Origin of the sequence: Lachnoanaerobaculum orale, assembly GCF_003862485.1 — a bacterium.
In the GTDB taxonomy this organism is placed as follows: Bacteria; Bacillota; Clostridia; order Lachnospirales; family Lachnospiraceae; genus Lachnoanaerobaculum; species Lachnoanaerobaculum orale.
Genome location: NZ_RRCM01000001.1, coordinates 514114 through 571784 on the forward strand (window position 1 = coordinate 514114; position 57671 = coordinate 571784).

51 protein-coding genes and 1 pseudogene (2 of these 52 only partly in view) are annotated in these 57671 nt (G+C 37.3%); 45 read left to right on the top strand and 7 right to left on the bottom strand.

Annotated features, from left to right (window positions below; translation table 11 throughout):
- The 8 genes from glgB to EHW90_RS02595 all read left to right on the top strand — a co-directional run.
- Positions 1-851, top strand: the end of a protein-coding gene (gene glgB / locus EHW90_RS02560) for a 1,4-alpha-glucan branching protein GlgB (protein ID WP_124951000.1). 1393 nt of this gene lie to the left of the window's left edge; only the last 851 of its 2244 coding nucleotides appear in the window; the start codon falls outside the window, past its left edge; its stop codon occupies positions 849-851.
- A gap of 50 nt (positions 852-901) precedes the next feature.
- Complete coding sequence (locus tag EHW90_RS02565) at positions 902-1831, top strand: mechanosensitive ion channel family protein (RefSeq protein WP_124952621.1); 930 nt, start codon at positions 902-904, stop codon at positions 1829-1831.
- 100 nt (positions 1832-1931) lie between these two features.
- Positions 1932-2771, top strand: a complete 840-nt coding sequence (locus EHW90_RS02570; RefSeq protein ID WP_009446665.1) for an amino acid ABC transporter substrate-binding protein — start codon at positions 1932-1934, stop codon at positions 2769-2771.
- Between the two features lie 66 nt (positions 2772-2837).
- Complete coding sequence (locus tag EHW90_RS02575) at positions 2838-3488, top strand: amino acid ABC transporter permease (protein ID WP_009446664.1); 651 nt, start codon at positions 2838-2840, stop codon at positions 3486-3488.
- 6 nt (positions 3489-3494) lie between these two features.
- The gene (locus EHW90_RS02580) at positions 3495-4250 is read left to right on the top strand and encodes an amino acid ABC transporter ATP-binding protein (RefSeq protein ID WP_124951002.1); all 756 of its coding nucleotides are present in this window, start codon (positions 3495-3497) and stop codon (positions 4248-4250) included.
- 15 nt (positions 4251-4265) lie between these two features.
- Positions 4266-5468, top strand: a complete 1203-nt coding sequence (locus EHW90_RS02585; RefSeq protein ID WP_124951004.1) for a cofactor-independent phosphoglycerate mutase — start codon at positions 4266-4268, stop codon at positions 5466-5468.
- Between the two features lie 85 nt (positions 5469-5553).
- Entirely contained in the window at positions 5554-6120 is a 567-nt protein-coding gene (locus EHW90_RS02590; protein WP_124951006.1) for a DUF1836 domain-containing protein, read from the top strand.
- 159 nt (positions 6121-6279) lie between these two features.
- Positions 6280-7485 carry an N-acetylmuramoyl-L-alanine amidase family protein gene (locus EHW90_RS02595; protein ID WP_060930303.1) on the top strand — a complete coding sequence of 402 codons (1206 nt, stop codon included), beginning with the start codon at positions 6280-6282 and terminating at the stop codon, positions 7483-7485.
- Between the two features lie 23 nt (positions 7486-7508).
- On the opposite strand, the gene EHW90_RS02600 is transcribed toward EHW90_RS02595, so the two are convergent.
- Genes EHW90_RS02600 through EHW90_RS02615 form a run of 4 tightly spaced genes read right to left on the bottom strand, consistent with a single transcriptional unit; the run spans position 7509 to position 11078 of the window.
- Complete coding sequence (locus tag EHW90_RS02600) at positions 7509-8783, bottom strand: glutamate-5-semialdehyde dehydrogenase (protein ID WP_124951008.1); 1275 nt, start codon at positions 8781-8783, stop codon at positions 7509-7511.
- A gap of 8 nt (positions 8784-8791) precedes the next feature.
- Positions 8792-9121 (bottom strand): branched-chain amino acid transporter permease, encoded by a 330-nt coding sequence (locus EHW90_RS02605; RefSeq protein ID WP_124951010.1) that lies wholly within the window; start codon positions 9119-9121, stop codon positions 8792-8794.
- On the bottom strand, positions 9118-9813 hold the full coding sequence (locus EHW90_RS02610) for an AzlC family ABC transporter permease (RefSeq protein WP_124951012.1): 696 nt from the start codon (positions 9811-9813) through the stop codon (positions 9118-9120). Before EHW90_RS02610 ends, EHW90_RS02605 begins: the two co-directional genes overlap by 4 nt.
- A gap of 53 nt (positions 9814-9866) precedes the next feature.
- Positions 9867-11078: an FprA family A-type flavoprotein gene (locus EHW90_RS02615; protein ID WP_124951014.1), complete on the bottom strand. Its 1212-nt coding sequence runs from the start codon at positions 11076-11078 to the stop codon at positions 9867-9869.
- A 215-nt stretch (positions 11079-11293) separates the two neighbouring features.
- Between EHW90_RS02615 and ppdK the strand changes: the two genes are divergently transcribed.
- The 4 genes from ppdK (at position 11294) to EHW90_RS02635 (ending at position 16688) form a co-directional block, all read left to right on the top strand.
- A complete protein-coding gene (ppdK, locus tag EHW90_RS02620; protein ID WP_124951016.1) occupies positions 11294-13924 on the top strand; it encodes a pyruvate, phosphate dikinase in 2631 nt (876 codons plus the stop codon).
- A gap of 297 nt (positions 13925-14221) precedes the next feature.
- Entirely contained in the window at positions 14222-14695 is a 474-nt protein-coding gene (locus tag EHW90_RS02625) for a DUF2975 domain-containing protein (RefSeq protein WP_007590662.1), read from the top strand.
- 11 nt (positions 14696-14706) lie between these two features.
- Positions 14707-14916, top strand: coding sequence for a helix-turn-helix domain-containing protein (locus EHW90_RS02630; RefSeq protein WP_007590663.1), 210 nt, complete (start codon positions 14707-14709; stop codon positions 14914-14916).
- A 14-nt stretch (positions 14917-14930) separates the two neighbouring features.
- On the top strand, positions 14931-16688 hold the full coding sequence (locus EHW90_RS02635; protein WP_124951018.1) for a DUF4153 domain-containing protein: 1758 nt from the start codon (positions 14931-14933) through the stop codon (positions 16686-16688).
- Between the two features lie 150 nt (positions 16689-16838).
- On the opposite strand, the pseudogene EHW90_RS13420 reads toward EHW90_RS02635, so the two are convergent.
- Positions 16839-17370: pseudogene (locus EHW90_RS13420) on the bottom strand (transposase).
- Positions 17371-17863: 493 nt separating this feature from the next.
- Between EHW90_RS13420 and EHW90_RS02650 the strand changes: the two are divergent.
- From EHW90_RS02650 to uvrA, 17 genes are all read left to right on the top strand, one after another.
- Entirely contained in the window at positions 17864-18364 is a 501-nt protein-coding gene (locus tag EHW90_RS02650) for a hypothetical protein (protein WP_124951020.1), read from the top strand.
- Positions 18361-18582 carry a hypothetical protein gene (locus EHW90_RS02655; RefSeq protein ID WP_124951022.1) on the top strand — a complete coding sequence of 74 codons (222 nt, stop codon included), beginning with the start codon at positions 18361-18363 and terminating at the stop codon, positions 18580-18582. Before EHW90_RS02650 ends, EHW90_RS02655 begins: the two co-directional genes overlap by 4 nt.
- Positions 18583-18761: 179 nt before the next feature.
- Positions 18762-19106, top strand: coding sequence for a hypothetical protein (locus tag EHW90_RS02660; protein WP_124951024.1), 345 nt, complete (start codon positions 18762-18764; stop codon positions 19104-19106).
- Between the two features lie 113 nt (positions 19107-19219).
- Positions 19220-19381 (top strand): hypothetical protein, encoded by a 162-nt coding sequence (locus EHW90_RS13255; RefSeq protein WP_009446648.1) that lies wholly within the window; start codon positions 19220-19222, stop codon positions 19379-19381.
- Between the two features lie 94 nt (positions 19382-19475).
- On the top strand, positions 19476-20201 hold the full coding sequence (locus EHW90_RS02665) for a GntR family transcriptional regulator (RefSeq protein WP_124951026.1): 726 nt from the start codon (positions 19476-19478) through the stop codon (positions 20199-20201).
- Positions 20202-20593: 392 nt separating this feature from the next.
- Positions 20594-22135 carry an amidohydrolase family protein gene (locus EHW90_RS02670; RefSeq protein WP_167456743.1) on the top strand — a complete coding sequence of 514 codons (1542 nt, stop codon included), beginning with the start codon at positions 20594-20596 and terminating at the stop codon, positions 22133-22135.
- Between the two features lie 8 nt (positions 22136-22143).
- Complete coding sequence (locus EHW90_RS02675) at positions 22144-23562, top strand: YfcC family protein (RefSeq protein WP_124951030.1); 1419 nt, start codon at positions 22144-22146, stop codon at positions 23560-23562.
- Positions 23563-23601: 39 nt separating this feature from the next.
- Positions 23602-24570 (top strand): SIS domain-containing protein, encoded by a 969-nt coding sequence (locus EHW90_RS02680; RefSeq protein WP_124951032.1) that lies wholly within the window; start codon positions 23602-23604, stop codon positions 24568-24570.
- Between the two features lie 9 nt (positions 24571-24579).
- Complete coding sequence (locus EHW90_RS02685) at positions 24580-25437, top strand: PfkB family carbohydrate kinase (protein WP_124951034.1); 858 nt, start codon at positions 24580-24582, stop codon at positions 25435-25437.
- A 251-nt stretch (positions 25438-25688) separates the two neighbouring features.
- The gene (locus tag EHW90_RS02690) at positions 25689-26291 is read left to right on the top strand and encodes a hypothetical protein (RefSeq protein ID WP_243113893.1); all 603 of its coding nucleotides are present in this window, start codon (positions 25689-25691) and stop codon (positions 26289-26291) included.
- 174 nt (positions 26292-26465) lie between these two features.
- On the top strand, positions 26466-27509 hold the full coding sequence (locus EHW90_RS02695; RefSeq protein ID WP_124951036.1) for a Fic family protein: 1044 nt from the start codon (positions 26466-26468) through the stop codon (positions 27507-27509).
- A gap of 96 nt (positions 27510-27605) precedes the next feature.
- Positions 27606-28322, top strand: coding sequence for a HEAT repeat domain-containing protein (locus tag EHW90_RS02700; protein ID WP_124951038.1), 717 nt, complete (start codon positions 27606-27608; stop codon positions 28320-28322).
- Positions 28323-28627: 305 nt separating this feature from the next.
- Positions 28628-30778: a sodium/glutamate symporter gene (gene gltS / locus EHW90_RS02705; RefSeq protein WP_124951040.1), complete on the top strand. Its 2151-nt coding sequence runs from the start codon at positions 28628-28630 to the stop codon at positions 30776-30778.
- Positions 30779-30914: 136 nt separating this feature from the next.
- Positions 30915-33065, top strand: coding sequence for a 1,3-beta-galactosyl-N-acetylhexosamine phosphorylase (gnpA, locus tag EHW90_RS02710; protein WP_124951042.1), 2151 nt, complete (start codon positions 30915-30917; stop codon positions 33063-33065).
- 2 nt (positions 33066-33067) lie between these two features.
- On the top strand, positions 33068-34150 hold the full coding sequence (locus tag EHW90_RS02715; protein ID WP_124951044.1) for a phosphotransferase enzyme family protein: 1083 nt from the start codon (positions 33068-33070) through the stop codon (positions 34148-34150).
- 26 nt (positions 34151-34176) lie between these two features.
- Complete coding sequence (locus tag EHW90_RS02720; RefSeq protein WP_124952622.1) at positions 34177-34686, top strand: shikimate kinase; 510 nt, start codon at positions 34177-34179, stop codon at positions 34684-34686.
- Positions 34687-34746: 60 nt separating this feature from the next.
- Positions 34747-37566 carry an excinuclease ABC subunit UvrA gene (gene uvrA, locus EHW90_RS02725; protein WP_207667027.1) on the top strand — a complete coding sequence of 940 codons (2820 nt, stop codon included), beginning with the start codon at positions 34747-34749 and terminating at the stop codon, positions 37564-37566.
- Between the two features lie 54 nt (positions 37567-37620).
- On the opposite strand, the gene EHW90_RS02730 is transcribed toward uvrA, so the two are convergent.
- Positions 37621-38487, bottom strand: coding sequence for a nitroreductase family protein (locus tag EHW90_RS02730; RefSeq protein ID WP_124951048.1), 867 nt, complete (start codon positions 38485-38487; stop codon positions 37621-37623).
- A gap of 325 nt (positions 38488-38812) precedes the next feature.
- Between EHW90_RS02730 and EHW90_RS02735 the strand changes: the two genes are divergently transcribed.
- The 5 genes from EHW90_RS02735 to brnQ all read left to right on the top strand — a co-directional run bounded on the left by EHW90_RS02735 (position 38813) and on the right by brnQ (position 44957).
- Positions 38813-40204, top strand: a complete 1392-nt coding sequence (locus EHW90_RS02735; RefSeq protein ID WP_124951050.1) for a GntP family permease — start codon at positions 38813-38815, stop codon at positions 40202-40204.
- A 174-nt stretch (positions 40205-40378) separates the two neighbouring features.
- Positions 40379-41887 (top strand): tetratricopeptide repeat protein, encoded by a 1509-nt coding sequence (locus EHW90_RS02740; protein WP_124951052.1) that lies wholly within the window; start codon positions 40379-40381, stop codon positions 41885-41887.
- On the top strand, positions 41887-43182 hold the full coding sequence (locus EHW90_RS02745; protein ID WP_124951054.1) for a DUF4026 domain-containing protein: 1296 nt from the start codon (positions 41887-41889) through the stop codon (positions 43180-43182). Before EHW90_RS02740 ends, EHW90_RS02745 begins: the two co-directional genes overlap by 1 nt.
- Positions 43183-43191: 9 nt before the next feature.
- Positions 43192-43644 carry a YhcH/YjgK/YiaL family protein gene (locus EHW90_RS02750; RefSeq protein ID WP_124951056.1) on the top strand — a complete coding sequence of 151 codons (453 nt, stop codon included), beginning with the start codon at positions 43192-43194 and terminating at the stop codon, positions 43642-43644.
- Positions 43641-44957 (top strand): branched-chain amino acid transport system II carrier protein, encoded by a 1317-nt coding sequence (gene brnQ / locus EHW90_RS02755; protein WP_124951058.1) that lies wholly within the window; start codon positions 43641-43643, stop codon positions 44955-44957. The genes EHW90_RS02750 and brnQ overlap by 4 nt, the downstream gene beginning before the upstream one ends.
- Before the next feature lie 39 nt (positions 44958-44996).
- Here the strand turns inward: brnQ and EHW90_RS02760 are convergent, their stop codons facing one another.
- Positions 44997-45827, bottom strand: a complete 831-nt coding sequence (locus EHW90_RS02760; protein WP_124951060.1) for an MBL fold metallo-hydrolase — start codon at positions 45825-45827, stop codon at positions 44997-44999.
- A 139-nt stretch (positions 45828-45966) separates the two neighbouring features.
- Between EHW90_RS02760 and EHW90_RS02765 the strand changes: the two genes are divergently transcribed.
- The 11 genes from EHW90_RS02765 to EHW90_RS02815 all read left to right on the top strand — a co-directional run.
- Positions 45967-46683, top strand: a complete 717-nt coding sequence (locus EHW90_RS02765) for a ribonuclease domain-containing protein (protein WP_124951062.1) — start codon at positions 45967-45969, stop codon at positions 46681-46683.
- Between the two features lie 9 nt (positions 46684-46692).
- Positions 46693-46971 (top strand): barstar family protein, encoded by a 279-nt coding sequence (locus EHW90_RS02770; protein WP_009446487.1) that lies wholly within the window; start codon positions 46693-46695, stop codon positions 46969-46971.
- A gap of 21 nt (positions 46972-46992) precedes the next feature.
- Positions 46993-48720 (top strand): single-stranded-DNA-specific exonuclease RecJ, encoded by a 1728-nt coding sequence (recJ, locus tag EHW90_RS02775; RefSeq protein WP_124951064.1) that lies wholly within the window; start codon positions 46993-46995, stop codon positions 48718-48720.
- Positions 48721-48789: 69 nt separating this feature from the next.
- Positions 48790-50037 (top strand): serine hydroxymethyltransferase, encoded by a 1248-nt coding sequence (gene glyA, locus EHW90_RS02780; RefSeq protein ID WP_124951066.1) that lies wholly within the window; start codon positions 48790-48792, stop codon positions 50035-50037.
- A gap of 79 nt (positions 50038-50116) precedes the next feature.
- Positions 50117-50641: an adenine phosphoribosyltransferase gene (locus EHW90_RS02785; RefSeq protein ID WP_060930328.1), complete on the top strand. Its 525-nt coding sequence runs from the start codon at positions 50117-50119 to the stop codon at positions 50639-50641.
- A 341-nt stretch (positions 50642-50982) separates the two neighbouring features.
- Positions 50983-52383, top strand: coding sequence for a hypothetical protein (locus EHW90_RS02790; RefSeq protein ID WP_124951068.1), 1401 nt, complete (start codon positions 50983-50985; stop codon positions 52381-52383).
- 45 nt (positions 52384-52428) lie between these two features.
- The gene (locus EHW90_RS02795) at positions 52429-54225 is read left to right on the top strand and encodes an ABC transporter permease (protein WP_243113895.1); all 1797 of its coding nucleotides are present in this window, start codon (positions 52429-52431) and stop codon (positions 54223-54225) included.
- Between the two features lies 1 nt (position 54226).
- The gene (locus EHW90_RS02800) at positions 54227-55885 is read left to right on the top strand and encodes an ABC transporter ATP-binding protein (protein WP_124951072.1); all 1659 of its coding nucleotides are present in this window, start codon (positions 54227-54229) and stop codon (positions 55883-55885) included.
- A 130-nt stretch (positions 55886-56015) separates the two neighbouring features.
- On the top strand, positions 56016-56450 hold the full coding sequence (gene rplM, locus EHW90_RS02805; RefSeq protein WP_124951074.1) for a 50S ribosomal protein L13: 435 nt from the start codon (positions 56016-56018) through the stop codon (positions 56448-56450).
- 23 nt (positions 56451-56473) lie between these two features.
- A complete protein-coding gene (gene rpsI / locus EHW90_RS02810) occupies positions 56474-56866 on the top strand; it encodes a 30S ribosomal protein S9 (RefSeq protein ID WP_007590784.1) in 393 nt (130 codons plus the stop codon).
- 173 nt (positions 56867-57039) lie between these two features.
- A protein-coding gene (locus tag EHW90_RS02815; RefSeq protein ID WP_124951076.1) for an AAA family ATPase crosses the window boundary here: on the top strand, positions 57040-57671 show its 5' portion. It continues 520 nt past the right edge of the window; only the first 632 of its 1152 coding nucleotides appear in the window; it begins with the start codon at positions 57040-57042; its stop codon lies off the right edge, out of view.

The following is a 57671-nucleotide window of genomic DNA, read 5'->3' on the forward strand; positions in this document are numbered from 1 at the left end:
CAATATATAAGAAAAAACATCCTTCAAGTCTTTTGATTGCCGAGGAGTCTACGGCATGGCCGAAGATTACAGGTGATTTAAAGGACGGCGGACTTGGATTTGACTACAAGTGGAATATGGGTTGGATGAATGACTTCCTTGAGTTTATGAAGCTTGACCCTTATTTTAGAAGCGGAGACTACAACGGACTTACATTCTCATTACTCTATGCATACAGCGAAAACTTTATTTTGGTACTCAGCCATGATGAGGTGGTACACGGTAAGGCGACTCTTGCAGGAAAGATGCCGGGTGCAACTCAGGAGGAGAAGTTCAACAATCTGAGAGTTGCATACGGATTTATGATGACACATCCGGGAAAGAAGCTTCTGTTCATGGGACAGGAGTTCGGACAGATGAATGAGTGGAATGAGGACGTGTCACTTGAGTGGGATCTGCTTGAGTATGAAAATCACAAGAAGATGCAAAGATACTCAAAGGCACTCAATAAGCTTTATCTGGATTATCCTGCACTTTATAAGCTTGACTACAATCCTGACGGATTTGAGTGGATAAACTGTACCTCAAAAGATGAGACAATTGTAGTATTCCTCAGAAAGACACAAAAAGAAGAGGATACATTGGTAGTGGTATGCAATTTCACACCGGTAGTATATGAAAGAGAAATAGGAGTTCCTTATAAGGGTACTTATACGGAGATTTTCAACTCGGATGATAAGAAGTTTGGCGGAAGCGGAGTAGGAAATAAGAGAGCGAAAAAGTCCGTTAAGAAAAAAGTGGACGGAAGAGAAAACTCCCTTAAGATTAAAGTTCCTCAAATGGCAATGGTAGTATTCAAGTGGGATAAATAGTGATTTTTAATATTTTTAAATTATGTAGAGCCGGGATTTGTCTGACAAGCGTGACTGATTCCGGCTTGCCGAGTATATCGGAAAGTGATGTGGCGGAATCTGTCGCCAATGATATTCAAAAGCTTAAGCCGAGTGTGATGATGGAAACCTTAAAGAAACTCTATCCTTTCTTCCTTGCACTGGCATATGACATAGTGATAGTGATTATTACATTACTTATAGCAAGTCAAGTGATCAGACTTTTATCAAATATGCTTGATAAGTTCTTAAAAAGGATAAATATTGATATAGCTGTAAGGAGATTTTTGCTGTCTACGCTGAAAGTGGCACTATATGCCTTGGTTGCACTGGGACTGGCGGAAAGAATCGGTATAAGCAGTGCATCCATAGTGGCAATACTGGGTTCTGCAGGTGTTGCGATAGGTTTGGCATGGCAGGGAAGCTTAAGTAACTTTGCCGGAGGAATGATTATTCTTTTCAGTCACCCCTTCAGCAGAGGTGATTATATCATTACTCCGAAGGCTGAGGGTATTGTAGATACTATAGGTATAATATATACGGTGCTTTTGACACCGGACAACAAAAGAATATCCATACCCAACGGCGCGTTGGCAAATGATGTCATCACCAATGTTACAGCAAACGATATCAGGCGAATAGATATAAAAGTGGGAGTATCATATAACACCGATATCAGAAAAGCAAAAAAGCTTATAAAAGAAGCATTTGATGAAAACGGATTGATACTTAAGAACAATGATATAGTTTCGTATGTGGACGATTTGGCGTCTTCCGCCGTTATGCTTGGCGGTATGGCATGGTGTAAGACAGGAGACTATTTGACTGCAAAGTGGGCAATAGTCGAAGAAATCAAGATAAAGTTTGATAAAAACGGCATCGAGATACCTTATGACCAGCTCGAAGTACATATAAATGAATCAAAGGGATCTACAAATCAGAACAAAGCAGAATTACTTTAGCATAGTAGAGAAATAAAGTGTTGACAGATACACTTTAGTGTGCTACCATAAGAAAGCGTTAAGACAAAGCAACAAAGCAAAGAAAGTAATGAGGTGTATTATGAAGAAAATTTATTTGTTTGGAGTATTGGCGGCACTTATGTTGGCAGGTTGTTCTAATGCAAAGACAACCGAGAGCACATCTGCATCTGCAGAAACAAGTAAAACTGCAAGCGAGAGCAGCGAAGCAGTGAAAACAGACAGTAAGAATACTTTTACTGTAGGATTTGATCAGGACTTTCCTCCGATGGGATTTGTAGGAGATGACGGACAGTTTACAGGATTTGACCTTGAAGTGGCTGCCGAGGTTGCAAAGAGAATGGGCAAGGAGATAAAGTATCAGCCTATAGCTTGGGATGCAAAGGATATGGAGCTTTCATCAGGCACTATAGACTGTATTTGGAACGGCTTCAGTATACAGGGAAGAGAAGATAAGTATACATGGTCAAAGCCGTATATGAAAAACGATCAGGTATTTGTAGTAAAATCCGATTCGGGTATAGATTCAATAGAGGATCTTGCAGGTAAGAAGGTTGAAGTACAGACAGATTCTTCAGCAGAGGCCGCATTAAAAGAAGACCCTGATATGGTAAAGACATTTGGAAGCCTTCAGACTGTAGCTGATTACAACACCGGATTTATGGACCTTGATATGGGCGGTGTTGATGCTATAGCAATGGACAGTGTGGTAGCAAACTATCAGATTACAAAAAGAGGCGGAAACAGCTTTACAGTGCTTGATACACCGCTTGCAAGTGAAGAGTACGGTGTAGGATTTAAGCTCGGTAATGAGGCTTTGAGAGATGAAGTTCAGGCAAAGCTTGATGAGATGAAAGCTGACGGAAGCTTGAAGACTATTTCAGAGAAGTGGTTTGGTAAGGATGTTACTACTTTAGAGTAATGTAAGAGACGCTGACAGTTCATCTGCCGGCGTTTTTTATGCACAATATATCTTATAGGAGAATTTATGAATATTCTTAATATTGCAGCAAAGCTTGCACCGGGTATGCTTGTAAGTATACAGATATTCCTGGTCACATTGATATTTTCGCTTCCGCTTGGACTTTTGGTTGCATTTGGAAGAATGAGCAAAATAAAAACAGTATCTTATCTGTGTAAGATTTATATATCTATAATGCGCGGTACACCGCTTATGTTACAGCTTATGGTGGTATATTTCGGACCTTATTATATCTTCGGAGTATCAATTTCGGGAAGCTATCGTATGGTGGCTACCATAATAGGTTTTGTAATAAACTATGCCGCTTACTTTGCGGAGATATACAGAAGCGGAATCCAGTCAATGCCTGCCGGACAGTATGAAGCTGCAAAAATATTGGGATATAGTAAATCTCAGACATTCTTTGTTATCATATTGCCGCAGGTCATAAAGAGAATATTGCCTTCCGTAACCAATGAGGTAATAACCTTGGTAAAGGATACTTCACTTGCATTTACAATAAGTGTAGCGGAGATGTTCACTATGGCAAAGGCATTGGCAAGCAGTACGACAAGTATGTATCCTTTTGTATGTGCGGCATTGTTTTATTATATATTTAACGGTATCGTTGCATTTGTAATGGAGTTTATTGAGAAGAAATTGGAATATTATAAGTAGGTGATTATGTCATTATTAAGTATGAAGTCGGTAAAAAAGTCCTTTGACGGCGTGGAGATATTAAAGGATATTTCACTGGAAGTCGGTGAAGGTGAGATTTTAAGTATTATAGGTCCTTCAGGTTCAGGTAAGTCTACACTGTTGCGCTGTGCCACACTGCTTGAAAGTATGGATGACGGTGAACTTAGCTACAGTGGAAATCCGGTATGTAAAAGTGTGTCAGGAAAATCTGTTTATGAAAGTCCTGCAACTTTGAAAAAGATTTCAGAGCGTTTCGGGCTTGTATTTCAAAACTTCAATCTCTTCCCACATATGAATGTGTTGCAAAATATCTGTGACGCGCCTATAAGAGTACAAAAAAGAGATAAAGCAAGTGTGAAAAAAGAGGCTTTTGAACTGCTTAAGAAAATGGGGCTTTCAGACAGAGCCGATGCTTACCCGTATCAGCTTTCAGGCGGACAGTCACAGAGAGTGGCAATAGCCAGAGCATTGGCGCTCAATCCGAAGATTTTGTTTTTTGACGAACCTACCTCGGCGCTTGACCCGGAGTTGACAGGAGAGGTTTTAAAGGTTATAAAGTCTTTATCGGATCTGAATATTGCAATGGTCATAGTAACTCATGAGATGGCTTTTGCAAAAGAAATTTCAGATAAGGTTATTTTCATGTCGGGCGGTGTTATAGTGGAATCCGGGACTCCGGATGTGGTATTTGCATCGGACAATGAAAAGACAAAGAACTTTATAGGGGCATTAAACAAATAGACGGAAGGTGAAGATATGAAATATATAGTGGTACTTGGCGACGGAATGGCCGACAGAGATATAAAGGAGCTTGGCAATAAGACAATACTTGATGTGGCAAAGAAGCCCAATATTGACGGCTTAAAGGGCATTATGGGTATGGTAAAAACAGTGCCTGACACACTGAAGCCCGGCAGTGATGTAGCCAACCTTGCAGTAATGGGATATAACCCTTTGGAGTGCTATACAGGGCGTTCTCCGCTTGAGGCTGTAAGTATCGGAATAAAGATGAAAGACAGTGATGTGGCAATCAGGTGTAACCTTGTTACACTTTCAGATGAAGAGGATATTAAAAAAAGAAAGATGATTGACTACTCTGCAGGAGAAATATCAACAGATGAGGCAAAGGAGCTTATAAAGGCTGTAGAAGAAGCGCTTGGAGACAGCGAGTTTAAATTTTATCCGGGAATCTCATACAGACACTGCCTCATCTGGGATAAAGGTCAGACAGGCCTTAACCTTACACCTCCGCATGATATATCAGACAGAGTTGTAGGAGAGTATCTGCCGAATAATGATAAGATTTTTAATCTTATGGAAAGAAGCTATGATATATTAAAAAATCATCCTGTAAATACAAAAAGAATAAAAGAAGGTAAGAACCCTGCAAACTCCATATGGCTTTGGGGTGAAGGTACCAAGCCTAGGATAGAAAACTTCTATAAAAAGACAGGGCTGAAAGGCGCTGTAATTTCCGCCGTTGACCTTATAAAGGGTATAGGAATCAGTGCCGGTATGGAAAGCATTGATGTTGAAGGTGCGACAGGTACACTTGATACCAACTATAAGGGAAAGCTTGAGGCCGCAAAAAAGACATTGTTAAAGGACGGCAACGACTTTGTATATATTCACCTTGAAGGACCTGATGAATGTGGACATCACGGTGATATAGAGGGTAAAATTTTGGCGGTTGAAAGAATTGATAAGAATATAGTTGGCCCGCTTTGTAAGGAGTTAAGAGATGCCGGTGAGGATTTTGCAATGCTTATAATGCCGGATCACCCTACACCTATTGAGACCAAAACTCACTCATCCGATCCTATTCCTTTTAAAATCTACAGATCAAATGCTGAGAAGGGAAGTGTCGAGGTATACAGTGAAAAGAATGCGGCTAAAGGCGGAATATTTATAGAAGACGGGTACACTTTACTGTCAAAGTTTATAAACAATACATTATAATCACAGGTCTGCAATCCGGGATTTACGGATATGCAGACTTTTATTTGCCCTTGATATATGGTTTTTAATACTATATACTGATGTTATGAAAACTAATATTGAAATTATAAATGATATGATAAAGCATTTTGAAAAGCTTGATATTGTAAAGTCTGAGGATATTCCGGATATATCGCTGTATATGGATCAGATGACAAGTTTTATAGATGAGAAGCTGACAAGTTTTAAAAAAGAGGAGGATGATAAGCTTCTTACAAAGACTATGATCAACAACTATACCAAGAATAAGCTTTTGCCGCCTTCAGATAAGAAAAAGTATACAAAGAACCATGTGATGCTGCTTATCCTTATATATTTTTATAAAAATGTGCTTTCATTTGCCGATATAAAGAGTCTGTGTGACCTAAGTGTATATGACAGTTTTAAAAAGGAGGACGGCTCACTTTCAAGGCTGTATGATATTTTGGTAAGTATGGAGTCGGATAAAAAAGATGCGATTATCTCAGACTTAAAGGACAGGCTTGAGTCTGCAAAGAAAAAGTCAAAAGACTTTAACAGCGAAAGTGTTGAGTTATTTACATTTTTATCAGATATTGTATTAGAAGTATATTTTAAACAACATCTTATTGAGTATATTTTGAATAAATTATAATGTAAACGTCAAAATATCTTTGTTTCTATACATACTTATATAAAAATAACATATAAAAGATATGAATTAGTAAGAAAATTTTAACTATACATGAGACCTTAAATTAAATATACTTAGAGTATAAAGACAGCAAGGCTGTGAAAATATAAGGAGGAATGTATGAGGTTAGCTAAGAAATTGGCGATTTTCGGGACGGTCTTAGTATGCTCATTTGCGGCGATGCCTGTATATGCGGCGAATAAGACCATCAGTTCAGTTGGAATAAAAGTAAATACGGATTTGGATATAGGAGACAATACGGACACACTCAGTATCAACTACGGAGGAAATTCAGGCGGAGATATCAATGTATACACCGCATCGGACAGGTTCAATGTGGTGGATGCGGAGATTACAAGCGGAAAGAAGCGTCTTAATATAGGAGATGAGATAAAGCTTAAGATTACACTTGAGCCTGCAAGCGATTATTCCTTTAAGGGGACTTATTCATCATCCAATATAAGCGTTACCGGAGGTAAGTATCTTTCATCTTCAAAAAAAGACGGTGACTTGGTGGTGGCCGTTAAGTTAAATCCTATAAAGGGCACATATGAGCAGCCTGAGGATGTGGAGTGGAAGGACAGCGGTATCGGTATTGCCAAGTGGGATGAGCCTTCGGGAACTTCAGGATATTACGAGTTGATACTGCTTCGCGGAAGCACACAGGTTACCAAGGTGGAAAATTATAAGGGTAACAGCTACAGCTTTAGAAACGATATGACACAAAAAGGTACATATAAGTTTAAAATCAGAACAGTAAGTCATGGTGACGACTACGGCAGAAGTTCGGACTGGGTGACTTCAGATGAGTTTTATCTGGATGAGAGCAATGTATCAAAGGGCAATAACAACTCTTCAAACCAGGGTGGAAACGGTGTCGGAAACAATGTAGGCTGGAACAAGTCGGGTGATACATGGTACTTCAGATTCCCTGACGGAAGTCTTAAGACAAACGGTTGGGAATATATAGGAGATAAGTGGTATCTTTTTGACGACACGGGCAGAATGCTTACAGGTTGGCAAAAGAGAGACGGTGAGTACTACTATTTGAACTCATCAGGTCAGATGACTATGGGATGGCAGCAGTCAAACGGTAAGTGGTATTACTTAAATGCCGAGGTGCCGAGAGGTAAGATGTTAAGCAACACATGGCTTCACAGCAGTGACGGCAAGTACTATTATTTGGACAGTAACGGTGCTATGTGTGAGAAGTGGACACAGATTAGCGGAAACTGGTATTATTTCTATCCGGGTTCGGGATTTATGGCTACAAACACCACAATTGATTCATTCAGACTGGGCGCAAACGGTGCCTGGATAAGATAAAAACGGGGCGAAAGCCCCGTTTTTTATAAATCTTTGAAATGAAATTCTTTTTTACCGTCTGCATAGTCGGCTACAATATCGCCGTTGCCGTAAAGCTTATACTTGTAGGTGCAAAGTCCTTCAAGGCCTACAGGTCCTCTTGCATGGAGTTTTCCTGTACTGATTCCGACCTCGGCACCGAAACCGTATCTGAAACCGTCTGCAAATCTGGTTGAGCAGTTTTTGTATACATTTGCCGAGTCGACTCTGTTCATAAAATAGTCCGCATTTGAATCTATATTTGTGAGTATGGCGTCGGTATGATGTGAGCCGTAAGTATTGATATGATTTATCGCCTCATCAATGTCGTCAACCGTCTTTACATTGACAGTCTTTTCAAGGTACTCCGTATGAAAAGAGTTGTCTGTAGCAGGTACGGCATTATCAAATTTATCTATGATATTCTTATGTGCAAATACTTTGATCCTAGCATCGTTAAATGCTTTATTTAATCTTGGGAAAAGCTTATCTACAGCATTTTTGTGAACCAGTATTGTCTCTGTGGTATTGCAGGCTGAAGGATACTGAGTCTTTGCATCCACCAAAATTCTTATAGATTTGTCAAGGTCAAAATCTTCATCCACATAGGTGTGGCATATACCGTCAGCATGTCCCATTACAGGAATATTTGTATTGTCCATAATATATTTTACAAAGGAATTTGAACCTCTAGGTATAAGCAAATCCACATATTCATAACAGGAAAGCAGCTCGCTTACATCACTTCTGGCCTCAAGCTGAACAAGTGCATGCTCGGGAAGATTTGAATCTTTGATGGCTCTTTTTATACTTTCAAATAAAGCTCTGTTTGTAAGCAAAGCCTCGCTGCCGCCCTTAAGTATGGCTGCATTACCGCTCTTTATGCAAAGTGAAGCAATCTGAACCAATGCATCAGGTCTTGCCTCAAAGATAACACCTATAACGCCGATAGGAGTGGTGGTTCTTGTAAGTACCAATCCTTCATCAAGTTCCCTTTTTAGAGTGATTTTTCCGATAGGGTCAGGCATCTTTATAAGGTCGTTGATTCCGGCTATAACGGTATCCATCTTATGTTCGTCAAACAAAAGCCTTGACAGGATGGAAGATGAGATGTTTTCAAGACGGGCATTTTCGATATCTCTCTTATTTTCCGCCAATATATGTTCTTTATCTTTTTTGAGGTTCTCAATAATATTTTTTAAGCAGGTATTTCTCATCTCATTGCTGCTTGCCATAAGCAAAAATGAGTCCGCTTTTACTTTTTTTGCAATTTCTTTCATAACTCTCCTTATTTAAAAATTGATTGTACCAGTACCATATAAAGTATTGTACCGGCGGATATGGATAAAATCATCTGTCTTTTCCAAAAATGAAGAAAAACTGTAACCGCAATACATATGGCTTCGGGAATTGCGTGGTTGTCATTAAATACGGATACATCCTTAAGCGAGTACACCACTAAAAGTCCAAGTACTGCAGCCGGAAGCACCTTTCCGAGGTACTTTATATATTTTGGGGTTTCCTTATTTGCGGGAAAAGCGATAAAGGGTAAAAATCTTGTGATCATAGTCGCTATAGCCACGACTGCAATTATAATTATACGTTGTATTGTACTCATTGTCCAAACCTTCCTCTAAGCAGTGTCAGAGCTGCCAATATAATCAACATGGACGGTATTATAAAGTTGGCACCTTTGAATATAATCAGACAAATAAAAGATACAATCAGTCCTATGATTGAAGCGATGTGATTTTTTTCTTTCAGCCAATTCTCTAAAAATATTACGACAAAGAGTGCGGTCATAACAAATTCAATACCTTTTGAATCAAAAGGTATAAAGCTTCCGAATATACCTCCCAAGGTGGCACCGGCAACCCAATAAAATTGATTTAACAAGGTCACAAAGAACATAAACCATCCCTTGTCAACGCCTTCAGGGATAGTGACTGTAGCATTGATAGAGAATGATTCATCACACATTCCATATATAAGATAGTATTTTTTAAGTCCCGGTATATTGTACTTTTCAAGCATGGACAGTCCGTAGAACAGATGCCTTGCATTTATCATAAGGGTGAGGAAAAATATATTTATAGGGTCAAAGCTTCCAATCAACCATGAAACGGTGGCAAACTCTACAGAGCCGGCAAATATTATAAAGCTCATAAACATCGGGTAAAGAAAGTTAAACCCTGAACGATTCATATAAATGCCGTAAGCAATTCCTAAAAATAAAAATCCTGCCAAAATAGGTATAGTATTTGGAAATGCTGCAAAAAATGCCGACTTTATTTTATTTTGTTTTTGCATATAACTCCAAAAAATAAAAATGCATACCCATGTGCGGGTATGCACTGTTTGATTTATTTCTTTAAATCCTCAACAATCTTATCAGCCATAGCGACTACTTCATCATACTGTGCATTCTTTAAAAGTGACTTTATACTGATTGTTTCATCCGATATATTCACCTTCTTTAACTGGCCGATGATTTCACGCATTCCCTTACCGGCTGTAAGCGCCCAAGAACCGTTCTCAACTACGAATACATCTCTGTTTTGGAAGTTGTGTGCTACAAGATCCATAAGGAAGTTCTCCATAGGTGTGAATATACCGCCGTTGTAAGAAGAAGCGGCAAATACAAGAACCTTTGCTCTGAATGCTTCAGACAAAAGGTATGAAACATCAATTGAAGAAATATCATATACCTTGGTATTTCTTATACCTCTTTGTGCCAAAAGAGTGGCAAGCAAGGTAGCAAATTCTTCAGTGTGTCCGTATACCGAACCTGAGTAGATTACAACCTCATCATCCTCAGGAGTATATGAACCCCAAGTTTGATATTTCTTTATACAAGCTTCAATATCTTCTTTTGTTCTGAATATAGGACCGTGCAGTGCACAAATAAGTTCAATATCAAGACCTGAGAGCTTCTTTATAATGTTCATAACCTGTAGACCGAACTTGCCTACGATATTTGTATAGTATCTTCTCGATTCGGCAAGCCACTCGGACTCATAGTTGAGTTCGTCGGCAAAAATATTTCCTGAAAGTGCACCGAAACTGCCGAAAGCGTCTGAAGAAAAAAGTGTCTTTATTTTCTCATCATATACCATCATTACCTCAGGCCAGTGAACCATCGGCGCAAAGAAGAACTTGAATGTATGCTCACCTGTACTTAATGTGTCGCCTTCTTTTACTTCATGGAATCTGTGATCAAGTGAAAAGTCGAAGAACTGACCTATCATCGCCTTGATTTTTGCATTACCTACTATCATCATATCAGGATGCATATTCAAAAGGTCGCCGAGAGTTGCGGCGTGGTCCGGTTCCATATGTGTTATTACCAGGTAGTCAAGGTGTCTGTCACCAAGTGTTGCTTCCAGGTTTTCAAAGAATAATCCCTCAACAGATCTGTCTACGGAATCAAAGAGTATTGTCTTCTCATCCAATATAAGATAGGAGTTGTAAGACATTCCGTGAGGAATAGGATAAGCATTCTCAAAAAGTCTCTGTCTTCTGTCGCCGGCTCCTACATAATATAAATTGTCCTTAATACATTGTTCCTGATGCATAATTCCTCCATATAATATAGATATAAATATCTGTTCATTTAATCAACCTCCTATAGTATAAAGCAAAAGTTTTTATTTGCAAGATTTTTATAGCATACAATTTTATAAAATTTTATTTTAAGGTAAGGATTTTTGTTTTTATGCTTTGCTATATTATATGAATATGGTATAATGGTGAACGGAAAATACAGGAAAATACATACGGAGGTTTTCACATGGCAAATAAGTGGGTATACCTTTTTACAGAAGGTAACGCAACAATGAGAAATCTTTTAGGTGGTAAGGGAGCAAACCTTGCAGAGATGACAAATCTCGGTTTGCCTGTACCACAGGGATTTACAATTACAACAGAGGCTTGTACACAGTACTATGAGGACGGCGAGAAGATTAACGATGAAATCATGGGCCAGATCATGGATCACATCAACAAGATGGAAGAGATCACAGGAAAGAAATTCGGTGATAAGGAAAATCCGCTTTTAGTTTCAGTTCGTTCAGGTGCAAGAGCATCTATGCCGGGTATGATGGATACTATTCTTAACCTCGGTCTTAACGAAGAGGTTGTAGAGGTTTTGGCTGAGAAGTCAGGCAACCCTAGATGGGCATATGACTGCTACAGAAGATTCATCCAGATGTTCTCAGACGTAGTTATGGAAGTAGGTAAGAAGTATTTTGAGGCTCTTATCGACAAGATGAAAGAGCAAAAGGGTGTTAAGCAGGACGTTGAGCTTGACGCTAATGACTTGAAAGAGCTTGCAAATCAGTTTAAGGCCGAGTACAAGGAAAAGATCGGTAAGGATTTCCCTTCAGATCCTAAGGAGCAGCTTGTTGAGGCTATCAAGGCCGTTTTCCGTTCATGGGATAACCCTCGTGCAAATGTATATCGTCGTGATAATGATATCCCTTATTCATGGGGTACAGCAGTTAATGTACAGATGATGGCATTCGGTAACATGGGTGATACATCAGGTACAGGTGTTGCATTTACAAGAGATCCTGCTACAGGTGAGAAGAAGCTTATGGGTGAGTTCCTTATGAACGCACAGGGCGAGGACGTTGTTGCAGGTGTTCGTACACCGCAGCATATCGACCAGTTAAAACAGGTAATGCCTGAAGTTTATGATCAGTTTGTAAAGATTTGTCATACACTTGAAGATCACTACAGAGATATGCAGGATATGGAGTTTACTATCGAGGACAGAAAGCTTTATATGTTGCAGACAAGAAACGGTAAGAGAACAGCATTTGCGGCACTTAAGATTGCATGTGATCTTGTAGATGAGGGTATGATTGACGAGGCTAAGGCTGTTTCTATGATAGAGCCTAGAAACCTTGATACACTTCTTCACCCTACATTCGATCCTGAGGCACTTAAGAAGGCTACACCTATCGGTAAGGGTCTTGCAGCTTCACCGGGTGCGGCAAGCGGACAGATCGTATTCACAGCTGAAGAGGCTAAGGAATGGGCAGACGCAGGAAAGAAGGTTGTTCTTGTAAGACTTGAGACATCACCTGAGGATATCGAGGGTATGAAGGCTTCACAGGGTATCCTTACAGTTCGTGGCGGTATGACATCACACGCAGCCGTTGTTGCTCGTGGTATGGGTACTTGTTGTGTATCAGGTGTTTCTGAGATTGTTATGGATGAAGAGAACAAGAAGTTCGAGCTTGGCGGAAAGACATTCCACGAGGGAGACGTTATCTCATTTGACGGTACAACAGGTAATATCTATGACGGCGCTATAGCTACAAGAGAAGCTCAGATAGCAGGTGAGTTCGGAAGAATCATGAGCTGGGCTGACAAGTACAGAAGACTTAAAGTTCGTACAAATGCGGATACACCGCATGATGCAAAGAAGGCAAGAGAGCTTGGTGCAGAGGGTATCGGTCTTTGCCGTACAGAGCATATGTTCTTTGAGGGCGACAGAATAGACGCATTCAGAGAGATGATTTGCTCAGATACAGTAGAAGAGAGAGAGAAAGCTCTTGAGAAGATCTTACCTGTACAGCAGGGAGATTTCGAGAAGCTTTATGAGGCTCTTGAGGGTAACCCTGTTACCATCAGATTTCTTGATCCTCCTCTACATGAGTTCGTTCCTACAGAGGAAGCTGAGATTGAGAAGCTTGCACATACTCAGGGCAAGAGCGTAGCACAGATTAAGGCTATCATCGCTTCACTTCACGAGTTCAATCCTATGATGGGACACAGAGGTCTTCGTCTTGCAGTTACATATCCTGAGATTGCGGTTATGCAGACAAAGGCTGTTATCAGAGCGGCTATCAACGTAGCTAAGGCTCATCCTGATTGGAACCTTAAGCCTGAGATCATGATTCCGCTTTCATCAGATTCTAAGGAGCTTAAGTATGTTAAGGATATCGTTGTAAAGACAGCTGATGCCGAGATCGCAGCAGCAGGATCAAACATCAAGTACGAGGTAGGTACAATGATCGAGATTCCTAGAGCATGTCTTACAGCTGATGACATCGCTAAGGAAGCTGAGTTCTTCTGCTTCGGTACAAACGACCTTACACAGATGACATTCGGTTTCTCAAGAGATGATGCAGGTAAGTTCCTCAATGCTTACTATGATAAGAAGATCTTTGAGAACGATCCGTTTGCTAAGCTTGACCAGGTCGGTGTCGGCAAGCTTATGAAGATGGCTATCGAGCTTGGTAAGAAGACAAGACCTGAGCTTCACGTAGGTATCTGCGGCGAGCACGGTGGAGATCCTTCATCAGTTGAGTTCTGCCACAAGATTGGTCTTGACTATGTGTCATGTTCACCGTTCAGAGTGCCGATTGCAAGACTTGCAGCAGCACAGGCAGCTATCGCTGAGAGAAAGTAATATAATATATAGATAGATTTTGGAGCAGACGCGAGGGCGTCTGCTCTTTTTTGGTTCTTTGTCAAGTTTTGGGGTGGGTTGATTTTTCAGCTCACTTTTTATTTTACAAAATGTTTTAATAAATAATATCACCTTACAACTCATCTTAAAAAACAATTCTTAAATGAATCTCAATATTTTTTTATCGAATAACAATACATTTTTATTGCTAAACATTAAATTATATGTTATCATGTTCCCAGTATTAATGAATTTTTTACAGCTTGTAAATATCTATATGTAAAGTAGGAGGTTGTGATGAATTGGACACAAAATAAAAGTATAGCTTTATCTAAGGTATGTGTATTTGTTTTTGCCATATTGGGTATACTGCTTAATATTTACATACACCATGATATAAAATTTATTATCTTAAGGCGCATTTATATTCCTCTTTCCAAGGAAGAACTTATCGGAAAGTATATCATTTTCAGTATGATTGCTGTTTACATACTTGATATACTTGCCTATACCGCACTGTTTCTCCTATATAAGCTCTTATGTAATATACATAAGTCTAAAGTATTTATAGCAGAAAATGTCAAGTATCTTAGAATGCTTTCATGGTGCTGTTTTATTGTCTCATTTGTATGCTTTATTTTAACATTTTTCTATCTACCTTTTGTATTACTTGTTACAGGCTCTGCATTTATGGCTCTTATACTGAGAGTAGTTAAGAATGTCTTTACAGAGGCTATAGAAATAAAGCAAGAAAATGAGTATACCATATAAGGAGAAAAGTTATGATTATGGTAAATATAGATGTGGTAATGGCAAAAAGGAAGATGTCTGCCGGAGAGCTTGCCGAGCGAATAGGTATCACAGCTGCCAATTTGTCCATTCTTAAAAATAATAAAGCCAAGGCGGTACGATTCTCCACTTTGGAGGCTATATGCAGAGAACTTAACTGCCAAGTGGCAGATATACTGGAATACATACCTGACGAAAACTAAAGGAGGTCTTTAACATGAGCGAAAATTTATCAGATAATTATACAGCTATAAATTCAGATAATGATATAACTGCAAATGCAAACAATAATGTATCTGACAGTTCAAACAACACTGCAAGTGCAGGCAATAATATAGCTGACGGTTCAAACAACACTGCAAATGCAGGCAATAATATAGCTGACGGTTCAAACAATACTGCAAGTACTCCCACAGTCGGCATTAATATGGAGTCTGAAACTTCAAATAAGACTCCAATAAAAAAAGAGCCTAAATATAAGTTTGAAACGTTAGATATAATAATGCTGCCCGTTGTATTTATACTCGCATTTTTATGCATAAAATATTATAACTTAAATACAGGCATGGTAACTTTAGGTTTGGGAGCTACCTTATACATAGTACTTTATGTTATCTCAGTGCTTGCATATGCTAAATTAAAGGCTATTAAGTTCAATAGTGAAAGTATTATTTTATCGGTACTTATGATACTTTTAGCCATAAGCTTTACTGTTTTTTATAACTATTCCCTTAATATATTTATGCAAATAGCTATGAATTTTATGCTTATTTATCTTCCTGTAACGGTATTTAACAAGCTTATAAAAAGCGAAACTTCAGCGCTTATATTATATGACTATATCAATGCACTTGTATTTATTCCTATACATAATGCTACTTCTTTTTGGATTTGCATGTTTTCAAAGAGGGGAAAAAGCACTTCAAGTACAAAGACTAAGTACTTTTTGCATATTTTTCTAGGACTTTTGATTGGTACTCCGTTTATAATGATTGTCATTTTCCTGCTTTCAAGTGCAGATGCTACTTTTAAAAATATTTTTGACCATTTATTCAACTTCGATATCAACGTTCCTGAAAATATAGGAACTCTTATATGGTCACTACCTATGGCAACCTACCTGTACGCACTTATCTACGGAAGTTCCATAGAGGATAATTCAAAGTCCTTTAATATAGATAAGTTTAATAAAACCATGGATAATGCAGCTTTCATACCAAGACTTAGTTTATATACCGTTAATGCAGTTATTTGCTGCTTTTATATTCTTTTTATAGGAATACAGGCTATATATTTTATAGATATTTTAGGCGGTTCTTTGCCGGCTGATTTTACCTATTCAGAATATGCAAGACGAGGATTTTTTGAACTTCTGGCTGTTGCCTTAATCAATATAGTATTTATTGCGGTAGCTAAAATTTTTTCAGTTAAAAATGAAAATAATAAGTATTTGCGTATTCATATAATCCTAAATTCAATATTAACATTGGCACTTATATCGGTTGACTTTGCCAAGATGTATCTGTATATAAGCACTTATGGACTTACAACACTGCGCATAATTCCAAGTGTATTTATGATTTTCTTATGTTTTGTATTTGCCTTTATCATAATGGGAGAATTTAAGAAGAGCTTTCCTGTTACCAAATCAAGTTTCTATGCAGGAAATATACTTTTTGTACTTCTTTGTCTTGCCAATATAGACGCAGTGGTTGCCGGGTATAATCTTAATGCCTATATGAACGGTAATCTGCCATACTATGATATATATGATCTTAGGGAAAGTGATATGGCTGCAATGCCTGTTATTTACAAGGCTTGGAAAAACAGTTCCGATAAAGAACTTAAAGATAAGCTACACTTCTGCGCAGAAGGTATCATGGGGTATTATTCTTTTGATATAGATGAACCTATCAGTTATAATTACTCCAGAAATAAGGCTTTCGAAATAAAAAAACATATGAATCTAAATTAAGGTTCTTTGTCAAGTGTTGGGGTGGGTTGATTTTTCAGCCCACTTTTTATATTTGAATTTTTTGAACTTAGCATTTTACCTGGCATTATATATTTAAAGCCTGATAAATATTTTTTTGCACAACAAAAAGACCTCGTCCCCAGACATTTTTTAAGCCGTCACCATTAAAATTCTATTCCTAAAATATGTAAAGTTACGTACACCATAAGATACTCTTTTAAGTACCTTTATCTTGTTATTAAACCCTTCTGTAGGCCCATTTGATATATGTCGATACTTAAGTGGATTTAAGATGTATTTGTAATTATTTCTAAATGCTGTGATTGCCGCATTAAACTCTTTTATGCCGGAACTTTCCACTTCAAGCAGCCATTCGCGAAGTAGCACTCGTTGCTTTGAGTATGATTTTTCATCAAGTAGCTTAATAAACAACTCTTTTATGAAGTGTGCTTTCCTTCTCCAGAGCCCAATATACCTGCCTTATAAAGTGGTACCTGTCAACAACTATCTTAGCATTTGGAAAGTATGTTTTAGCTATATCTATGAAAGTCTTATTCATATCACATGAGAAATATTTTACATTCATGCGTTTTGACTTATCAAGAGACTTAAAGTATTCAACCAAACATGCACTCTTTCTTGAGTAGAGTATATCAAGAACTTTGTGTTTTATAGGATTCACAACAATAGTTTGATACTTTTCGGTTCCGGCATTCCCTTTAAACTCATCTATTGATATAGCTTCCCCAATTCTATCAGATGAATTGTTAAGTGTACCAAGTATCTTATATACAGTGTGAGTAGAAACATTAGCTTTGTCGGATGCCTCTGCAATAGTTATTGCACTACGGAAAGAATGAGCAATGAACTTGGTCAGCCTTTCTTAATAAAAAATTCAATACGATTGTAATGAGGACTAGACACAAGAAATTCATGTTTAAATTTGGTAAAATTTGAAGTAAATGTTCAGAATATCTGAACAAGAACAAAGAACCGGTTTGGAATATCCGAAAAGTAGAGCAAATCTACTTTACAGGTGCTTCCATTCTATTTTGTACTATTTGGTAATCAAAAAATAAATTTTTGCTTTAAGTATTGAAAAGTAGGGTTAGATATGTTGCTATTATTTTAAATCAAGAACTAAATACTTGATTTAAAACAAAGGAGGTAACTGTATGCATGAAATAATGTTAAAAATGAAATTGGCAAATCCTAATCCGACAGGTTATTTAAAGGATCATTTGGAATTCCTTAAAGCCAAACTTGATGAAATGAACTCTCTTGAGAGTAATTATAATCAAAAAAAGGTGACAGTAGTTGAACCGTTTGAAAATGACGACACAGTTGTTCTAAAAGTAGAATCTGAACTTGAATTAAGTTCACCTGGTAGAGCATTTACAGGACTTTCAAGATCATTATTAAATGAAAATTCAAATGAATATGACAGTTTTTTTAAAGAAAATTTATGGCATGGAAGATTGTTCTCATTTGAAAGAGTATATAAAGACTATAAAGTGATTGATAATATTTCAGACACGGATTTTTTGGTTAGAGTATTAGTATTAATACAAAAACCTAAAAGTCTTTTAACACAAACAGAAAGAAATATTCTGTCACAAATGAAAATACTTGCAGCTAATTTAACAAATGATTTTTCAAAAGGCGAAAAGGAATGATTACTTTAAATTCAAATGAAATGAAAGTATATGGAATGATTATAAATTATATAATTCCGGGTCTAGCTCCGGGTAATTATATGGCAAGAGATTTCTTTGGCAATACTCCGGCGATTCCAAGAGTAGTACGCCGTATCTGTGAAGAAGTGAAGGCAGGAAATTTATCTAAAGTATCATTGATTGGGAGAAAATCATCGGACGGGTATAAAATAAAATAGGTGCTTTGAAAATAGAAAGAATGCTGACTCAAAATCAAATATTGGAAGATATTCTTTTTGATTTATTTCCAAATAGTATGTATTATTGTTGATGTAGTTCCTTTGGCATTAACTCGTTATGGAGAGGAAGTTTTATTTGGGTGGGACTATTGGCAAGAATTTGATTGGAGGGGTAGTTGATGCAAAAATGGAAAACGAATCCGGAAGTGATAAAAAATGATCGATATAAAAGTGCTGAAATAGCATATATGGAGATACAGAAATACTGTAAAGTTAAGGGATATATGTTTTTTCCGGATATGACAGAAGAAGAATTTGTTAATCTTACTAAGATTATGTTTAAAGTGCCGGGATGGTTAGTTCCGATAGATAGAAAAGAAGAGTTTATTTCAGATAGGAAACTTGGGAAATATCGGGATAAATGGAAAGATTGTTATTTAATCTTAGGTGTTTTTCATGCCTTTGAGGACGATGGGAAATGGTACTTCTCTGTTAATATAGATGGGAAAAACATTGAAAAATAAGATTTGATATTTCTTGCCAGGCTGTTTGATTGACACAAAATACACCTTGTATTGAGAGATATATAAAGCAATGAGATATAGAGATGACTATTTGAGTAGGAGTGGAGATAGTAATGAGTACAAAATTTGATGATTTCTTAAATGAACAACTTAATGATGTTGAAATTAGAAGCGAATATGAAGCGTTGCAACCGGAACATGCCTTGATACAGGCTATGATTGATGCAGGGAAGGAGTTACTTGATGTGATAACGGAAAATCAGTATTTTTTATAAAATAATGTTTTAACTACTCTCTATGTTGGCAGTTTTGAAGTTTATTCTATTCGATGATATAATGGTTCGGTAAGTGAATTTGGAGGATACTGTTATGCAATTAAATAAAGATTTGAATATATCATTGTATAGGCAACTTATGTCAGAGATTAAGTATCAAATTGAGACAGGTAAATATAAAAATGGTGAAAAAATACCTACAGAAGCTGAACTTGAGAAAATATTTGGTGTAAGCCGAATAACAATAAGAAGGACTGTAAATGAACTATGTAGTTTAGGATATTTAGAAAAAAAACAGGGAAAAGGTACATTTGTAAAAGCAACTAAAATATTCAGAAAGATTGAGATGAGAAAATCACAAAGTTTTTCCAATACATGTATAAATGCAAATATAGTTCCTCGATCACATGTAATAGAAAGTAAAATTATATCAGTTACAAAAGATAAGATGGATTTTTTGAAGCTTAAAGAAGGTGATAATATTATATACGTAAAAAGACTAAGATCGGCAGATGGAATTCCTGTTATTTTAGAAGAACTCTTTTTTCCGGAAAAATTATTTAAAAATTTTGATATTTCAAAACTTGAAGATAGCTCACTATTCGAACTGTTATTAGAGGATCTTAAACTTAGAGAATACCCTAACGGTATATCAGAAATTGAAGCAGTAAATGCAGGTACAGAATTATGCAATGAACTTAGAATTAATACAGGCGATGCTGTTCTTAAAATGACAACTTATTGGAGTGACTCAGATGATCATCCTATATATATAGGTTGTGAAAATATAGTTGGTAGCAGGTATCGTATCACAATATAAGATGATTTTAGTATGTAAATATAATAGATGTAAAGCTTAACATATTGTATTAAATTTAATATGTTAAGCTTTATTTTATTGTTTTAATAAAAAATCTATAGTAAATAATCATAAAATAATATTTTTACAATATTTTATACTATATACATAAATAATATTTAAAAATATGTAAATAATCAACGAGGATAAGTATAAGTACATTATATGCTTGAATATGAATATATTTAATGATATACTTGCATTAATTAATATAACGTTATATAACGATATACTATTTATAGTATAAAATAATAACAAATAAAGCAATATAATTAGCAAAAGATGCGAGTGCAGTTCTGATTAGGCCATACGAGCTGTGTGAAAATTTGCTAATTATCATGGCAAGGAGGAATATGGGTAAATTATATTCATATATAATTGCGTCTAACCATATATTTGATTCCATTTCAGATACTACTTATCCGGGATATATTTGTATCAGAGGACAAAAAATAGTAAAGGTAGAAAGTGGAAGTGTCAGTCTTCATGATATGGAAGAAGCTGAAAATATTATAAAGTTTGAAGATGAACTAATAATGCCCGGACTTATTGATACACATACGTTTTTTACCGGGTATGCTGTTTTTCATGTGGGCGCTGACTTTTCAAATGTGGCATCTTCTGAAGAAGCTGTAAATGTAATAAACAGATATATAGAAAAGAAACATAGTAAATTGGTTTTAGGACATGGCTGGAACCCTAATAAATTGTGCCGGGAAGAAGGAAGAAGGATTTTAGAAAATACATATCCCAATATTCCTATAATAGTATTTTCTTCGGATAGGGGAGATTGCATTATGAACTCAATAGCAGAAAATATATACAAGTTCAATTCTGAAAGTTGTTTCCCGGAAAGCTATTATAGAATAATGGAAACATACCTGAATGATAGAGATTTTATTGATGATGAACTGTCAGGATATGTCGCTATGATGAACTCAAGAGGTGTAACATCAGTTAAGGAAATGGGATTTGATGATTTCTATGGGTTTAGTGATATTCTCAAAGAAAAGGAGGATAGTTTAAAATTAAGATTTTTCTTTATGTCACAGCCTGTAAGTAGACCTATGGATTTAGAATATGCAAAAGCTATGAGAGAAAAGTTTACAGGAGATAAAGTTAGATTCAGTGGATTTAACAGGATGACTGATGGAACAATTGCATCAATGAGAGGATATTTAAAGGAGCCATATAAAAACCAAAATGTTAATTGCATAATGGATATAGATTGGAATGAAATAGAAAAAGATGTTTTAAATGCAGATAGAGAAGGGTTTAGGTGGTCATTACATTGTCAAGGGAATGGTGCTGTAGAGAAAGCAACAGATATTTTCAGCAAATGTATTATGGAGAACGGCAGACTTAAGAACAGGCATGCTATTACAGATATGGAGTACTCGGATTCTGATGATTTGAAAAGATTAGGTAAAATGGGTGTTTGTGCTGAGCTATATTTTCAAATAATGGGATTAGACAGTGGAGATTTAATAATTGAGAATATTAAAAGAACTATAGGGGAAGAAAGGGGGAAGATGTATTGGAATAGAAGAGAAATGTTGAATAGCGGAATGATTTTAAGTGGGGCTACAGATTTGCCGCTTATGATTACCAGTCTTCAGGAGTCGATATATTATTCTTGCTTTGGAAAGTTAGACAATGGTAAGACGTTTCAGCCGGATAACACAATATCTATATGTGATATGATGAAAGCATGGACTTATGGAGGAGCAAAAAATATCTCTATGGAAGACAAAGTCGGTACATTAGAAGCAGGTAAATTAGCTGATATCGCTGTGTTTAGTAAAGACTTTACACAGTTGAATGAATATGAATGTCTTAAGGTAAAGAATGTTATGACAATATTTGACGGAAATATTGTTTATAAAATTGACTAGGGGGAATAATGATTAAAAATAAAATTGGATTACATATGCCACATGTTATTACATTGATTTTTATGTTAATTGTATTTGTTGCAATTATGACATGGATTATACCAAGCGGTTCATTTGAAAGACAGTTGGTAGATACAGCCGCCGGAGAAAGAGAAGTAGCAGTATCAGGAACTTATACGACAGTAAAGAAAGTAACTGAAGAAGGGGATTTAAGACAGGGGATAGCACAAGTCCTGCAGGCACCCGGGAAAGGTATTCAGAGAGGTATAGAGGTAATTGCTTTTGTGTTTATCATTGGTGGAGTATTTTCAATAATGGATAAAACGAAAGCTATGAATGTAGGATTAAAAAAATTGGTTAGCAGACTTGGAAATAAGAGTATTATTTTAATACCTATTTTGATGATGCTGTTCGGACTCGGCGGTTCAACATTTGGTATGTCTGATGAACTTGTACCGTTCTATCTTTTACTTATGCCCATAATATTATCCATGGGATATGATTCAATGACTGTTTTTTTAATTGTATGTGGTGGCGCCACAATGGGATATGCAGCATCAACTATAAATCCTTTTAGCGTGCTTATAGCACAAGGTGTTGCAGGTATAAAGGGTAATCCTCAATTGATATTTAGAATGATGCAGTTTGTGATTATCATGACAATAATAATTGGATTCACTATATTTAGAGCAATTAAAATTAAGGCACATCCTGAGAAGTCAGTTACATTTGAAAACGATAAGCTCTTTAGAAGAAATTTTTCTAATGAAGATAAAAATGATGAAGAAATTTTCACAGGTAGGCAGAGAGGTGTTTTAATTATTTTTCTGATTGGACTTTGTGTTGTAGTATTCGGATTAATTAAATTCGGATGGTACATGAATGAGTTGTCCATGGTATTCCTTGGAATGGGTATATTGATGGGTATAATTGGAGGCTTAAATGAAAGGCAAATATCAGAAGAATTTATTGAAGGTGTAAAAGGAATTGCATTTGCAGCTATGGTTATAGGATTTTGTAACGGTATCATGGTTGTTGCACAGGATGGTATGATTATTGATACAATACTAAATGCATTGACCAAAGTACTTGAAGGATCTTCGAACTTTGTATTTGTAGGGGCCATGTATATAGTACAAAGTTTATTGGCTTTACTGGTACCTTCATCTTCAGGTCAGGCAGCATTATCAATACCTATAATGTCATCGCTTTGTGATCTGCACGGTGTAAATCCTGAAGCATCTGTAACGGTTTTGCAGTATGCAAATCAGATGACAAATATTATGAGTCCCGTTGCAGGAACTACAGTCGCAGGTCTTGCAATATGCAAGATATCATTTGGTAAGTGGTGGAAAACATTTTGGAAATGCTGGGTAGTTCTTACTATAGTGATAATAGTATTTTGTACTGTTTCAGCAGGAATGTAATTTTTTTAAAATGTATATAGAGAATTGGAGGAAATAATAATGAACGGTAGAGCAGAAGAATTAATAAGAGATGTATTAAAAACAAAAAATATTAAGGATGTATTTTTTGTAGCGTGTGGAGGGTCATTGGTAGATCTTTATCCGGGATTTTACTTTTTGAATTCCGAATCAGGTACGATACATGCACATTGGATGACGGCTAAAGAAATGTCAGTTGCACCATCTAGATTTTTAAATGAGAACGCTTTGGTCTTAGCCTGTTCACATGGTGGCAATACAAAAGAGGTTATTAATGCTGTAAAGGTTGCGTTAAAAAATGGAGCATCAGTCATTACAATGACACATAATCCTGAGTCAATATGTGCAAGAGAATTTAATACAGTATTATATGATTGGGATGATAAGACTAATGAAAACGAAAGACCACAGGGGATTGTATTACGTATTTTAAATGAGTTATTAAAGGAGAAGGAGCCTGACTACAAGAAATATGATGCAATATTGGAAGGACTTGAAAATATCGACAGTATTGTGAGAACGGCTACTTCAAAAGTGAAAAACCGTACTTGGCTTTTTGCAGAAAAATATCATAACGAAAAATTCTTATACATAATGGGTTCAGGAGCATCATATTCACAGGCATACGGGTTTGCAATATGCTCACTACAGGAGATGCAGTGGATGGATTGTTGTTATTTACATAGTGGAGAGTATTTTCACGGTCCGTTTGAATGCACAGATAAAGATCATTTATATATTTTACTTATGGGTACCGGAAACGCCAGAGAGATGGATGAGAGATGTCTTGATTTCCTTAAAAAATATGGTAATAAATATGAAGTGATAGATGCAAAAGATCTTGGAATAGATGAAATTGATGAAAGTGTTAATGAATATTTCTGCCCTATGCTTTTCTACAATATGACAGTAGCATATCGTACTGCACTACAGAATAAGCGTCAACATCCGCTTGATATGAGAAGATATATGGGAGTTGTAGAATATTAGGGAGGAAGCATGGTACATAATGTTAAGGTTTTGGGGTTTGGTGATAATGTAGTAGATATATATGAAAATACAAATGTAATGTATCCGGGAGGAAATTGTGTAAATTTAAGTGTATACTCCAAACTTTTCGGTGTGAAACGTTCGGCCTATATGGGATATTTTGGAAATGATAATATAGCGGAATACATAATTAAGGTTCTAGAAAATATAGGAATAGAGATGTTTAAATGTGAGCAGCTTATCGGTGAAAACGGATGGTCAAAATGTACTCTAAACAATGGTGATAGAATATTTGGAGATTATAACCAAGGCGGAGTAAGAGGAAAGACACCGTATATACTTGATAGATTTGATATAGAGTATATGAAGGAGTTCGATTTTGTTCATTCGGGAAATTATTGTTATACGGAATCACAGTTACAGAAAATGAAAGAAGCCGGAATAAAAGTATCATTTGATTTTTCAGATGACTCAACAATAGAATACTATAAGAAATATGCACCGTTTGTTACATACGCATTTTGTTCATTTGACGGTGATGATGAGAAGGCTAAGGAACATTTAAAATTTGTTTATTCTTTAGGTCCTGAGATTGTCTCAGTAACGAGAGGAGTTAAAGGATGTATTATGTATGATGGTGAAAGATTTTATACACAGCCTGCAAAAATAGTTGATAATGTTGTAGATACATTAGGTGCAGGTGATGCATTTCTGACAATCTTTATGGACAGTTATATTGACGGATTACACAATGGTGTAGATAAGCAAAATGCAATAATGAAGGCTCTGGATGAAGCTGCTGAATTTTCAGCAAAAGTATGTCAAATGAATGGAGCTTTTGGGTATGGAACTCCGTATTTAAATTAAAAATAAAAAAGTCATAAAACTAGAATTGATTTTAGGTTTTATGACTTTTTATTTTTAATATAGGTGGTGTACCATTTTTACCCGGAAAAACTAAAATAGCTGAAGAACTACTGACAAGGCTTGTTGGTGAATCTGATTCCAGTGCATTTGAGAGAGCAGTTCTACCTAAGGGGATTGAGGATAGACTGAGAAAAATAGATTGGACTAAGGAAGATGTACTTGTTGGCTCATTAAGTTCAGTAGAACAGTGGGTGGAGTGCTTTAATAAGAAGTATTACTATGTTCCTGCAGATAGTCTAAATACTAACTACCATCAGGTTGAATATATTGCTATATATCAATCTAAAAAACTTTTTGGTGAGAATGCAGGTGTTTTGTATTATGGAGAAGTTTTAGAGGTAAGTGTTTTGCCTAGGATGGAGATAAATAATCTAGGAGGACGCACACATCCAAATGCGAAGTGTTACAGATTCAAGGTAAAAGAGTGGAAGAAGCTGTCATCAAAGATTGAATTTGAGAGGGACTGGGTGTACCGTCCAAGATATAGCAATTCATTCCTACTACATAATAGCAAATCAACTTTTGAACTATTTAATATCAGATCGGAAGCAGATTATAGATTAGTATATGAATTACGAAGAATTCAAGATAATCTAAAAGTTCAGGACAATGCTAAGGAGCTGTTTGTAAAGATTGATGATTCAATATCAGTTTATAATGATGATTCTTTTATACGTGTTTACGATTCAGGTAAAGAAAAACTACGAAGACAAACGGATGACTTTATCAAAACGCCGAGTGTTGTGTTTGAATATATTAAAAAATGTATTGTGGATAGAATGAGTTTATTTTGATTCTTTTATTAAAAGTATTGGAAAGCTTGTAGAAACATTAATGTGGTACATTTTAGAATCTCGCCAATAATAGTTTTTCTACGCCAAAATCCTAATAATGGCGAGATTTTTCTCGCCATTATTTATTTTTCATAGCCAAATATGCTATAATGGCGAGAATAGGGAGGTGATATTTTGAGAGAATTCAATTATTTAAAGCTTATGGAATTGTCTTTGCCTGTAAATATATATCATACAATTGCAAAAATTCACGAATATAAGGGGAAGCAAGAACTTTATGTGAAAAATTATCCTGATGTTTTGGATAAGATGATTGATGTAGCTAAAATACAAAGTACGAAGTCTTCGAATGCTATTGAGGGGATTTATACAAATGATGCAAGACTGAACGAACTGATGAATAAAAAGGCAGAACCCGGAAACAGAAATGAGGAGGAGATTGCAGGATATAGACATGTACTTGACATTATTCATGAAAATTATGCATATATAGAATTTAATAAAAATGATATTTTAACTCTCCATAATCAGTTATATTCATATTCATATGTAAACTATAAGGGAAAATTTAAGACCCTAGACAATACCATTATGGAAGTAGATGCGCTAGGCAACAGGAAAGTGAGATTTCAGCCGGTAAGCAGTTTTGAAACAGAAATGTACTTTGATAAAATGGTTGAGGCTTATAAGAAAGCGGTAAAAGAAAATATTCCTGCATTAATTTTAATACCTGTACTTATACATGATTTTTTATGTATTCATCCTTTTGATGACGGTAATGGAAGAATGAACAGGTTACTGACATTACTTTTACTTTATAAGTTCGATTACTTTGTTGGAAGGTATATAAGTATAGAGATGCTGATTGAAGAGAGTAAAGAGTCTTATTATGAAGAGTTGCAAAAATCAAGTGAAAAGTGGTATACAGGTGAAAATGATCAAATCCCGTTTATAAGATATATGCTTGGAGTTTTATTAAAAGCGTATGAAGAATGTGATGACAGATTTAACCTTATTGGAAATGAAAAATTGACATCACCGGAAAAAGTATTATCTGTTATTCAAAGGTCATTAAAGCCGCTTTCTAAAAAGGATATTATGATACTTTGTCCTGATATATCGCAAAGGACCATAGAACGTGCTTTAAAGGAATTACAGGATAGTGGAAAAATACAACATACAGGTAGCGGGCGCTCAACAAAATATATTAAGGTTTAGATTAATTGTTATTTAGTTACCTGAAAATGTTATATTTTTTAGAAAAAACTCTATAATAAGATACACCAAATTAGAATAAAAATATGGAGTACTATAATGGATTTACAAAAAAGATATGAAGAATTAAAAAAACAAAACCTTACTGACGGCGATAGAATAAAATTTATTGCGGATTTAGGTGCAAGTGAGGAAATAGAATATCATTATAAGCTTATCTGTAAAGACAGAGATGAAGGTACGAACTTAAATCTGTCAGGCAGTTTTTATAAACATGATAAAGAAGGCTTGGAGTTTCTGCTTGAGGTTTTGGACAATGAAGACGAAGAAAATTTAAAAGTATTTGCCGCATACCTTATTGCCGAAACTCTTTCAAAACTGAGACATAGAGATTTTTATTTAGAATTTTGTAATAGGCTTATTCCGGTTATGACTTCACTTATAGAGTCAAAAGATGCTTTACTTAGACAAAAGATCATTATAGCTCTCGGATGGATAGGCTCTTTGGATGAGATTGATATTTTGACAAAGCAAATGTCGGAAGATAAAGACAGTCTTTGCAGGGCATGGTCTGCATCAAGCCTTATGCAAATGTCATTTCACGGAGTTGATAAGGAATTGCTGCAGGAAAAGACAAAGCAATGCTTTGCTTTAGCGATTGCAGCAGAGACTGACTTATATGCCTGCGGTATTATGATAGAGGCGGCACAGGTTTTATTTGGAAAGAAATGGATAAGTTCATCGGCTGCGGAAGATGTGGATGCTGAGAAAATAGAAAAGGCGAGAAAGTCGGCGGCGAGATTTTTGAATAAGTAGGAAGAAAAATATTCTTGATTAATATTTATGTTTGTAGATATGTATCATTAAATATTTTCAAATTGTATATTTTTTTATTTTCAATACCGAAAATATTGTTATATATGTATTGCTTTTTTAAATCAAAAACAGAATCCGGAGAATCTATCAATTTGACGTACAGCCTAATTTTCTGTATAATACTTTTCGTCAAAAAATGACGTAGACTTAAAGGGGAGCACAATATGCTACCCTTTTATTATTCAGAGAAGGAGGGATAGCGTATTAAAGGTATAAGAAAGAATTTAAGTTTTGCATTTATTATATTGATATGTGCACTGATGGTTTCAGGATGTGCAAAGCAAAGCGAAAACAACAATATTCATCTGGCGACAGGCGGAACGGGCGGAACCTATTTTGCCTACGGTAATGCATTAAAGGATGTGGCAAAGCAGGACAGCAATATTGATATGAGTGTACAGATGAGTGCAGGTTCGGCAGCCAATATCAGACTTATTGAGAATAATATAGTAGATATGGCGATAGTACAAAATGATACACTCACTGATGCTTTTAACGGCAAGGGAGAGTTTGAAGGCAATCCTATAAAGAAGACCAAGGCGGTAGCCGGACTTTACACTGAGAACTATCAGATAGTGGTTAATAAAAAACTGCAGTTAAATTCGGTTGAAGACCTTAAAGGACTTAGAGTTTCGGTAGGTGAAGAAGGCTCGGGTGTATTGAAGAATGCAAAGAATATATTAAAAGCCTACGGACTTACCGTGAACGATATTGATGTAAGATATCTTTCATTTGACGATGCTGCAACAGCTTTAAAAAACGGTGAGATAGACGCGTTCTTCGTTACGGCGGCTACACCGACAAAGGCGATTACGGAGCTTGCAGATGCCAATGTACCTATTGATATACTCTCACTGGATGACAGAGCTGTGAGATTTTTGGAAAACAGCTATGACGGTTGCAGTGTTACAACAATAAAATCAGGAACATATAAGGGGATCAACAAGGATATCACAACTGTAGGTGTGATGGCGGTGCTTGTGGCAAATGAAAATGTCAGTGCAAATCATATTGATGCAATTTTAAATTTACTTAAGGTACATCATGACAGCTTTAATAAGATTTCAGGTGATACTTTAAATATATTTGATGAAAGCGCATTAAACAGTATTGATGCTCCTTTCCACAAGGCGGCGGCAAAGTGGTACAGCGACAACGGTATAACGGGAGTGAAGCCGGAGATTAAGGCCGATACTTCAGCCAGAAAGACCTTAAACCTTGATATGTACCAGACTGTAGCTGTAGCTGTACTGGCACTGTTTATAGGTGTAATGCTGAAAGAGAGAATAAAATTCCTTACAACATTCTGTATACCTGCGCCTGTAGTGGGTGGAATGATATTTGCCGTAATATTCTGTATACTTTATGCAGCGGGTATTATTGAAATAAACTTTGATGAGACATTGAGGAATGTCTGTATGGTAATGTTCTTTACCTCTGTAGGTTTTCAGGCAAATATGAAAGTATTAAAGAGCGGTGGAAAGGGAACATTTATCTTCCTTGCCTTGTTACTTTTACTTATAATACTGCAGAATACTTTGGCTGTGGGACTTTCAAAGGCAATCGGAATAAGTCCGCTTATAGGTATGTGTACAGGTTCAATACCTATGATTGGAGGACACGGTACGGCAGGAGCATTCGGACCTTTACTTGAAGATATGAATGTGGAAGGTGCGACCACACTTGCTACAGCTGCGGCTACATTCGGACTTGTAACAGGTTCGCTGATGGGAGGACCGCTTGCAAACAGTCTGATAAAAAAGAAGAACCTTACAGCCACCGCAGTATATGAAGATGACAGTATTCTTGTTGAAGAGGAGATAAAGCATAGAAGAGAAGTTTCTATGTATGCTCCGGCGGTATATCAGCTTACACTGGCAATGGGTATCGGAACAGTTATATCATTTATACTTTCAAAGACGGGTATGACCTTCCCTGTATATATCGGATCTATGATAGTTGCGGCTGTAATGAGAAATATCAGTGAGTATACAGATAAGTTCAGAATACATATGGGCGAGATAAATGATCTTGGAAGTATCTGTCTTTCATTATTCCTAGGTGTAGCGATGATTACACTTAAGCTTTGGCAGTTGGCCACACTTGCTCTGCCGTTGTTTATATTGCTTGCAGGACAGACAGTACTTATGTTCGTATTTGCAAGATTTATCGTATTTAAGCTTATGGGCAGTGACTATGATGCTGCGGTGCTTGCGGCAGGAACCTGCGGTTTCGGTATGGGTGCGACTCCGAATGCAATGGCAAATATGCAGGCTGTAACCGAGAAGTATTTACCTTCAGTAAAGGCATTCTTACTTGTTCCGATAGTCGGAAGTATGTTTGCAGACTTTTTGAACAGTCTTACAATTACATTCTTTATAAATTTCTTAAGCTGATTTTAGGCTCCCTACGGGGAGTCTTTATTATTTTAGTATAAAATGGATAAGATTTTAGTTGAAATTTTTGTGTCAAACTATTATAGTTTACTTAATACTATTGTAAAAATTTATTGAAAACTTAAGGGGGTCAATATTGAAGGGGAGAGTAACAATACCTACAGATGTAGATATAATTAAAGAGACAAAAAAGATTATGAAGCTTTGGGGAGCTGATGCCGTCAGAGACTGTGACGGTACGGATATGCCTAAGGAGATAGAAGAGCTTGACGCAAAAATTTATGCTACATATTATACAACCAGAAAAGATAATGCATGGGCAAAGAAAAATCCGGATGAAGTTCAGCAGATGTATGTGATGACGGACTTCCATATGGCTGATGACAGTGTGCTTAGAATCAATCTGATGGAGGGACTGCATAAGGACTTATTGAAAGTAAATGACCATGACGATATAAAGAGATGGTGGGAAGTCATGGACAGGACTTTAGGCAGGTCGCTTGGAAGTAAGGAATGGCATTATGAAGACGGTGAAGTGGTTATTAAGGCAAAAAAATATCATGAGTATACTGTAAGCTTTCTGGCATATATTATATGGGATCCTGTACATATGTACAATGCGGTGACCAACGGTTGGAAAGATTTTGAAAAACAGATAACTTTTGATGTACGCCAACCGAAGACCCGTGAATATTCAATGAAAAGACTCAGAAAGTTCTTGGAAAATCATCCTAAAGTTGATGTAATCAGATTTACAACATTTTTTCATCAGTTCACCCTTATATTTGACGAGCTGGCAAGACAAAAGTATGTGGATTGGTACGGATATTCAGCCTCTGTAAGTCCGTATATATTGGACCAGTTTGAAAAAGAAGTGGGATACAGATTCAGACCTGAATATATAATAGACCAGGGATATATGAATAATACCTACAGAGTACCGAGCAAGGAATACTTTGATTTTATTGATTTCCAGAGAAGAGAAGTGACGAAGCTTGCAAAGGAAATGGTGGATATAGTACATGAGTACGGTAAGGAAGCCATGATGTTTTTAGGCGATCACTGGATAGGTATTGAGCCTTATATGGATGATTTTAAAACTATCGGTTTGGATGCCGTGGTAGGAAGCGTGGGCAACGGTCAGACTCTCAGGCTTATAAGCGATATTAAGGGGGTCAAATATACCGAGGGAAGGCTTTTGCCTTACTTTTTCCCTGATACTTTCCATCCGGGCGGCGACCCTGTAAAAGAGGCTATGAAAAACTGGATTACGGCAAGAAGGGCAATTCTTAGAGTACCTGTAGACAGGATAGGCTACGGCGGATATTTGAAGCTGACTTTGGATTTTCCTGATTTTATAGACTATGCAAAGCTTGTATGTGACGAGTTCAGAGAGCTTTATAAAAATGTCAAAGGATGCAGGGCGTATTCTTTTAAAAAGGTTGCAGTTTTAAGCAGCTGGGGAAGATATAAAGCGTGGGGCAATCATATGGTACATCATGCCATATATCACAAGGAGAATGAAGCGTATGCAGGTGTAATAGAGTCACTCAGCGGTGCGCCTTTTGATGTAAGTTTTATAAGCTTTGACGATATAATAGAAGACAGTGATATACTCAAAAATTTTGATGTAATTATAAATATAGGTGACGCACAGACAGGACAATGTGGCGGAAGATACTGGAAGGATGAGATGATTTTGTCGGCAGTCAGAGAGTTTATCTGTAGCGGCGGAGGTTTTATAGGAATCGGAGAACCGAGCGGATATCCTTATCAGGGAAGGATTTTACAGCTTGCCACTCAGCTTGGAGTGGAACTTGAAAACGGATTTACTCTGGGCAGGGGTAAGTACAACACCGAGGTAACACCGCATTTTATAACTGAGGGTATGGACGGTGATATTGATTTCGGAGACAGGCTGCATCAGATTTATGCACTTGAAGGAACCGATATTTTGGCAAAGAAGAGTAAGTTTGTAGAGCTTGCCGCAAAAGAATGTGAAAACGGAAGATGTGTATATATAAGCGGACTGCCATACAGCCTTGCAAATACAAGATTACTTTACAGAGCGATACTTTGGGCTTCACATGATGAAGAGAATATTCACAAGTGGTTTAGCAGCAATGAAAATGTGGAAGTGAACGCTTATCCTGAGAACAATAAATTCTGTGTGGTAAACAATACTTACAATGAGCAAAAGAGCACCATATATAAGGGAGATAAGAGCAGTTTTGATATTGTGCTTGCTCCGAATGAGATAAAATGGTTTGAGATAGAGGGAAAATAATTATGGCTTTAGCAGAAGTTCTTAAGCAGTACAGCGGTATCGGCAATCTGAAAGGAGACTGTGAGTACGGCAACGGACATATAAACGATACATATCTGCTTGAATATGACAACAGAAAAGTTATTTTGCAAAAGGTAAACAAGTCAATCTTTAAAGAGCCGAAAAGGCTTATGGAAAATATATATCTTGTAACTTCATTTTTGAAAGATAAGATAATAAAAAGAGGCGGAGATTACACACGAGAGACTCTAAATCTTATAAATACGGATGACGGAAATTATTTTTATGAGGACAGTGAAGGTGATATCTGGAGAGCATATGACTTTATAAGAGATACCGTATGTTATGAGAAGGTGGAGTCGGCAAATGAATTCTATGAGTCGGGGCTTGCTTTCGGTAATTTTCAAAATCTGCTGGCTGACTTTCCGGTAGATAAGCTTTTTGAAGTTATAAAGGATTTTCACAATACACAAAAAAGATATGAAACCTTTATAAACGTGGTATCTGAAGACCCTCTAAAAAGGGCTGCGGATGTAAAAAGTGAGATAGATTTTTTCAAAAGCAGAGAAAAGTATACCAAGATATTTAATGAAGCATTGGAAAACAAGGAAATATCTCTTAGAGTTACACATAATGATACAAAGCTCAACAATATTTTATTTGACAAGCATACCAAAAAGGCTCTATGTGTGATAGACTTGGATACCATAATGCCCGGAGTTGCGGATTTTGACTTTGGTGATGCGATAAGATTCGGGGCAAACAAAGGGCTTGAGGATGAAACCGATTTATCTAAGGTAGGGCTTGATATTGAGCTGTTTGAGGCTTTTACAAAGGGATTTTTGAAGGCTTGCGGCAATAGTTTGAATAAAAGGGAGATAGAACTTTTGCCGATGGCGGCAATTGTGATGACTTATGAATGCGGCATAAGGTTTTTGGGGGACTATATAGCGGGAGATAAGTATTTTAAGATTTCAAGGAAGAATCACAACCTTGACAGGGCAAGGACTCAAATGAAATTGATTTCGGATATGGAGTCAAATATGGATGAGATGAAAAAGATTGTAGAAAAATATATTCAGTAACAGGTCTGTATCGGATGGGATTGAAGATGTTTGATAAAAAGATTTATTTATGCGGCTTTATGGCAAGCGGAAAGACTACTGTCGGCAAGGCCTTGTCAAAAAAATTGAATATTGATTATGTTGATACCGATGAGCTTTTGGTAGAGACTTACGGCCAAAGCATTCCTGAGATATTTGAAAAATACGGTGAGGAGTACTTTAGAGATCTTGAACATAATATTGCCAAAAAGACTGCGGATATGAAGTGCAAAGTGGTGTCAACAGGCGGAGGAATGCTTACCTTTGACAGAAACGGAGAGATCATAAAAAAGAGCGGTATTATCATATGTCTTGTAAGAGATTTTGATGTCATATATCAGGAGATAAAGTCGGATAAGAGAAGGCCGCTGGCGCAGACAAAGACCAAGGCCGAGTTAAGAGATATGTATGAGAAAAGAATATCAAAGTATCAAAAGTATGCGGACTATACAGTAGTCAATTCAGGAAGTATAGACGACTGTGTAAAAAAAATAATGTCGATTATTGACGAGAATTAAAATCCAGTATATACTATTACGAAAGTATGTTCGAATACTTTGTTAGTAATGGAGATTTTAATGGAAACTAAATATATAAAGATAAGAGGTGCCAATGAGCACAATTTGAAAAATATATCGGTAGATATACCGAGAGGAGAATTGGTGGTTTTGACAGGGCTTTCCGGATCGGGAAAGTCCTCTTTGGCGTTCGATACCATCTATGCCGAGGGTCAAAGAAGATATATGGAGTCAATGTCTTCTTATGCGAGGATGTTTTTGGGACAGATGGAAAAGCCGGATGTGGAGAGTATTGAGGGACTTTCTCCTGCAATATCCATAGACCAAAAGTCTACCAACAGAAACCCTAGGTCTACCGTAGGAACCGTTACGGAGATATATGATTATCTGAGACTTTTGTATGCAAGAATCGGAATACCGCATTGTCCGAACTGCGGTAAGGAAATATATAAGCAAAACATTGACCAGATGGTGGACAGAGTAACGGAGCTTTCCGAAAAGACAAAGTTTATGATACTTGCGCCTGTGGTAAAGGGTAAAAAGGGAAGACATGAAAAGGTGCTTGAAAGTGCAAAAAAATCAGGATATGTGCGTGCATTGATTGACGGAAATATGTACGAACTGAGTGAAGAAATCAGCTTAGAGAAAAATATAAAGCACAGTATCGACATTGTAATAGACAGGCTTTCTGTAAAGGAAAATATAGAAAAGAGACTTACAGATTCACTTGAAGCCGCATTAAACCTTGGAGGAGGCTATGCCACAATTGATGTGATAGGAGGAGAGCCTATCAAGTTTTCACAAAACTTTGCCTGCCCCGACTGCGGTATCTCTATTGATGAAGTGGAGCCGAGGACATTCTCATTCAACAATCCTTTCGGCGCCTGCCCGGACTGTGCAGGTCTTGGATACACTATGGAATTTGATGAAGATCTTATGATTCCCGATAAGTCACTTTCTATAAATCAGGGTGCAATAGTGGTACTGGGATGGCAAAGCAGCAATGACAAGAAAAGCTTTAGTAATGCAATGCTTAGAGCTCTGGCAGAGAAGTTTAAGTTCAGCCTTGATACACCTTTTGAAGACTATCCTAAGGAAATACATGATATATTGATTTACGGAACTAGTGAGCAGGTTGATGTGGCTTATACAGGACAAAGAGGAAGCGGAGTATATCCTGTAATCTTTGAAGGCTTGATAAAGAATATGGAGAAGCGTTACAGGGAGACTTATTCGCAGAGTGCAAAGGAAGAGTATGAGCAGTATATGAGGATTGCACCTTGTAAGAGCTGCGGCGGTAAGAGACTGAAAAAGGAAGCGCTTGCAGTGACTGTTGGGGATAAGAATATCTATGATGCCACGGATGAGTCTATAACGGATTTCAGAGATTTTATAGACGGACTTAAGCTTACAAAGATGCAGGAAGCTATAGGTTCGCTGATTTTAAAGGAAATCAGAGCCAGAGTCACCTTCCTTATAGATGTAGGACTTGACTATTTGAGCCTTACCAGAGCTACCGGTACTCTTAGCGGAGGTGAAGCGCAAAGAATCAGACTTGCGACCCAGATAGGTTCGGGACTTGTAGGAGTGGCCTATATACTTGATGAGCCTAGTATAGGACTTCACCAAAGAGATAACGATAAGCTGCTTGCCACCTTGAAGCATCTTAGAGATTTGGGCAATTCAGTACTTGTGGTAGAGCATGACGAGGACACCATGATGGAGGCGGACTATATAGTGGATATCGGTCCGGGAGCGGGAAGTCACGGCGGAGAGGTGGTTGCTACAGGTAATGCCAAGGAGATTATGGCAAATCCTAATTCTATTACAGGTAAGTATCTTTCAGGTGAAATAAAGATACCTGTGCCGGAGAGTAGAAGAACGCCTACAGGTTGGCTTACTGTAAAGGGAGCGGCACAGAATAACCTTAAGAATATAAATGTAAAGATACCTACAGGTGTGATGACCTGTGTTACAGGTGTCTCAGGCTCGGGCAAGTCATCTTTGGTAAATGAGATAGTATATAAGGCACTTGCAAAGAAGCTTAATCGTGCCCATACAATCCCGGGCAAATATAAGTCGATAGAGGGTATCGAACAGCTTGATAAGGTTATTGCTATCGACCAGTCACCTATAGGAAGAACTCCGAGGTCAAATCCTGCCACATATACAGGTGTATTTGATATGATCAGAGATCTGTTTGCGGCAACTCAGGATGCAAAGATGAGAGGTTATAAGAAGGGCAGATTCAGCTTCAATGTAAAGGGCGGAAGATGTGAGAGCTGTTCAGGTGACGGTATTATAAAGATTGAGATGCACTTTTTGCCTGATGTATATGTTCCGTGTGAAGTTTGTGGCGGAAAGCGCTACAACAGAGAGACTTTGGAAGTAAAGTATAAGGGAAAGTCCATATATGATGTACTTGATATGACTGTGGAGGAAGCTTTAACCTTCTTTGAGAATGTGCCTACCATAGCCAGAAAGATACAGACTTTATACGATGTAGGTCTTTCATATATCAAACTCGGTCAGCCTTCTACGGAGCTTAGCGGTGGAGAGGCACAAAGAATCAAGCTCGCAACGGAGCTTTCAAAGAGAGCTACAGGAAAGACTATTTATATTTTGGACGAGCCTACTACAGGTCTGCATTTTGCAGATGTACATAAGCTTGTTGAGATACTTAGAAGACTCTCCGACAGCGGGAATACCGTACTTGTAATAGAGCACAATCTTGATGTTATAAAATGTGCCGACTATATAATAGATATAGGACCTGAAGGCGGTGCAGGAGGCGGAGAGGTGGTAGCTACCGGTACCCCTGAGGAAATAGCCGAAATAGAAAAATCATATACAGGCAAGTATGTAAAGAAATACTTGTAAGAGAAAAGAAAAACACAGCCCGATATCAGGCTGTGTTTTTGCTTACAGTAAAAATCAGATATCCAAAGCCGCTACCAAAGTGTAATCGCTTGGATTCTTAAAATCCGCTTTTATATCTGAAGTGTCAAATCTCCAATTTCCGATTCCTGAATATTTTGATGCCAGTATTATATAGAAGTTTAACATTGCGGCACCCAGACCCAATAAGTTGTCATCATCAGGAACTACATTATCAAGTTGGTTGAATAAGTAGATATGTGTGCCGTTTATTACAAAGCGGTAGTTTTGATGATTCAAAAAGCTTGGTGAAAGGCTGGCCGCATATACCGCATCAGCGATAACAGGGTCCGAGTATTCGTCATCGAAATTGTAAGGTGTGTTAAAGTCACTGTCAAAAGCCAATGCTGTAGCGGCAATCTTTGGAGCTATATGTCCTGCCTTATTGCTTATGCTTACATTTGAAGGTGAGTGTATATCAAGTTTTGTGGTATCTCTTTCCTTCTTTCCGTATCCGAAAGCAATTACCGTAGCCACAGCCAAATCTGAGTTGATAAGCAAAACCTTCTTTATCATTTCGCTGTCGTCGCTTGTTAAAAAGCATGAAGACAATCCCATCTCTTCAAGCTTTAATACGAGGTTTTCAGCCATAAAGCCTGCATTTATAAGGTAATTATCCTTTTCCTCTGACAATATGGTTATATATGCAGGTGCATTGAAGGTATTTCCACGATAGCCTGCAACGCCTGAGAGTCTGCTTGCAGTGTCATCATCAGATGAAACGAGTATTTGTACATCCACATCAATAAGTTTCGGTGATGAGTTAAAAAAGCTTATCAACTCATCTATTTTGCTCTGCTCAACTTTTTTCTTATGAAAATCTCTGATAGAGTTCCTGTTTTCAATAAGTTCTAAATAATTCATACATTTATTCCTCCATAGTATAAATTTCAAAAAATAAACTATATATATTATATAAAATAAAATTGAAATGGTCAATTTTTATATGTTTATATTTACAAAATACAGTCTTACAGATATGAGAATTTTACTTTCAATTTTTTTAAAATAGAGGATTTGAAACTTTGATAGAAATATATCATATTATATAAATTTATTTGTAAGAATTGCATTTATTACATATTGTGGTATAATAAGTTTACAATATTATTAAGTGGAATATGGCATAAATATTAAGGCAATTATACAAAGATATTATGCTGATATGTCTGTAGAAGGAGGGAGTGTTATGACAGGTTTACCACTTATATTCGTGTTTATTTTGGCGGTTATCGTTATGATAGTTGCCATCTCAAAGTTTGGTGTACATCCGTTTATATCTATTATGTGTATATCACTTATTTTGGGACTTGTAGCAGGTATTCCTTTAGTGGATAAGACCTTGGAGGACGGAACGAAGATACAAGGTCTTGCAAGCGTTATAGGAGCAGGATTTGCAGGTACATTTTCAAGTATAGGCATTGTTATCATACTTGGTGCATTGATCGGAACCATACTTGAAAAGACAGGTGCGGCTTTCAAGCTGGCAGATATGGTTATCAAGCTGGTCGGAAAGAACAATCCTGTGCTGGCGGTAGAGCTTATGGGTTGGGTTGTTTCAATTCCTGTATTTTGTGATTCGGGATTTGTTATTCTAAACCCTATCAGAAAGGCCTTGGTAAAGAGAACTGCAGAGTCGTCTGTGGCTATGACTGTAGGACTTTCGGCAGGTCTATACATATCACATGTATTTATACCGCCTACACCGGGACCTATAGCGGCAGCTTCAACACTTGGAATAGGAGATAATCTTTTGCTTGTAATGGGAATGGGTGCGGTATGTTCAATATTCCCTTTGATTGCAGGATTTTTCTACGCCAAGTATATAGGCAAGAAGGTAAAGGCCGACGATGAGGCGGATTCAAGTGAGATTACAAAAACATACGAAGAGCTTGTTGCAGAGTACGGAAAGCTTCCAAGCGGAGCTATGTCTTTGGCACCTATCGTGGTACCTGTACTGCTTATGGCTGTTGCATCTATAGTTTCTATGATGAAGATGAGCGGTATGGGAGCGGATGTTTTAAAATTCCTCGGAACACCTATTATAGCTTTGGCAGTCGGTACGGTATTCGGTGTATTACAGCTTCAGGGTGCAGGTAAAATGAAGGATTTCTACAGTATCACAAATGAGACATTAAAGACTGTGGGTCCTATACTTTTTGTGACTGCAGCAGGCGGTGTACTCGGTAAGGTTATAGCATCTTCAGATATGGTCAACTTTATAAAGGATCATGCGGAGGTTCTAAGTACAATGGGTATGCTTTTCCCGTTCTTACTATCAGCTATTTTAAAGAGTGCGCAGGGTTCATCCACAGTAGCACTTACAACTACGGCAGGTATTGTGGCACCGTTGTTGCCGGCACTCGGCTTTGCAAGTCCTATGAGTGCTACACTTGTAACAATGGCGATAGGCGCAGGTGCTATGACGGTTTCACATGCTAATGACTCATACTTTTGGGTTGTTACAAACTTCGGTGCAATGTCACCTGAAAAAGGATACAAAACACAGACTATGTGTACACTGTTTTTGGGTATAGCGGGAATTATTGAGATAATGATTCTAAGTCTTTTCCTGCATTGATTAAAACTGAACAGACAAGATATTTAAGGCACAGATTTTATGAATTCAAATTTTTGTAAGGTCTGTGCCTTATTTTAATTGCTGACAGTATTTTGTATATATGGTATATTTATAAAATAATAAATAATTTAAAAGATATGTTTTATAGACTTTTGTATAGACAAAGGAAAGAAAATGGAATTACTTGAACAGTGTAAAGAGTGGAATAACAATGAAGAATATCAAAAGGTAGTGGATGCGCTTGAGATTTTGCCTGAGAATGCCAGAACACCTGAAATGGATTCCGAGCTTGCAAAGGCATACAATAATCTGGGTGAGCCGGGCGATTCTAAGCCGTTCATACAGGCGCTGGGATTATTATTACCGCATGAAGAGTATTTTAGAGGCAATCACAGATTTTACTTCAGAGTTGCTTACTCATATTTTTATCTTGAAGAGCACGGACTTGCCCTACATTACTTTAAGCAGGCTTTGGATGCAAGGCCCGGAGATGAAGACACCATTGATATGATGAATGAATGTGTGAATTGGCTGACAGACGGAGTCGTAGCGGTCTCCATGTCACAGAAGCTGGAACTTGTATGGGAAGATATACAAAAAGAGATAAGGAAATACAATAAAAACAGCAAAATCTTTAATGTAAGAGCTATAAATATAACAGCGAATCATATAAATGATGTGTTCCCTAAAATAAAAATAAATATTTTTTATGAAAGCAGGACTATCGAATTTGAGGCCGGTGATGACAAGTCTAATGTATTCATGCTTGAATATATAAAGGATACAATGCCTGACAATCTAAAAGGTCTGTTTAATATAAGAGTCGGGATAGCGGCTAAAGAAGATATCAAAGATATAATAGTATATGAAGATGAGGAGTATGATATAAGCGAACTCAGATTCTTTGTCAGTGATGACAGGCAGATAGTTATCTATGCCGATGAGTTTGATATTCCTCTTGAAGTTATAGAACAGCTCTTTATAGATATCTTCGGCGAGATAGATTTGATGGCAAACGATTTTGAGTTTGATATTGCGGACGAAGACGACTTTGACGCTCCGACTGAAGATACCTGTGATATAGTGCTTGATTATGAAGAGAAAGAAGACTTCTTAAAAGAGTGTGTGGACTACAGAGGACTGAAAGAAAGAGCTAAAAGTAAGGGTTTCAGACTTGGAATAAGTGCAAAAGAGTATTTGAAGATGTATTCAGGATACAGGTTACAGTCCGTAGGAGATGATATCAGAGAGGATATATATACAGGAACCACCTGCCTGCCTTCACTTATAAGTGAGTATATATCAAGCGGACCGTTTGATAAGATGCCTATAATGGATGAACTGTACAGAAACGGAGTGGTAGCCGGTTTCTTTTGTTTCAGTTTGGAAGAATCCGATCAGGAAAATGATTCGTTTGAGTATGAGTTTGAGGTTATGAATATCAGAAATCAGCTGATAGAGTATATCTTAAATGAACTTGAGAAGCTCGGAAAGACCGGAAATATCGCATTTTTAGAGGGCGCTACAGGTAAAATATGCGGATATCTGGATTTCCTGATATTCGGAAACTTTATGGATATAATGAGCGCGGCATATGATTTTTTTGAAGAAAAGAATATAAAGCTGGCAGGTTATAAGACATTCAGAAAAATATCAAAATTAGTAACATTTAGGGAGGAATAATGTTTAATCTATTTAAGAAAAAGCAAAATGAGGTAAAGTTGCCTGAAGTTGCACCTATGGAGTTGTGGGAAGAGCGTTCATATATGCATGTGCTCTCTGATAAAGTGGATGTTGAGGATATTGATGGCGTCAAAGAAAGAATACAGGCGGTAGACGGAGTAAATCTTAAAGAATTCAACATTAAAGATGATAAGTCGGGCAACATGATACTTGATTATAAGGGCGAAGAGTACGGTGTAGGTTTTTATTTTGAAGATTTTGTATTTGACCGTCTGTATTCATTACAAAAGCAAAAGATTCATGATGAGGACTTTGAAAAAATTGAGAAAAAGACCAATTCATTTATCATATATATGAAGTTTAACAAGAATTATTTTGACTCATATCATCTACAGTTAAAGCTTATAACAGCGTTTTTCCCTGATACATTGGCGGTAATAGATGAAAGTGCGGAGAGACTTTTAAGTGGAAGATGGGTAAAGCTTGCGGCAAAGTCAAGTGTTACACCTAATGCTGAAAGCTTATTTACGGTACAGGCTGTATTTGATGACGAGACAAATAAAGTTTGGCTACATACACATGGTATGTGCAGAACGGGATTTTCGGAGTTTGAACTTTTGGATATAAGCAGAGACAATGCAAACGATCTTTATTATTTGATAAATACCGTGGCGAACAGAGTATTGTATCAAAATGAAGCTATAGAAGATTATATTTTCCTTGGAGAGTTTATAGACGGAAGAGAGATAGTTGTGGCACCTCTTCCATGGAATGTAGCAATTGCAAAGTATCCTTCCGATATAATTGGAGGTCCTGCGGACAGAGCCGACAGTCATAATACAAACAGTCAGGTTATTTTCCTTTTCTTATCTGAAGAAGATGCAAATAACGGTAAGTATACAAAGCCTTCAGATGTAGAGGAAAAGCTTGTTGAAAATCCGCTGTATTATTATACTAATGAGCAGACGGAGCATATGAAGTTTATGTCAAGAGACAGATATGAACTTTTGAAAAAGGCAATTTCGGAGAATCCAAGTTACAAAGCACTTATAAAGGTCGGATTACCTACAGACGGTGAGGACGGAAATCCTGATTATGAAAATCTTGAGCATATCTGGTTTGAACTTTTAGAGTTTACAGAGGAAGGATTCAGGGCGGTGCTCACACAGGCGCCATATAGAGTAGCGGCTATGAAAGAGGGCGATGAGGGTGAATACACTGTCAATGATGTAACAGATTGGGTTATTTATACAGATGAAATGAGCATAGATCCGAATACTGCTTATTTACTATAAGGAGAGAATATGTTTTTTACAAATATAAAGTTGGCTAAGAAGTACAATTATCTGAACGAGAAGTTTTTGAAAGCTTATGATTGGTTGGAGAGCCATGATTTGAATTCATTACCTGCAGGAAAGTATGAGATAGATGGCGGTGATGTATTTGCAAATGTACAGGAATATACCACATTGCCGGTAGAAGAAAAGAAGTTTGAGGCACATGATAAATTTTTTGATATTCAATATTTGATAGAAGGTGTGGAATTTTTCGGTATCTGTGACAGAGAGGGACTTAAAGTAAAGGAAGCCAAGCCTGAAAATGATGTGCTTTTCTTTGAGACGCCTGATACTTACGGTCATGTGATACTCCATCCGAATGAATTTATAGTGGTTGCACCGGAGGATGCACATATGCCGGGATGCTGTATGGATAAACCGGCAAGTGCAAAAAAGGCAGTTATAAAAGTGAGAGTATGATAAAAAAGGGTTTCTTAATAGGACTGTTACTCTTCGGTATCTTTTTTGGAGCAGGGAATCTAATTTTCCCTGCCGAACTTGGGTTTAGGGCAGGAAAATATTTTTTACCGGCCATGTCGGGCTTTGTATTGTCGGGTGTAGGAATAGCCATAGTCACTTTGATAGTCGGAACTATGGTCAAAGGCGGATATAAAAGGGAGCTTGGTATAAAGGTAGGAGTAAACTTTGCAATAGGGTATTTGACAGCACTTTACCTTGCTATAGGTCCTTTTTTTGCGATACCGAGGACTGCAAGTACATCTTTTTCTATAGGTATTGCACCTGTGACCGGAAACACAAGATTTGCATTATTTGTATTCAGTGCAATATATTTTCTGCTTGCATATCTTATAGCACTCAATCCTTCAAAACTTATGGATAGAGTAGGCAAGGTGCTTACTCCAATATTTGCACTTCTTATAGTTATACTTATAATTGTAGGAAATCTGAACTTTCATGTTGTGAATGAGGGTGAGATGGAGGGGAGTCTGACAGCTCTAAAGACAGGATTTTTTGACGGGTATAATACTTTGGACGCACTGGCTTCTGTAAGTTTTTGTCTGATTGCCACTTCAGGGATAAAGACATTCGGATTTTCATCAAAAAAAGAGTATATGAGTATAATGGCAATAGTAGGTATTGTTACAACTATACTGTTTAGCAGCTTATATATCGGACTTGGAGCTTTGGGGAATAAGTTTGATGTTCCGAATGAAGTTTTATCTGATAAGAGCGTCAATATAGGTACATATATACTTTCAATGAGTTCATATAAGCTTTTCGGAAGTTTTGGACAGGCTTTCCTTGGAGCAATGACAATACTTACCTGTTTTACTACTACTGTAGGTCTTATCGTAGTTACTTCCGAATTTTTTGCAGACACATTCAAAAGGTTCGGATATAAGTCGTATGTAAATATATTTACTCTTACAGGTTTTGCCATGTCAAACTTCGGACTCAATACTATTATAAAGATTTCCGTACCTGTACTTAATATCCTGTACCCTGTTACAATAGTTATAGTACTTATAGTTATATTAAATAAATTTATAAGTATGTCCAATGTCGGTATGAGATTTACAATTATTTTAACGGCGGTAACGGCTTTTATAGAAGTGATTGGAGATGTCTTTAATATAAAGGTGATAAACTCATTTATGTCAATGTTTATAGGCGGAAGTTTGGGATTTGTCTGGGTGAATATTGCGGTTTTGGGGATAATTATATCTCTGATATTGAGGGATAAAATAAAGGGCGAAAGCTTTGAAATATAAAAACGGCTGTTATAAGTGGAGACTTATAACAGCCTATTTTTAGAACCTTAAAACGTTTAGAGATGTGGACTCATGTGAGGCAAGACTGTAAGCACAATTTTTGTCCATTGACTCCATTCTCACCCACTCAAGAGAACGCATGGAAGCCTCTTTATCAACACTGATTGCAGGCGGTGTAAGTTCCTTCCACGCAAGCTCACCATAGCCGGCATCCGCATAAAGGAGTGTAAATTTATTGTTTTCAGATGTTACCTTTACTCCGAACATACCTGCGGAGTGACCGTACAGTTTTATAAGATTGATGGAGCCGTCACCAAGTAAATCAAAAGATTTTTCAAAAGGACCTTCTTTTTTGTTCCAATCAAATATGGAAATATCGGCATTTTTCCACCAACTTCTGGAATATCTTAGAGGATTTTTTACAGCCGTTTTGGCTTCATCTCTTGAAACCAAAATCTTGGTATCTGAAGAGAGGTCTACAACTCCGCTTACATTTTCAAAGTCAAGATGAGTAAGCAATACGCAGTCTATATCCTTTGGTGAAAGATTGATTGATTCAAGCCTTGAAAGCAGAGAAGAGTCCTTTTTCAGATGAAAGCGTGTGGAAGCACAGGTAAGAGGTGCCTTGATTTCACTGATTTGCTTTTTTAGGCTAAGCGGAGCATCAGACTCAAGCTCTTTTTTGATACCTGCATCTACAAGTATATTCTTTTTTCCTGTCTGAATAAGAAAAGACAGAACAGGAATATTTACTCTGTCAGTATCTTTTAGAAACAGTCCGTATGTCTGCGGATTGAACTTATCATTGCCTTTATATGCGAGAGAAGGTGATACTTCGACCTCTCCGGTTTGTAATATATATATTTTCATAAATAACCATACCTTATCATATTTTAGTTGTTTCAAACCGTATTATACAAAATATAGTACGCTTGGTCAAACTTAATATAATTTTTTGTTGCGAAGAACATGGCTATTTCGTATAATGGTGAGAATGTGAGGTAGGAAGATGACAAATAAAAATAAAGAAAACGGGAGTCTGTTAAAGAAACTTCTTTGGTGGATTCCTATAATTATTTTGGGCTTAATGTTCGCCCTTGGCGCATGTACAAGGCAGGAAAGCAAAAGTATCAGTGCTGAGAGTTTTTCAAATACGGAGAGTACTCAAAGCAAAAATATTTCAGATGAAAGCACTTCAAAGCACAGCGAAGAGATAACCGGAACACAGAGTCAAAAAAAACATAAACAAAAAAATAATAAATCAAAAAAACATAAAAAAAACAAAAAACAAAGTCAGGAGTCAAGCAGCGAAACTTTAGAAGAGACAAGCCCTGAAAGTGAGAGTACACAAGAGTCTGAGACTGTCGAAAGCAGGGAGACAACTGTAGAAGAAAACGGCAACTATACTTCAAAAGACGATGTTGCACTTTATATTCACACCTACAAAAAGCTTCCTGTAAACTATATTACAAAGGCCGAGGCTCAGGAGATGGGCTGGGACCCTGAGAAAGGAAATCTTTCGGATGTGCTTCCGGGAATGAGCATCGGAGGCAGTGCCTTCGGAAATTATGAAGGAAATTTGCCGAGGGCAAGCGGAAGAAGATATTTTGAATGTGATATTGACTATGACGGCGGATATAGAGGTCCTAAAAGACTGATATATTCAAATGACGGTCTGGTTTTTTATACTGAAGACCACTACAAAACTTTTGAACAATTGTATTAGGGAAAGATTATGAATAATATTACTTTAAAATTGGATAAGTTTAGTAAAAAGGAAGAATTACACAGTTACTTGAAAAAGAAAATGAAGTTTCCGGATTACTACGGGGAAAATCTGGATGCTTTATTTGACTGTTTGACTGATATAAGTACCGATACGGCTGTTGACATAAAATACGATGCGGATAATGAACTTCAAAGAGCAGTGCTTGCAGTATTCAGCGATGCGGTGTCACAAAATACACATTTGGCTATAATAAAGACAAAGGTCAAGAAAAAGAAGCCTGAGTAGTATATTTAGAATGGAGAGTAAATGGAGTCAAAGTGGATGCTATATACAAAGCGAGCTGATTTTGAAAAAATATCGGCTCGCTTTCATATTTCACCTGTTTTAGCGAGAATAATAATAAACAGGGATATAAAGGAAGAAGATTTTTTACTGTATCTTAAGAGTGATTTAAGTTTGATGCATGATGCAGGCAGTTTATATGGTGTGGAAGATGCATATAATGAAATCATGAGTGAGATAAAAAATGGAAATAAGATAAGAGTTGTGGGAGATTATGATATAGACGGAGTCTGTTCATCGTATATCCTGGTGAAGTCTCTGAGACGATTCGGTGCAAATGCAGATGTAAGGATACCTGACAGAATAAAGGACGGCTACGGTATCAATGACAATATAATAAATGAAGCGGCAAATGATAAAATCTCTATGATTATCACCTGTGACAACGGTATTGCGGCACATTCTCAGATGGAACTTGCAAGGAAGCTTGGAATAAAAGTCATTATCACTGATCATCATGAGGTTTATCAGGAAGACGGCAAGGACTATCTGCCTGTAGCAGATGTGGTAATAAATCCTAAAAGAAGTGAATGTAAGTATCCTTTTAAAAGTATTTGCGGAGCGCTGGTAGCCTATAAGCTTATGGAATATATGTTTGAAAGGCTGTACAGTAAAAAAATGTATGAAGACGGTGAACTGAGTGATCTTTTGGAGGTGGCAGCCATTGCGACAATAGGTGATGTTATGCCGCTTGTAGACGAGAACAGAGTACTTGTAAAACACGGCTTAAAAAGCCTGATGAATACAAAGAACTTAGGACTTAGAGCGCTTATAAAGGCTACCGGTATGGAGGGTAAAAAAATCAGTGCTTACAGTATCGGATTTGTTATAGGGCCTTGTCTGAATGCGGGAGGAAGACTTGAAAATGCGCTTGTTGCCTTAAATATGTTTATGTCAGAAAGCAGTGATGAGGCAAATGAGTACGCAATGCATTTAAAAGAGCTAAACGATGAGAGAAAGGACCTCACAGCCATGAATGTAAAAGTGGCTGTAGAGCTGGCGGAAAGAGAATATGCAGATGACGATATATTGGTGATATATCTTGAAAATTGCCATGAGTCCATTGCCGGAATTATCGCAGGCAGGGTGAGAGAAGCATTGGGAAAGCCTACGATTATACTTACGGATGCCTTCGGTGAAGACGGCATGATAAAGGGGTCGGGAAGGTCGATAGAAAGCTATAACATGTTTGAAGCACTATATGAAGTCAAAGATATATTTGAAAAGTTCGGCGGACATCATATGGCGGCAGGTATGAGTTTAAAAAAGGACAGACTTGATGAATTCAGAAAAAGATTGAATGAAAATTCAAAGCTTACAAAAGAAGATTTCATACAAAAGATATGGATTGATGTACCTCTGCCTTTTTCATATATCAGTCATGACTTTGTAAGAGAACTTGAAAAGCTGGAGCCTTACGGAAATAAGAATGAGAAGCCCAAGTTTGCAAGGAAGGGTATAAAGATATTATCAAAGAATATACTCGGTAAAAATAAAAATGTGGTAAAGATGGTGCTTGAAGATGACGGTACAAGGCTTGACGGAATATATTTTTGTGACGGAGAAGCCTTCTTTGAGGAGCTTAAAGGTAATAATGAGATAGATATTATATATTATCCGGATATAAATGAGTATGGCGGCAGAGAGAGTCTGCAAGTGATTATAACCGGTTATAAGATAAAAAATATATAGCAATGAGAGTTTATTTATTGTATACTTTACTTTCAGAAGCAACAAAACAGTTATGTAGGAGAGTTAGATATGGTTAACGAAGTGATGAACTTTTTAAAAGAACTTGACCCTGAGGTCGGCACAGCGGTAGAAAAGGAAGCAAACAGACAGAGAAGAAATCTTGAACTTATTGCATCCGAGAATATCGTATCGGAAGCTGTGATGATGGCAATGGGAACGGTGCTTACAAATAAATATGCTGAGGGATATCCGGGAAAGAGATATTACGGAGGCTGTGAGGATGTGGATATAGTTGAGAGCATTGCCATCGAGAGAGCAAAGAAACTCTTTAACTGTGACTATGCCAATGTTCAGCCGCATTCAGGCGCACAGGCAAATATGGCTGTATTTTTGGCAATGCTTGAGGCCGGAGATACCGTACTTGGAATGAATCTAAATCACGGCGGACATTTGACACACGGTTCAGCTGTAAACTTTTCAGGAAAGTACTTCAATATAGTGCCTTACGGTGTAAATGATGATGGATTTATCGACTACGATGAGCTTGAGAAAATAGCAATTGAACATAAGCCGAAGATGATTATAGCAGGTGCAAGTGCATATGCCAGAGTAATAGACTTTAAGAGATTCAGAGAAGTTGCAGATAAGGTCGGTGCATACCTTATGGTGGATATGGCTCATATTGCAGGACTTGTTGCAACAGGACTTCATCCGTCACCTATAGGCATAGCCGATGTTGTAACCACTACAACACATAAGACACTTAGAGGACCGAGAGGCGGACTTATCCTTGCAAACAAGGAAGCTGCCGAGAAGTTTAACTTTAACAAGGCTGTTTTCCCTGGAATTCAGGGCGGACCGCTTGAGCATGTAATCGCGTCAAAGGCGGTTTGTTTCGGCGAGGCTCTTAAGCCTGAGTTTAAAAAGTATCAGGAGCAGGTGGTAAAGAATGCCAAGGCTTTGGCTGACGCGCTTATAGCCGAGGGATTTAACATCCTTACAGGAGGTACAGACAATCACCTTATGCTGCTTGACCTCAGAGGAACCGGTATCACAGGAAAAGAACTTCAAAATAAATGTGATGAAGTATATATCACTTTGAATAAGAATACAGTACCGAACGATCCGCAGAGTCCGTTCACTACAAGCGGTGTAAGAATAGGTACACCTGCAGTTACAAGTAGAGGACTTGTGGAAGAGGATATGAAGACTGTAGCAAGACTTATCAAAATGGCTGCATATGACTTTGATACAAAGGCCGATGAGATAAGAGCCGAAGTTACAAAGCTTATGGATAAGTATCCTATTTATAAGTAATAATTATTTGCAGCAGTCTGCAAATTTATATTTTAGAAAGGGCGGCCCAAGGGATTTTGGGCTGCTTCGGTGTGTGAAAATGAAGGAATTGAAAGAATATGTAAGAAGTATACCTGACTTTCCTGAGCCGGGAATTATATTCAGAGATGTGACCACCATACTGCAGGACCCTGACGGACTTTGCCTAAGTATTGATGAACTTAGAGGAAAGTTGCAGGGACTTGACTACAATATGATAGTGGGTCCGGAGTCAAGAGGCTTTATCTTCGGAGTACCGGTAGCCTATGCCGAGCATAAGGCGTTTATCCCTGTAAGAAAAAAGGGAAAGCTTCCGTGTGAGACCGTAAGTATCGACTACGACCTTGAGTACGGCAAGGCAACCATTGAAATCCACAAGGATGCCATAAAGCCCGGCGACAAGGTGGTAATAGTCGATGATTTGATAGCTACAGGCGGTACAACGGAGGCGATTGCAAAGCTTGTGGAGAGCCTTGGCGGCGAGATAGTAAAGATTGTATTTGTAATGGAGCTTGAAGGACTTAAAGGAAGAGAAAAGCTTTCAAAGTACAATGTGGACAGCCTTATAAAGTATGAGGGAAAATAAAATATAGGTAGGCAATTCGGCATAATCTTTGTATTTTAAGGATTGTGCCTTTTTTGTTTCAAAAAAATAAAGTTAAAATAAATATATATTTTGTTAGAAAATTAGCAAGTAAACTTATATAAAATATATTTTGTTGACAAAAACATATAAAGAAACTATAATTGAACATAAGTTTCGGTGAACGTGATCTATGAAAATGTTTTAATGGTTAAAGTTGTTTTAATTGTACATACAATTAAATAAAGAGATTGTTTGGAGGTGGAAGTTTATAAATCTTTGCTATTACTATATATGACATTTTATTACGCACTGAATAATGACGGAAACAAGAGGAGGGTAAAATGAAAAAAAGAGGTTTAGCATTAGCTGTCGTATCAGCTATGTTGGTTGCAACATTGGGAGCATGCGGTTCAGGTACCACAAAGACTACAGGTGACAGTACTGCTGCTCAGTCACAGGATTCGGGTTCCAAGCAGGCGGCAAATACGGAAAAGAGTGAGGTGGATAATATTATCGCACAAGCTCAAGGTATGAGTCTTGAGGAACTTGCAAAAAAGGCGATAGAGGAGTCAAACGGTAAGACTTTTTACGGAGTCGGAAACTCAAGTAGAGGAAAGACTGCGCTGCCGCTGTTTATTTCATATTTGAAGACTATCGATCCTAACTACAATATGGAGTTTGAGTGGCAGCAACCTAAGAACAACAAAATATTTGAGCAGCTGAGTGCCGATTCACTTAAGCCAAGCGGTACATTTGCAATGACTCTTATTCAGGATGGTAATCAGATCCAGACTAAGATGGTGGATACAAATATACTGAAGACTTTTATACCGAAGGATTGGGCGGAGGCTAACGGAGTAAGCGCGGACAGTTATAAGGGATTCTTACCGCTTCAGACTTTGAATAAAGTGTTTATGTTCAACAACACAGGCGATGCAAAATATACCAACTGTTGGGATTTCGTATATGAGGGTTCACATCCGCTGTTTATGGATATTGATTCAGAGCTTGTAGGAAAGAATTTCTTATATATGCTGACAAAAGAGGAGTATGCCGATAAGCTAAAAGAAGCATATGATAAGTTGGATGCGACAAAGAAAGCTTATTTTGATCCTGTTATTGCGGGTGAGGAGTCGGATGCAAAGGATCTTGGACTTTCAGAGAACGGAAAATACGCTTTGGCATGGATTAAGCTGTGGGTTGAGAATTATACGGAGGAGACAGATGACGGCCCTATCTGTAATACTCTTGTAGATACATCCGCAAAAGATCAGTCGGGACTTCTTGTATATTCAAAGCTTCGTTCCGTAGAGGAGTCGGCTAATGTTTCAGTAAATAATATAACAGTTGCGGCATATCAGGACGACTATACAGGAATCGGCGGATACGGATACAACCACTATTTATTCCTTACAAAGAACAGTCCGCTTCCATGGACGGCATGTGCATTTATAGCTTATATAACATGTACAGAAGACGGATTCAGTGCTTGGGGAAAGGATATGGGAGGATATTCCTCAAATCCTAAAGTAATGGAAGCCACAGAGGCAAAGTATCAGCATCAAAAGGGCGGATACAATGAAGCAGGTGAGGATCAGTTCCCTGCTAAAGATGACAGAGGATATGACTGGTGGACAAAGGACGGAGAACTTGTACTTGAGGATCCTCAGTATTGTGCAGATGTTTCATTTACTGTAGGTAACTGGATTGAAATGCTTAGCAAAGCTTCTGATAAGAATTAATTGACCGGGTGCTGCATAATGCAGCACCTTTTTAAGGAGAATATTATGGGAATACTGAAAAATAGAATCAGAACATTTTTTGGCAAGCCACAGAATATTATTTTGCTTATTTTCGGAATAATGTTGACATTTTCTACTGTTGCTCCTGTTGTGGCAATAGTAAAGGATACATTACAGATACATCCGGGTACTATTGATCAGCATTTGACAGGAAAAGCTTCCGGATACAGCATTGTAAACTATATAGATTTATTTACAAGTAAACTTGCTATGTCAAATCTGTGGAAGCCGCTTATAAATACATTGTTTTTGGCAATATTCACTTGCCTTATATCCATTTTATATGGCGGTTTTTTTGCGTTCTTGGTTACAAGAACAAATATGAAATTCAAAAAATATTTGAGTTCAATATTTATTTTTCCATATATCATGCCACAGTGGACTTTGGCGGTTGTATGGCAAAATATGTTCAACTCAAATGCAGTACTCGGAACTTCCGACGGGCTTATAGCTTCACTTACAGGGGTGACTTTTCCGAAATGGTGGTGTCAGGGACTGTTCCCAAGTGCTGTAGTACTGGGACTCCACTATGCTCCGTTTGCATACATTATGATTGGTGGTATATTCAAAAATATGGATGCCAATCTTGAAGAGGCGGCTACAATACTTGATACGCCTAAGTGGAAGATTATGACAATGATTACATTGCCTATGATAACGCCTGCAATACTTAATACAATTTTGCTTGTATTCGGGTCTGCAATGGGATCATACCCGGTTCCACATTATCTTGGACTTACTACATTGTCAACAAAATACATTTCGTTGAACAGTAAGTATACAGGTGAAGCAAGTATACTTGCAATCATTATGATGGTATTCGGAATAATGATTTTGTCATTGAATCAACTTTCGCTTAAGAGTCGAAAGAACTACACGACAGTAACAGGAAAGTCGGGACAACTTTCAAAGATAAATATAGGTAAAGCAGGAAAGTATGTAGTCGGGGCTGTTTATATTGTAATGACATTCTTTACAAGTATTTGGCCGATAATGTTGTTTGCACTTGAGACATTCCTGCCGAATCCCGGAGATTACAGCTTCTTGTATACACATGACTTTAAAAACCTTACAACAAAGTGGTGGCTTACAAGTGAAAATGTGACTGAAAACGGCTTGTACGGACAGCACGGTATACTCTACAATCCTACTATATGGCATGCATTTTGGGGTACTTTATTACTTGCGTTTGCTTGTGCGGCTATTGCCGGAACTATCGGTACATTGATCGGCTATGCGGTGGCAAAAAACAGGCGTTCAAGGTGGGCGGCTTATGTCAACAATATGGCGTTCTTACCTTATCTTATGCCGTCTATAGCAGTCGGTGCAGCATTCTTTATACTGTTTTCAAATGAGCATATAAATCTTTTTAATACCTACTATATTCTTATTATAGCAGGTGTAATAAAGTATATACCTTTTGCAAGCAGGGCTTCTCTTAACTCAATGTTGCAAATAAGCAATGAGCTTGAGGAGGCGGCAATAATTCAAAATGCAAGTTGGGTAAAGAGAATGGTTAAGATAATAATTCCGATTCAGAAATCTTCTATAATAAGCGGTTTCAGTTTGCCGTTTATGACTTGCCTCAGAGAGTTGTCACTTTTCCTGCTACTTTGTACACAGGGATTTATACTCTCAACAACACTTGACTATTTTGATGAGATGGGATTGTATGCATTCTCAAGTGCTATAAATCTGATTTTAATTGTAACGATACTTGTATTTAATACATTGGCAGACAAGCTTACAGGCTCAAGCCTTGATAACGGAATAGGAGGTTGATATGCCGGCAATTACATTAACAAATATTACAAAAAGATGGAAAAACTATTTTGGTGTTGACAATTTAAGTCTTGAAATACCTGATAACTCATTCATAACATTACTTGGACCGTCGGGTTGCGGAAAGACAACTATTCTTCGTATGATTGCAGGACTTGAAACTCCTACAGAGGGAAGAATAACTATCGGTGATAATGTAGTGTTTGACAGCGAAAAGGGTATTAATGTGCCGCCGAATAAGCGAAAAGTAGGTTTCTTATTCCAAAATTATGCACTTTGGCCAAACATGACGGTGTATCAAAATATAATGTTCGGTTTGAAAAACATTAAAGAAGAACTTCCTGTAGTAGACGTGGAAGCAAAAAGATGTACCGATATTATAAGAGCATTGCAAAACGGTAAGAGAATAAAGGCCGAGGTGACGGATTGCTGTGATAAAAACGGTAAGCTTGATAATAACAGAGCGTATGTGAAGCTTATAGATGCATTTGAGTTATCAATATTCAGTGCAAAAACAGTATTTGAGTTAAAAATTCATGAAAGTGACAATCCTGATGAGGCTGCAAAAAAGCATAGAGATGAATATGAGAAGAAACTTGCAGCGATTATAGATAATCACAAGGCAAATGGAGAAGAGTTAAATAAAGATTTTGAGGTTGTAAAGGCCGGAAATGTTGTGACGGAAGTTCGTAAGCTTACAGATGAGGAAATGGATTCAAGACTTAGACATGTAGCCGGAATAGTAAAAATCGGTATGTTTATGGACAGGTATCCTGCAGAACTTTCAGGCGGACAACAGCAAAGAGTGGCAATAGCGAGAACTTTGGCACCGAAACCGCAGGTGCTGTTTATGGATGAGCCGCTTTCAAACCTGGATGCAAAACTGAGGCTTGAGATGCGCTATGAATTGCAAAGACTTCATGTGGAAACAGGCAGTACTTTCGTTTATGTTACACATGACCAGATGGAGGCGATGACACTTGCAACGAAGATATGTCTGGTACAAAACGGTGTATTACAGCAGTACGCTCCGCCGCTTGAAGTTTATAGAAGACCTGAAAATCTTTTCGTTGCGGACTTTGTCGGAAATCCTTCTATAAACTTTATAGATGCAAAGGGAGCTCAAAAAGACGACGGAAGTATTGAGTTAAAAATTTTTGACAATGTAGATATAGAGTTTGTTCCGAATGAGGATATTAAGATCTCGGATTGGCATAAAGGCAGAGACAGTAATCTGGAAAAAAAGAAAGAACAAAAAGCAGAGCTTATGAAGGACAAACATTATGTAGAGAAGTCCAACAAAGATGAGGTGTTTAAATATCATATTGCAAAGATTGTAGAAGAGGACAGCAGTATAAAAAGTGAGCAGGTTGTGACAGATGAAGATTTTGTACTTGCTATAAGGCCTGAAGCCATAGGCATAACAGGTGAAGAAGGTCTGCATACTACAATTTACGGTGCAATGCCTACAGGTATGGAGAGTACTTTAAAACTGAGGCTTGGAGATTATTTGCTTACAAGTGTAATATTCGGAAATACCGCTTACAGGATCGGTGAAGATATGAAAATAAACTTTACCGGAAACGATATATTACTTTTTGATAGAAAATCAGGAATGAGAATCGCAACAGGCAAAATAAGGCTAAAATTGATTAAATAGAGGTATTGACAAACAACTGAAAAATCAATATAATTACTAATTGTGACATTAGAGATTGATGCTTATTCCAATGCCCCGGAGAGCATTTATCCATATAAAGCGAAGTTAAAAGATTAATGGAGGTCAGTCAATGAAAACTTTTATGGCTAATCCGGATAAGATCGACAGAAAATGGTATGTTGTCGATGCAAAGGGAGTTACATTGGGACGACTTGCTTCAGAAGTTGCAAGTGTATTAAGAGGAAAGAACAAACCGGAGTTTACACCACATGCTGATTGTGGAGATTATGTTATCGTAATCAACGCAGCAGAGGTAAAGGTTACAGGTAAAAAGTTAGATCAGAAGATTTATTACAACCATTCAGAGTATGTAGGTGGTATGAGAGAGACAACACTTCGTGAGCTTCTTGCAAAGAAGCCTGAGAGAGTTGTAGAGCTTGCCATCAAGGGCATGCTTCCTAAGGGACCGCTCGGCAGAGATATGTACAGAAAGCTTCATGTCTATGCAGGAGAGAATCACGGACATCAGGCACAGAAGCCGGTAGTAATGGAAATTAAAGGCTAATAATCTTTAAGAAGGAGAATGGTATGACTAACGATAAGTTTTACGGAACAGGTAGAAGAAAAAGTTCTATCGCCAGAGTATATCTTGTACCTGGAACAGGTAAGATAACAATAAATAAAAGAGATATTGATGAGTATTTCGGTCTTGAGACATTGAAGGTTGTTGTTCGTCAGCCTTTAGTGGCTACAGACAATGTAAACAAGTTTGATGTGCTTGTAAATGTTTGCGGTGGTGGTTTCACAGGTCAGGCAGGAGCTATCAGACACGGTATTTCAAGAGCACTTCTTCACGCAGATGAGGAGTACAGACCTACTTTAAAGAAGGCAGGATTCCTTACAAGAGATCCAAGGATGAAAGAGCGTAAGAAATACGGTCTTAAGTCAGCGAGAAGAGCACCACAGTTCTCAAAGAGATAATTATATATTGCAATATTACACCCCGGAACAATGTTCCGGGGTTTTTTGCGTTTTAAAAAAGTATCAAGTAAAAAATAAAAACGTATAATCCGTTGATATTTTTCAATATGCAATATATAATAGAGTTATATGAAAATAAAAACAAGAAATACGTTTTTAGAGGAGAATAATAGATGAAGATACTTCGCATTACGGCTAATGGACTTCCATTATTTAAAAAAGAATTGGACATTTGCTTCTATACACAGCAGAGAGTTTGTGAAGAGGATAAAGATAGCCTTTATTGTTTGAAGGACAACTATTATCTTCATTCTGCTTGTGCGTTTATCGGTATCAATGCATCAGGTAAAACTTCAGTGCTAAAGTTTATCAGCCTGGCTTTGAATATTTTGAATAATAACCCTATTAACCACGTTGATGAAAAAAGCATTCTTGGTGGGACAAAAAAAGCGACAATTCAAATATATTTTTATGATAAGCGTAGCTATATCTGTCGTTTGGAAACTGTAATAACATCTAAAAAGACGAAAACAGGAGAGTATGTATATACAATTCTATCTGAAAGTCTTTGGGAAAAGCCGATATCATCAGTTAAGTCAAAAAAATATTTTACGGATTTTACAGGAATGAAACCTATAGAACAGCGTAACAAAGATGAGGCATACCTGCCTGACGATGTAAGTTTTATCATTGCACACAATAAAAAAGAAAATGAAACTGTGGAAATATTCAGCCTGCTTTCATATACAAATGTAAATGTTCTTCCATTTACCGAAGACATTCCGATAGATGTAATTGCATTTCT

Coding starts and splice junctions, on each gene's coding strand:
- EHW90_RS02570 (WP_009446665.1), top strand. CDS start 1,932: ATGAAGAAAATTTATTTGTTTGGAGTATTGGCGGCACTTATGTTGGCA.
- EHW90_RS02575 (WP_009446664.1), top strand. CDS start 2,838: ATGAATATTCTTAATATTGCAGCAAAGCTTGCACCGGGTATGCTTGTA.
- EHW90_RS02580 (WP_124951002.1), top strand. CDS start 3,495: ATGTCATTATTAAGTATGAAGTCGGTAAAAAAGTCCTTTGACGGCGTG.
- EHW90_RS02585 (WP_124951004.1), top strand. CDS start 4,266: ATGAAATATATAGTGGTACTTGGCGACGGAATGGCCGACAGAGATATA.
- EHW90_RS02590 (WP_124951006.1), top strand. CDS start 5,554: ATGAAAACTAATATTGAAATTATAAATGATATGATAAAGCATTTTGAA.
- EHW90_RS02595 (WP_060930303.1), top strand. CDS start 6,280: ATGAGGTTAGCTAAGAAATTGGCGATTTTCGGGACGGTCTTAGTATGC.
- EHW90_RS02600 (WP_124951008.1), bottom strand. CDS start 8,783: ATGAAAGAAATTGCAAAAAAAGTAAAAGCGGACTCATTTTTGCTTATG.
- EHW90_RS02605 (WP_124951010.1), bottom strand. CDS start 9,121: ATGAGTACAATACAACGTATAATTATAATTGCAGTCGTGGCTATAGCG.
- EHW90_RS02610 (WP_124951012.1), bottom strand. CDS start 9,813: ATGCAAAAACAAAATAAAATAAAGTCGGCATTTTTTGCAGCATTTCCA.
- EHW90_RS02615 (WP_124951014.1), bottom strand. CDS start 11,078: ATGCATCAGGAACAATGTATTAAGGACAATTTATATTATGTAGGAGCC.
- ppdK (WP_124951016.1), top strand. CDS start 11,294: ATGGCAAATAAGTGGGTATACCTTTTTACAGAAGGTAACGCAACAATG.
- EHW90_RS02625 (WP_007590662.1), top strand. CDS start 14,222: ATGAATTGGACACAAAATAAAAGTATAGCTTTATCTAAGGTATGTGTA.
- EHW90_RS02630 (WP_007590663.1), top strand. CDS start 14,707: ATGATTATGGTAAATATAGATGTGGTAATGGCAAAAAGGAAGATGTCT.
- EHW90_RS02635 (WP_124951018.1), top strand. CDS start 14,931: ATGAGCGAAAATTTATCAGATAATTATACAGCTATAAATTCAGATAAT.
- EHW90_RS02650 (WP_124951020.1), top strand. CDS start 17,864: ATGCATGAAATAATGTTAAAAATGAAATTGGCAAATCCTAATCCGACA.
- EHW90_RS02655 (WP_124951022.1), top strand. CDS start 18,361: ATGATTACTTTAAATTCAAATGAAATGAAAGTATATGGAATGATTATA.
- EHW90_RS02660 (WP_124951024.1), top strand. CDS start 18,762: ATGCAAAAATGGAAAACGAATCCGGAAGTGATAAAAAATGATCGATAT.
- EHW90_RS13255 (WP_009446648.1), top strand. CDS start 19,220: ATGAGTACAAAATTTGATGATTTCTTAAATGAACAACTTAATGATGTT.
- EHW90_RS02665 (WP_124951026.1), top strand. CDS start 19,476: ATGCAATTAAATAAAGATTTGAATATATCATTGTATAGGCAACTTATG.
- EHW90_RS02670 (WP_167456743.1), top strand. CDS start 20,594: ATGGGTAAATTATATTCATATATAATTGCGTCTAACCATATATTTGAT.
- EHW90_RS02675 (WP_124951030.1), top strand. CDS start 22,144: ATGATTAAAAATAAAATTGGATTACATATGCCACATGTTATTACATTG.
- EHW90_RS02680 (WP_124951032.1), top strand. CDS start 23,602: ATGAACGGTAGAGCAGAAGAATTAATAAGAGATGTATTAAAAACAAAA.
- EHW90_RS02685 (WP_124951034.1), top strand. CDS start 24,580: ATGGTACATAATGTTAAGGTTTTGGGGTTTGGTGATAATGTAGTAGAT.
- EHW90_RS02700 (WP_124951038.1), top strand. CDS start 27,606: ATGGATTTACAAAAAAGATATGAAGAATTAAAAAAACAAAACCTTACT.
- EHW90_RS02715 (WP_124951044.1), top strand. CDS start 33,068: ATGGCTTTAGCAGAAGTTCTTAAGCAGTACAGCGGTATCGGCAATCTG.
- EHW90_RS02720 (WP_124952622.1), top strand. CDS start 34,177: ATGTTTGATAAAAAGATTTATTTATGCGGCTTTATGGCAAGCGGAAAG.
- uvrA (WP_207667027.1), top strand. CDS start 34,747: ATGGAAACTAAATATATAAAGATAAGAGGTGCCAATGAGCACAATTTG.
- EHW90_RS02730 (WP_124951048.1), bottom strand. CDS start 38,487: ATGAATTATTTAGAACTTATTGAAAACAGGAACTCTATCAGAGATTTT.
- EHW90_RS02735 (WP_124951050.1), top strand. CDS start 38,813: ATGACAGGTTTACCACTTATATTCGTGTTTATTTTGGCGGTTATCGTT.
- EHW90_RS02740 (WP_124951052.1), top strand. CDS start 40,379: ATGGAATTACTTGAACAGTGTAAAGAGTGGAATAACAATGAAGAATAT.
- EHW90_RS02745 (WP_124951054.1), top strand. CDS start 41,887: ATGTTTAATCTATTTAAGAAAAAGCAAAATGAGGTAAAGTTGCCTGAA.
- EHW90_RS02750 (WP_124951056.1), top strand. CDS start 43,192: ATGTTTTTTACAAATATAAAGTTGGCTAAGAAGTACAATTATCTGAAC.
- brnQ (WP_124951058.1), top strand. CDS start 43,641: ATGATAAAAAAGGGTTTCTTAATAGGACTGTTACTCTTCGGTATCTTT.
- EHW90_RS02760 (WP_124951060.1), bottom strand. CDS start 45,827: ATGAAAATATATATATTACAAACCGGAGAGGTCGAAGTATCACCTTCT.
- EHW90_RS02765 (WP_124951062.1), top strand. CDS start 45,967: ATGACAAATAAAAATAAAGAAAACGGGAGTCTGTTAAAGAAACTTCTT.
- EHW90_RS02770 (WP_009446487.1), top strand. CDS start 46,693: ATGAATAATATTACTTTAAAATTGGATAAGTTTAGTAAAAAGGAAGAA.
- recJ (WP_124951064.1), top strand. CDS start 46,993: ATGGAGTCAAAGTGGATGCTATATACAAAGCGAGCTGATTTTGAAAAA.
- glyA (WP_124951066.1), top strand. CDS start 48,790: ATGGTTAACGAAGTGATGAACTTTTTAAAAGAACTTGACCCTGAGGTC.
- EHW90_RS02785 (WP_060930328.1), top strand. CDS start 50,117: ATGAAGGAATTGAAAGAATATGTAAGAAGTATACCTGACTTTCCTGAG.
- EHW90_RS02790 (WP_124951068.1), top strand. CDS start 50,983: ATGAAAAAAAGAGGTTTAGCATTAGCTGTCGTATCAGCTATGTTGGTT.
- EHW90_RS02795 (WP_243113895.1), top strand. CDS start 52,429: ATGGGAATACTGAAAAATAGAATCAGAACATTTTTTGGCAAGCCACAG.
- EHW90_RS02800 (WP_124951072.1), top strand. CDS start 54,227: ATGCCGGCAATTACATTAACAAATATTACAAAAAGATGGAAAAACTAT.
- rplM (WP_124951074.1), top strand. CDS start 56,016: ATGAAAACTTTTATGGCTAATCCGGATAAGATCGACAGAAAATGGTAT.
- rpsI (WP_007590784.1), top strand. CDS start 56,474: ATGACTAACGATAAGTTTTACGGAACAGGTAGAAGAAAAAGTTCTATC.